55 protein-coding genes and 1 pseudogene (2 of these 56 only partly in view) are annotated in these 57,671 nt (G+C 67.6%); 26 read left to right on the top strand and 30 right to left on the bottom strand.

Annotated features, from left to right (window positions below):
* From BLV94_RS22535 to BLV94_RS22490, 11 genes are all read right to left on the bottom strand, one after another.
* Positions 1-858: the 5' portion of an NAD(P)/FAD-dependent oxidoreductase gene (locus BLV94_RS22535; protein ID WP_072939223.1), read on the bottom strand. The gene continues 573 nt to the left of window position 1, outside the view; only the first 858 of its 1,431 coding nucleotides appear in the window; it begins with the start codon at positions 856-858; its stop codon lies beyond the left edge, outside the window.
* A complete protein-coding gene (locus tag BLV94_RS22530) occupies positions 855-2,282 on the bottom strand; it encodes an FGGY family carbohydrate kinase (protein WP_072939221.1) in 1,428 nt (475 codons plus the stop codon). Before BLV94_RS22530 ends, BLV94_RS22535 begins: the two co-directional genes overlap by 4 nt.
* Positions 2,283-2,315: 33 nt before the next feature.
* The gene (locus tag BLV94_RS48810) at positions 2,316-2,456 is read right to left on the bottom strand and encodes a hypothetical protein (RefSeq protein WP_174705466.1); all 141 of its coding nucleotides are present in this window, start codon (positions 2,454-2,456) and stop codon (positions 2,316-2,318) included.
* A 96-nt stretch (positions 2,457-2,552) separates the two neighbouring features.
* A complete protein-coding gene (locus BLV94_RS22525; protein ID WP_072939219.1) occupies positions 2,553-3,989 on the bottom strand; it encodes an aldehyde dehydrogenase family protein in 1,437 nt (478 codons plus the stop codon).
* A gap of 40 nt (positions 3,990-4,029) precedes the next feature.
* The gene (locus BLV94_RS22520; protein WP_072939555.1) at positions 4,030-5,502 is read right to left on the bottom strand and encodes an APC family permease; all 1,473 of its coding nucleotides are present in this window, start codon (positions 5,500-5,502) and stop codon (positions 4,030-4,032) included.
* 183 nt (positions 5,503-5,685) lie between these two features.
* Positions 5,686-6,342, bottom strand: coding sequence for a 3'-5' exonuclease (locus tag BLV94_RS22515; RefSeq protein WP_083395641.1), 657 nt, complete (start codon positions 6,340-6,342; stop codon positions 5,686-5,688).
* On the bottom strand, positions 6,339-8,159 hold the full coding sequence (locus BLV94_RS22510; protein WP_072939214.1) for a putative nucleotidyltransferase substrate binding domain-containing protein: 1,821 nt from the start codon (positions 8,157-8,159) through the stop codon (positions 6,339-6,341). The genes BLV94_RS22515 and BLV94_RS22510 overlap by 4 nt, the downstream gene beginning before the upstream one ends.
* The gene (locus BLV94_RS22505; RefSeq protein ID WP_072939211.1) at positions 8,152-8,889 is read right to left on the bottom strand and encodes a GntR family transcriptional regulator; all 738 of its coding nucleotides are present in this window, start codon (positions 8,887-8,889) and stop codon (positions 8,152-8,154) included. Before BLV94_RS22505 ends, BLV94_RS22510 begins: the two co-directional genes overlap by 8 nt.
* 118 nt (positions 8,890-9,007) lie before the next feature.
* Complete coding sequence (locus tag BLV94_RS22500; RefSeq protein ID WP_072939208.1) at positions 9,008-9,517, bottom strand: hypothetical protein; 510 nt, start codon at positions 9,515-9,517, stop codon at positions 9,008-9,010.
* Positions 9,514-11,151, bottom strand: a complete 1,638-nt coding sequence (locus tag BLV94_RS22495; RefSeq protein WP_072939205.1) for a GMC family oxidoreductase — start codon at positions 11,149-11,151, stop codon at positions 9,514-9,516. Before BLV94_RS22495 ends, BLV94_RS22500 begins: the two co-directional genes overlap by 4 nt.
* Positions 11,152-11,276: 125 nt before the next feature.
* The gene (locus BLV94_RS22490; protein WP_072939203.1) at positions 11,277-12,035 is read right to left on the bottom strand and encodes an SDR family NAD(P)-dependent oxidoreductase; all 759 of its coding nucleotides are present in this window, start codon (positions 12,033-12,035) and stop codon (positions 11,277-11,279) included.
* Between the two features lie 278 nt (positions 12,036-12,313).
* Between BLV94_RS22490 and BLV94_RS22485 the strand changes: the two genes are divergently transcribed.
* The 4 genes from BLV94_RS22485 (at position 12,314) to BLV94_RS22470 (ending at position 14,314) form a co-directional block, all read left to right on the top strand.
* Positions 12,314-12,829, top strand: coding sequence for an RbsD/FucU domain-containing protein (locus BLV94_RS22485; RefSeq protein WP_072939200.1), 516 nt, complete (start codon positions 12,314-12,316; stop codon positions 12,827-12,829).
* A 1-nt stretch (position 12,830) separates the two neighbouring features.
* Entirely contained in the window at positions 12,831-13,619 is a 789-nt protein-coding gene (locus BLV94_RS22480; protein WP_072939197.1) for an alpha/beta fold hydrolase, read from the top strand.
* On the top strand, positions 13,616-13,810 hold the full coding sequence (locus BLV94_RS22475; protein ID WP_143051412.1) for a hypothetical protein: 195 nt from the start codon (positions 13,616-13,618) through the stop codon (positions 13,808-13,810). Before BLV94_RS22480 ends, BLV94_RS22475 begins: the two co-directional genes overlap by 4 nt.
* 126 nt (positions 13,811-13,936) lie before the next feature.
* Positions 13,937-14,314, top strand: a complete 378-nt coding sequence (locus BLV94_RS22470; protein WP_072939192.1) for a WhiB family transcriptional regulator — start codon at positions 13,937-13,939, stop codon at positions 14,312-14,314.
* Positions 14,315-14,398: 84 nt separating this feature from the next.
* On the opposite strand, the gene BLV94_RS22465 is transcribed toward BLV94_RS22470, so the two are convergent.
* Positions 14,399-14,773, bottom strand: a complete 375-nt coding sequence (locus tag BLV94_RS22465; protein ID WP_072939189.1) for a DUF1937 family protein — start codon at positions 14,771-14,773, stop codon at positions 14,399-14,401.
* 361 nt (positions 14,774-15,134) lie between these two features.
* Here BLV94_RS22465 and BLV94_RS22460 point away from each other — a divergent pair, with 361 nt between their 5' ends.
* Positions 15,135-16,349, top strand: a complete 1,215-nt coding sequence (locus tag BLV94_RS22460) for an MFS transporter (protein WP_167372181.1) — start codon at positions 15,135-15,137, stop codon at positions 16,347-16,349.
* Positions 16,350-16,722: 373 nt separating this feature from the next.
* Here the strand turns inward: BLV94_RS22460 and BLV94_RS22455 are convergent, their stop codons facing one another.
* From BLV94_RS22455 to BLV94_RS22445, 3 genes are read right to left on the bottom strand one after another with little or no spacing between them, the layout of a single operon-like run.
* On the bottom strand, positions 16,723-18,309 hold the full coding sequence (locus BLV94_RS22455) for a GMC oxidoreductase (RefSeq protein WP_072939184.1): 1,587 nt from the start codon (positions 18,307-18,309) through the stop codon (positions 16,723-16,725).
* Entirely contained in the window at positions 18,306-20,093 is a 1,788-nt protein-coding gene (locus tag BLV94_RS22450; RefSeq protein ID WP_072939182.1) for a thiamine pyrophosphate-binding protein, read from the bottom strand. The genes BLV94_RS22455 and BLV94_RS22450 overlap by 4 nt, the downstream gene beginning before the upstream one ends.
* A 20-nt stretch (positions 20,094-20,113) precedes the next feature.
* Entirely contained in the window at positions 20,114-20,779 is a 666-nt protein-coding gene (locus BLV94_RS22445) for a ThuA domain-containing protein (protein WP_005244749.1), read from the bottom strand.
* A 234-nt stretch (positions 20,780-21,013) separates the two neighbouring features.
* Between BLV94_RS22445 and BLV94_RS22440 the strand changes: the two genes are divergently transcribed.
* The 9 genes from BLV94_RS22440 to BLV94_RS22400 all read left to right on the top strand — a co-directional run bounded on the left by BLV94_RS22440 (position 21,014) and on the right by BLV94_RS22400 (position 30,836).
* Positions 21,014-22,075 (top strand): LacI family DNA-binding transcriptional regulator, encoded by a 1,062-nt coding sequence (locus BLV94_RS22440; RefSeq protein ID WP_072939180.1) that lies wholly within the window; start codon positions 21,014-21,016, stop codon positions 22,073-22,075.
* 33 nt (positions 22,076-22,108) lie between these two features.
* On the top strand, positions 22,109-22,993 hold the full coding sequence (locus BLV94_RS22435) for an LLM class flavin-dependent oxidoreductase (protein WP_072939179.1): 885 nt from the start codon (positions 22,109-22,111) through the stop codon (positions 22,991-22,993).
* Positions 22,994-23,097: 104 nt separating this feature from the next.
* The gene (gene treS, locus BLV94_RS22430; RefSeq protein WP_072939177.1) at positions 23,098-25,287 is read left to right on the top strand and encodes a maltose alpha-D-glucosyltransferase; all 2,190 of its coding nucleotides are present in this window, start codon (positions 23,098-23,100) and stop codon (positions 25,285-25,287) included.
* 73 nt (positions 25,288-25,360) lie between these two features.
* Entirely contained in the window at positions 25,361-26,104 is a 744-nt protein-coding gene (locus BLV94_RS22425; protein WP_072939175.1) for an SDR family oxidoreductase, read from the top strand.
* 10 nt (positions 26,105-26,114) lie between these two features.
* Complete coding sequence (locus BLV94_RS22420; protein ID WP_072939172.1) at positions 26,115-26,573, top strand: RrF2 family transcriptional regulator; 459 nt, start codon at positions 26,115-26,117, stop codon at positions 26,571-26,573.
* A gap of 57 nt (positions 26,574-26,630) precedes the next feature.
* Complete coding sequence (locus tag BLV94_RS22415; protein WP_072939553.1) at positions 26,631-27,284, top strand: hypothetical protein; 654 nt, start codon at positions 26,631-26,633, stop codon at positions 27,282-27,284.
* 106 nt (positions 27,285-27,390) lie between these two features.
* Positions 27,391-28,929, top strand: a complete 1,539-nt coding sequence (locus tag BLV94_RS22410; RefSeq protein ID WP_072939170.1) for an arylsulfatase — start codon at positions 27,391-27,393, stop codon at positions 28,927-28,929.
* 5 nt (positions 28,930-28,934) lie between these two features.
* Positions 28,935-29,876: an HAD family hydrolase gene (locus BLV94_RS22405; RefSeq protein ID WP_072939167.1), complete on the top strand. Its 942-nt coding sequence runs from the start codon at positions 28,935-28,937 to the stop codon at positions 29,874-29,876.
* Between the two features lie 21 nt (positions 29,877-29,897).
* Positions 29,898-30,836 carry a formylglycine-generating enzyme family protein gene (locus tag BLV94_RS22400; RefSeq protein ID WP_072939164.1) on the top strand — a complete coding sequence of 313 codons (939 nt, stop codon included), beginning with the start codon at positions 29,898-29,900 and terminating at the stop codon, positions 30,834-30,836.
* On the opposite strand, the gene BLV94_RS22395 is transcribed toward BLV94_RS22400, so the two are convergent.
* The 4 genes from BLV94_RS22395 to BLV94_RS22380 form a co-directional block, all read right to left on the bottom strand.
* A complete protein-coding gene (locus BLV94_RS22395) occupies positions 30,828-31,175 on the bottom strand; it encodes a YidH family protein (RefSeq protein WP_072939161.1) in 348 nt (115 codons plus the stop codon). The genes BLV94_RS22400 and BLV94_RS22395 overlap by 9 nt on opposite strands.
* Positions 31,172-32,659, bottom strand: coding sequence for a protein kinase family protein (locus BLV94_RS22390; RefSeq protein ID WP_072939158.1), 1,488 nt, complete (start codon positions 32,657-32,659; stop codon positions 31,172-31,174). The genes BLV94_RS22395 and BLV94_RS22390 overlap by 4 nt, the downstream gene beginning before the upstream one ends.
* Positions 32,660-32,797: 138 nt before the next feature.
* Entirely contained in the window at positions 32,798-34,168 is a 1,371-nt protein-coding gene (locus tag BLV94_RS22385; protein WP_072939155.1) for an amidase, read from the bottom strand.
* Between the two features lie 36 nt (positions 34,169-34,204).
* Positions 34,205-35,179 (bottom strand): D-2-hydroxyacid dehydrogenase, encoded by a 975-nt coding sequence (locus BLV94_RS22380; protein ID WP_072939152.1) that lies wholly within the window; start codon positions 35,177-35,179, stop codon positions 34,205-34,207.
* 83 nt (positions 35,180-35,262) lie between these two features.
* On the opposite strand from BLV94_RS22380, the gene BLV94_RS22375 reads away from it, so the two are divergent.
* From BLV94_RS22375 to thpD, 4 genes are read left to right on the top strand one after another with little or no spacing between them, the layout of a single operon-like run.
* On the top strand, positions 35,263-36,003 hold the full coding sequence (locus BLV94_RS22375) for a maleate cis-trans isomerase family protein (RefSeq protein ID WP_072939552.1): 741 nt from the start codon (positions 35,263-35,265) through the stop codon (positions 36,001-36,003).
* Positions 36,004-36,044: 41 nt separating this feature from the next.
* Complete coding sequence (locus tag BLV94_RS22370) at positions 36,045-36,785, top strand: maleate cis-trans isomerase family protein (protein WP_072939149.1); 741 nt, start codon at positions 36,045-36,047, stop codon at positions 36,783-36,785.
* Positions 36,772-37,449, top strand: a complete 678-nt coding sequence (locus BLV94_RS22365) for a GntR family transcriptional regulator (RefSeq protein WP_072939146.1) — start codon at positions 36,772-36,774, stop codon at positions 37,447-37,449. Before BLV94_RS22370 ends, BLV94_RS22365 begins: the two co-directional genes overlap by 14 nt.
* Before the next feature lie 36 nt (positions 37,450-37,485).
* On the top strand, positions 37,486-38,400 hold the full coding sequence (gene thpD / locus BLV94_RS22360; RefSeq protein WP_072939143.1) for an ectoine hydroxylase: 915 nt from the start codon (positions 37,486-37,488) through the stop codon (positions 38,398-38,400).
* Between the two features lie 41 nt (positions 38,401-38,441).
* On the opposite strand, the gene BLV94_RS22355 is transcribed toward thpD, so the two are convergent.
* Positions 38,442-38,885, bottom strand: coding sequence for a MarR family winged helix-turn-helix transcriptional regulator (locus BLV94_RS22355; protein ID WP_072939140.1), 444 nt, complete (start codon positions 38,883-38,885; stop codon positions 38,442-38,444).
* A gap of 155 nt (positions 38,886-39,040) precedes the next feature.
* Between BLV94_RS22355 and BLV94_RS22350 the strand changes: the two genes are divergently transcribed.
* Complete coding sequence (locus BLV94_RS22350; RefSeq protein ID WP_072939550.1) at positions 39,041-40,240, top strand: MFS transporter; 1,200 nt, start codon at positions 39,041-39,043, stop codon at positions 40,238-40,240.
* A gap of 102 nt (positions 40,241-40,342) precedes the next feature.
* On the opposite strand, the gene BLV94_RS22345 is transcribed toward BLV94_RS22350, so the two are convergent.
* The 3 genes from BLV94_RS22345 to BLV94_RS22335 are packed head-to-tail and all read right to left on the bottom strand — an operon-like array spanning position 40,343 to position 43,341.
* A complete protein-coding gene (locus BLV94_RS22345; protein ID WP_072939138.1) occupies positions 40,343-41,119 on the bottom strand; it encodes an enoyl-CoA hydratase in 777 nt (258 codons plus the stop codon).
* Positions 41,116-42,192 (bottom strand): enoyl-CoA hydratase/isomerase family protein, encoded by a 1,077-nt coding sequence (locus BLV94_RS22340; protein ID WP_072939135.1) that lies wholly within the window; start codon positions 42,190-42,192, stop codon positions 41,116-41,118. Before BLV94_RS22340 ends, BLV94_RS22345 begins: the two co-directional genes overlap by 4 nt.
* Entirely contained in the window at positions 42,193-43,341 is a 1,149-nt protein-coding gene (locus tag BLV94_RS22335; protein WP_072939133.1) for an isobutyryl-CoA dehydrogenase, read from the bottom strand.
* Between the two features lie 140 nt (positions 43,342-43,481).
* On the opposite strand from BLV94_RS22335, the gene BLV94_RS22330 reads away from it, so the two are divergent.
* Both BLV94_RS22330 and BLV94_RS22325 read left to right on the top strand, forming a co-directional pair.
* Positions 43,482-43,967, top strand: a complete 486-nt coding sequence (locus BLV94_RS22330) for a MarR family winged helix-turn-helix transcriptional regulator (protein WP_244163851.1) — start codon at positions 43,482-43,484, stop codon at positions 43,965-43,967.
* On the top strand, positions 43,964-44,875 hold the full coding sequence (locus BLV94_RS22325; RefSeq protein WP_072939127.1) for a LysR family transcriptional regulator: 912 nt from the start codon (positions 43,964-43,966) through the stop codon (positions 44,873-44,875). Before BLV94_RS22330 ends, BLV94_RS22325 begins: the two co-directional genes overlap by 4 nt.
* A 15-nt stretch (positions 44,876-44,890) precedes the next feature.
* Here BLV94_RS22325 and BLV94_RS22320 read toward each other — a convergent pair whose 3' ends face one another.
* The 6 genes from BLV94_RS22320 to BLV94_RS22290 all read right to left on the bottom strand — a co-directional run bounded on the left by BLV94_RS22320 (position 44,891) and on the right by BLV94_RS22290 (position 51,505).
* Positions 44,891-46,105 carry a CaiB/BaiF CoA transferase family protein gene (locus BLV94_RS22320; protein WP_072939124.1) on the bottom strand — a complete coding sequence of 405 codons (1,215 nt, stop codon included), beginning with the start codon at positions 46,103-46,105 and terminating at the stop codon, positions 44,891-44,893.
* Positions 46,106-46,119: 14 nt separating this feature from the next.
* A complete protein-coding gene (locus BLV94_RS22315; RefSeq protein WP_072939121.1) occupies positions 46,120-47,622 on the bottom strand; it encodes an aldehyde dehydrogenase family protein in 1,503 nt (500 codons plus the stop codon).
* A 51-nt stretch (positions 47,623-47,673) separates the two neighbouring features.
* Positions 47,674-48,243, bottom strand: a complete 570-nt coding sequence (locus BLV94_RS22310; RefSeq protein ID WP_072939119.1) for an adenylate kinase — start codon at positions 48,241-48,243, stop codon at positions 47,674-47,676.
* Between the two features lie 28 nt (positions 48,244-48,271).
* Positions 48,272-49,198 (bottom strand): 3-hydroxyisobutyrate dehydrogenase, encoded by a 927-nt coding sequence (gene mmsB / locus BLV94_RS22305; protein WP_341866459.1) that lies wholly within the window; start codon positions 49,196-49,198, stop codon positions 48,272-48,274.
* Positions 49,199-49,701: 503 nt separating this feature from the next.
* Positions 49,702-50,175, bottom strand: a complete 474-nt coding sequence (locus BLV94_RS22295) for an SRPBCC family protein (RefSeq protein WP_072939112.1) — start codon at positions 50,173-50,175, stop codon at positions 49,702-49,704.
* Between the two features lie 46 nt (positions 50,176-50,221).
* The gene (locus tag BLV94_RS22290; protein ID WP_307718308.1) at positions 50,222-51,505 is read right to left on the bottom strand and encodes a PDR/VanB family oxidoreductase; all 1,284 of its coding nucleotides are present in this window, start codon (positions 51,503-51,505) and stop codon (positions 50,222-50,224) included.
* Positions 51,506-51,603: 98 nt separating this feature from the next.
* Here BLV94_RS22290 and BLV94_RS22285 point away from each other — a divergent pair, with 98 nt between their 5' ends.
* From BLV94_RS22285 to BLV94_RS22270, 4 genes and pseudogenes are all read left to right on the top strand, one after another.
* On the top strand, positions 51,604-52,638 hold the full coding sequence (locus BLV94_RS22285) for an IS630 family transposase (RefSeq protein ID WP_072939109.1): 1,035 nt from the start codon (positions 51,604-51,606) through the stop codon (positions 52,636-52,638).
* A 97-nt stretch (positions 52,639-52,735) separates the two neighbouring features.
* Complete coding sequence (locus BLV94_RS22280) at positions 52,736-53,176, top strand: winged helix-turn-helix domain-containing protein (RefSeq protein WP_072939107.1); 441 nt, start codon at positions 52,736-52,738, stop codon at positions 53,174-53,176.
* Between the two features lie 214 nt (positions 53,177-53,390).
* Positions 53,391-53,753, top strand: coding sequence for a transposase (locus tag BLV94_RS22275; RefSeq protein ID WP_072939104.1), 363 nt, complete (start codon positions 53,391-53,393; stop codon positions 53,751-53,753).
* A 570-nt stretch (positions 53,754-54,323) separates the two neighbouring features.
* A pseudogene (locus tag BLV94_RS22270) lies at positions 54,324-56,199 on the top strand (zinc ribbon domain-containing protein).
* A gap of 109 nt (positions 56,200-56,308) precedes the next feature.
* Here BLV94_RS22270 and BLV94_RS22265 read toward each other — a convergent pair.
* Positions 56,309-57,160, bottom strand: a complete 852-nt coding sequence (locus tag BLV94_RS22265; RefSeq protein ID WP_072939102.1) for a flavin monoamine oxidase family protein — start codon at positions 57,158-57,160, stop codon at positions 56,309-56,311.
* Between the two features lie 230 nt (positions 57,161-57,390).
* On the opposite strand from BLV94_RS22265, the gene BLV94_RS22260 reads away from it, so the two are divergent.
* Positions 57,391-57,671, top strand: the 5' portion of a protein-coding gene (locus tag BLV94_RS22260) for a TetR/AcrR family transcriptional regulator (RefSeq protein WP_072939099.1). The gene runs 388 nt beyond the window's last position; the window shows 281 of its 669 coding nt (coding positions 1-281); the start codon lies at positions 57,391-57,393; the stop codon falls past the right edge of the window.

Here is a 57,671-nt window from a genome sequence, read left to right as displayed (position 1 = left end):
GGTGCCCGTCGCCGACCGGTCGGTGAGGTCCTCTGCGGTCGGGCCGAGCATGACGTTGCCGTAGATGGTCGGCGATATGAGCACACCCTTGCCCCGGGAGGTGGGAACGGGCAGCACGATCTTGTCGACCAGGGGGCGGGCCAGCTTGTCGTAGACGAGCAGTTCGCCGCGGCGTGGGGTGATGTGGAAGCGGTCGTAGCCGAAGGCCTGATCGAGGAAGTCCGCCCCGAGCCCGGCCGCGTTGATCACCCAGCGGGCGGTGATGTCGCCTGCCGAGGTGTGCAGGGTGGTGCGGTCTGCCTCGACCGTCACCGACTCCGCACGCGTGTTGGTCCGCAGCGTCACCCCGCGGGCGACCGCGTCGGTGGCCAGCGCGAGGTTGGTCGTCCAGGTGCAGATGATGGACTCGTCCGGCACGGTCAGACCGCCGAGGACACCCTCGCCGAGATCGGGCACCATCCCGTACACGGTGTCGGCGTCGACGATTTCGCACTCGGTGTAGCCGTTGGCGGCGGCCTTGTCCCGCAGACTCGGCAGAGCGTCGTACTCCTCGTCGTTCCAGGCGACGAGGATCGCCCCGGTGTGTTCGACGGGAATTCCGGTCTGTTCGGCGTATGCCGACAGCAGCGTGTAGCCGCGGCTGACCATCCGTGATTCGAGGGTGCCGGGTTTCGCGTCGAATCCGGTGTGCAGGATCGCGGTATTCGCCTTGCTGGTGCCGTCGCCGACATCGTCGCGGGCCTCGACGAGCGCGAGGGTGAGGTCGTATCTGGCCAGTTCGCGGGCGATCGCCGAGCCGACGATACCGGCACCGAGGACGACGAAGTCGTAGTCGGTGGGGGTGGGTGAGTCAGTCATCGTTTCTCCTGGGGAAGCGTCGCGTGTGCCGCCGACGCCCAGTGGTGTCGGAATTCTGCTGCGCGGTCGGGTGACCAGCGAGGTTCGTAGGTGGTGGCGGGAGTCCAGTCAGTGACCGCGTCGGCAAGGGACAGGCCGGGATTCATCGCCAGGCGCGCGCACGCGGCCGCACCGAGAGCGGTCGCATGCGAGGAGGGATAGACGTCGATGGGGATCTGGGTCAGGTCCGCGGTCGCCTGCATCAACCGCCGCGACTGAGTGAGTCCACCGTCGACGCGCAGCCGGGTCAGCGGGCCGCCCAGGTCGACCTCCACGGCCGAGACCAGCTCGGCGGTCTGCGCCGCCAGGCCTTCCACTACCGCGGCCACCAGCTGCGCCCGATCGGTGGACAGGGTCATCCCGGTGAACGAGGCGGTCGCGTCCGGTCGCCACCACGGTGCGGCCAGTCCTGCCAGCGCCGGGACGAAGTAGGTGCCTCCGGAATCCTCGGCGGCGGTGCTGTCGAGGTCCCGCGCCGACGCGATCAGCCCGAGGTCCTGTATCCACCGGATCGCCGACGCCGCGGTGTACGCCTGCCCGTCCACGCAGTAGGAGGTCTGCCCCCGCACGTTCCACGCCACGCAGGAGGCGAGCTGGGACGCCGAGCGCACCGGGCGTCGGCCGGTGTTGGCGAGCAGGAACACTCCGGTGCCGAAGGTGCACTTGGCGGTGCCGGGATCGAGGCACCGCTCCGCCAGCAGCGCCGCCTGCTGGTCGACGATCAGCCCGCCCACGGCGGCGCTCCCGCCGAAGGCATCGGTCTTGCCCACCAGGGCGTCGTTGCCGACGATCTCGGGCAACCGCTCCTCGGCGAGTTCGAACAGCTCCAGCAGTTCCCGATCCCACCCTCCGGTGTCGAGACCGGTCAGCAGCGAGCGGCTCGCGGTGGCGGTGTCGGTGACGAATTCGCCGGTCAGGTGACGCACGATCCAGGTGTCGGTGGTGGTGACCACTCCCTCGCGGGAGACATTGCGGCGCAGCCACTGCATCTTGGGCGCCGAGAAGTACGGGTCCAGAATCAATCCGGTCCGCTGTTCGACCCAACTCCGGGCCGCCGCCTTGTCGCGGCACAGCGTTTCCGACCGGCGGTCCTGCCAGACCACTGCCGGGCTCAGCGGTCGTCCGGTCTCCGGATCCCACACCAGGACGGTTTCGCCCTGGTTGGCGAGGGAGACGGCCGACACCGGTACTCCCGCCTGGGTGACCGCCTTCCGGCCGGCGTCCAGGACGGAGTGCAGCAGGTCCATCGGATCCTGCTCGACGCCACCGGCCGCGAGATAGGTGGGGCGCACGGTGTTCTCGGCGATCGCGAGGACGTCGCCGTCGTCGGAGACGACGACCGCCTTGGTCCCGGAGGTGCCCTGGTCGATGGCAAGGACTGCCACGATCTCTTCCTTTCGAGAGTGTGAGCGCCGGAATCAGAACAGCGCGGATGCGCCGGCGGACTCCGGCGAGGATCGTGGGGACACCCCGAGCAGTCGTGAGAATTCCTCGGTGCTGACGATCCGGCTCACTCGCAGTGCCTCGGCCATCCGGCGGTGACGCTCTGCTGCGAGCATGACGACCCTCCTGATTCTGTGGATTATGCGCCACGCCAATGCTTTCGGCATGGCGCGGCGCACTCCGGCAATCAACGGGCGATCACGAGGAACTGGTCAGGAGAGGCTGACGATGACCTGCTTGACTCGCGTGAACTCCTCGAGCCCCGCAGCGCCGCCTTCCTTGCCGTAGCCGGAGCCCTTGAAGCCGCCCAGCGGGCCTTCCGGTCCGACGGCCATGTGGTTGTTCACCCAGACCACCCCGGACTCGATGGCGTTGACGTTCCGCAGGGCCCGGCCGATGTCGCGGGTCCACACCGAGGCGGCCAGTCCCTGCTCGACCGCATTGGCCTTGGCGAGGGCATCGGCTTCGTCGGTGAAGGTCTGCACCGTCGCGACCGGTCCGAAGATCTCCTCCTGGACCAGCTCGTCGTCCTGCTGCAACCCGTCGATCAGGGTGGCCTCGTAGAAGTAACCCGGACCGTCGACGGCCTTGCCGCCGGTGACGACGCGGGCGTGGGCGGGGAGCCGGTCGACCAGCTCGGCGACCCGGGCACGCTGGCCTTCGGAGATCAGCGGTCCGAGGACGGTCGACGCGTCGGCCGCGTCTCCGATCTCGGTGGCGGCCAGGCTGGCCGCGAGCGCCTCGACGAACCGGTCGTGGATCTTCTCGCTCACCAGCAGACGGGTGGCGGACATGCACTCCTGGCCGGCGTTGAACAGGATGCCGTTGGTCAGGATCGGCAGCGCGGCCTCGAGGTCGATGTCGTCGTAGATCACGACCGGAGCGTTGCCGCCGAGTTCGAGCACGAGACGCTTGGGCGTCGCGCCTGCCGCCTCGGCGATGCGCTGACCGGCCGCGGTGGAGCCGGTGAACGAGACCAGGTTGACCTCGGGGTGACGTACCAGGTGATCGCCGACGACGCTGCCCTTGCCGTGTACGACGTTGAGGACACCGGCGGGCAGCAGCTGCTGCGCGAGTTCGGCGAACCGGGTGGTGGCGATCGGGGTCAGCTCGGCCGGCTTGATCACGACCGTGTTGCCGGCGACCAGGGCGGGGGCAAGCTTCCAGACCGCCTGCCACAGCGGGAAGTTCCACGGGGTGATGCCGAGAACGACGCCGAGGGGCTCACGCCGGACGAAGCTGGTGTTGCCTGCGACGAATTCGCCGGCGGCCTGGGCGGCCAGTGTCCTGCCCGCCCCGGCGAAGTGCCGGAACGCCGCGACGATCCCGGGCAGTTCGTCACCGGTGGCCGCGGTGGTGGGCTTGCCGGCGTCGATCGTTTCCAGGTGGGCGAGTTCGTCGAGGTTGGCCTCGAGCAGATTCGCCAGTTCGTGCAGGATCTGCGAACGTTCGCCGGGGGTCTTGGCGGACCAGGCGGGGAAGGCGGCGCGGGCGGCGGCGACCGCCCGGTCGGCGTCCTCGATCGTGGACTCGGTGAGCTCGGCGACCACCTCGCCGGTGGAGGGGTTGAGGACCGTGCGGATCTTGTCGGACGATCCCGTCACCGCCTTGCCGTCGATGATGTTGGTGAGCTGGATGGGGGACGACATGTGAAACCTTTCCTCGGTTGCGATTTGTCGGCGGGTGCGGTTACAGGTGGCCTTGCAGGGTGTCTATGGACTTGCCGCGTCGGCTCTTGGGGATGGTCATGTACACGACTGCGCCGGAGAGGATCACCAGCAGCATGCCGATTCCGACGTGGGTGGGGTCGGAGTAGATCAGCAGCGCGCACAGCACCACCGACCAGGCGATGGCCAGGACGAAGATGAGCGGGCTCAGGAATCCGTAGTGCCACGGGTGCTTCGGCAGCTTGCGCTTGACCAGACCCCAGAGGCCGACGGTGACCACGACGCCGTACGCCAGTCCCCAGGCCAGGGCGGTCATGGCGGCCAGTACCGACAGCAGCGACGACCACAGGGCGAAGATCACCGACAGGGCGAAGATGGTGAGGGTGGCGTTGATCGGGATGCGCTGCGCACTGACCTTGCGCAGCCAGTGTGCGGCGGGCACCTGACCGTCGCGGGCCTGCGACCACAGGACCCGGATTCCGGTGAGCTGCAACATCACCAGCGCCGCGAACAGGGCGATGATGGCGACGGCCTCGAAGATGTTGGCGAACGCGGAGCCGACGGCGGTGTCGAGGATCAGCTTGACCGGGGTGTCGCTGTCCATCACCGCGGGCAGGTCCTGGATCGCGAGCATGATCAGGGCGACCATGAACACGCCGACCACGTAGGACGACACGTTCGCCATGACCGATGCCATCGGGGCCTTGCGGGCAGCGTCCTTGGTCTCCTCGGACGCGTTGCCGGTGGCATCGAAGGACGAGATCGCGTAGGCGGGCAGGATCATCGCGAACAGGAACGGGACGAACCAGTTCCCGCCGGAGGCGGTTCCGCCGGAGTCGCTCAGGAAGGACAGCGGCTGGGTGGGATGCTTGACGACCAGCAGGACGCCGACGAGTGCAACCACGCACAGCACCTCGGCGACGACGCCGATGTTGTTGAGCACCGCGGCGACCTTGACGCCCGCGATGTTGATGATCGTGCCGAGGACGATCAGACCCAGTGCCCAGGGCAGGGTGTCGGCGGGGCCGTCGAACGTGACGCCGAACCATCCGGCGATGAACGGGGAAATACTGACCGCCACGGTGGTGACTGCGACCGTGTGGGCGATGAGCAGCCACCATCCGGTCTGCCAGGCAAGCCACGGCTTGCCCGTGATCCGGCCGGTGATCTGGTAGACACCGCCGGCCAGCGGGTAGGCGGACACCAGCTGTGCCACTGCCAGGCCCACGGTGAACACCTGCAGGCCGCCGCCGACGAGGAAGGACCAGAACGAGGCGGGGCCGAAGAATCCGAATCCCACGATGAGGGTGGTGAAGATGCCGGAGGCGATCGCGATCGAGGTGAACTGCACTCCGAACGCGGAGAAGAGTCCGAGTGTGCGGTTGAGCTCCTGCTTGTACCCGAGCTTTTCCAGGTACGCGGCGTCGGAGTCCGTGGGCGTCCCGGTGGGCGCGGACTCGAAGTCGGGTCCGGGCGCGGGGGGCTGGGTGGACACGGTCGGCTCTTCGGGTTTTGTGGCCATGCTGACCTCACTGGTCGGTGTCGAGAAAGCCTCGGCAGTGCGGCGAGGCTGGGGTCGGGGGTAGCCGCACAAGGGGAAGTCTATCCGCTCTTTGAGCAACTGTCGACAATCTACCATAGATGCGTGTGATCTCAATCACTGACTGTTTCGGCTGGGCTACCGCCCGCTCGGAGGGGACAACAGACCCCGGTCCCCGCAGGTCAGATCGACCAGGGATCGAGCGGTGTCGTATCCGCGGCCGCTCAGGCGGGAGGCCAGCACCAGAAAGACCTGCGCCGTGGTGACGGCGTCACCGAGTGCGTGGTGCGGATCGACGACGGGGAGTCCCAGCGCGGTGGCGAGCCATTCGAGACCCGCGTCGCCGCGCTGACCCGCGGGCGCAGTGCCACACGCGCGGGCCAGGGCCGCGGTGTCGATCAGCGGGACCCGAAACCGGATGCCGGCGTCCCGGAACGCGCGGGTGAGGAAGGCCTGCTCGACCCACGCCGAGTGTGCGACGACCACCCGATCGGTCATCAGGGCGGCGAGAGTGTGCACTGCGGCATCCGGCGGTGGCGCATCCGCGACGTCTGCCGGGCGCAGGGTGTGGACGGCGATCGCCTCCGGGGACATTGCCGACCGGGGGCGGACCAGGTCGTAGACGCTCTCGGCGGTGATCACCCGGCCGTCTCGGATGACGACGGCGCCGTACGAGACGATGGTGTCCTTCTTCAGGTCCAGCCCGGTGGTCTCGAGGTCGACGACGAGATATTCGCTCTGCCGCCACGGTTTTCGTAGAGGGTCCTCGCGTCGTCGTCTCCAGCGCACTGTCATGGCAGTCGCGCCACCCACTCGCTCTCGAGCCGATTCTGCACCTCCGCGACGGCGCGGAACGCCTCCCGCAGGTAACGACGGGTCAGGGAGTCGAGCTGATTCGGCGCCACCCAGGTGGTCGCGGCAGTGGAGGTCTTGATCGCGTCGATCTCCCGGCCGAGGATCAGCCCGTAGATGTACTCGAAGGCCTGCACGAGGACCTCGGTCTCGTCCGGTGTGAGCAGGTTCGACGCGCCGCCCCGCCGCAACCGGGTAATCGTCGAGCCGCGGTCGTCGCCGGTGACGACGGCGATCCACCGCCCGAGCGAGGCGATCGGGACCAGTCCGCGGGCCTTGAGGTCGAGGTGGCCGCGGTTGGCGCCGGACTGCTCGACGACGAAGTTGCGGACGAAACCCACCGGCGGGCGGCTCGAGACGGTGAAGCGCAGCAGCGCCGAGAGGTACTCGTGGCTCCGGGTGGTCGCCAGCATCGCATCCGACACCGAGCGGCCCAGCGACAGCCCGGTCACCGGGCGGCTGTCCGCGATCATCGACGACAGCAGCAGTGCGTTGTGCTGGGTGGGATTGCGGATCCACGACGTGGCGGTGGAGACGGCATCGGCGCGGGAGCGGGCGAACTCCGGGTTGGTGGCATTGGCGCCGTCGACGCAGCGCTCCAGCCCGCACCGCTCCATGTTGTCGAGGACGCGCCCAGCCCAGCGCTGCAATTTCCGCGCCGGATTGCGTTCTCCGGGTAGGTCTTCCCAGACCAGGCTGGTGTCGACGTCCGAGCGGGGGAGCGGCTCCCGGCGTGCCACCGAGCCCAGCAGCAACCAGGACGTCCGGTGTGGCACGCAGTCGTCACCGATGTCGGTGAGTTCGACCAGCCGCTGCAACAGGGCGTCCACGACTGCCGAGAGAAGTCCGGCGATGTGCATCGGTGCCACGCCCGTGTCGTACAGCTCGACCCAGGTGCCGGGCAGCAATGCGGCCGCGGCGGCGAGTTCGTCGATGGTGTGGGCGTCGTCCACGGCGCGGCGGATGACGAGTGGATTGCGTACCTCGGCGGAGGCCAGGTCGACCACCCGCAGCACGCCCACGGGCCGGTCGGCGGCGCCCCGGACCACCAGGTGGTGCAGTCCGCACTCGATCATGCGCAGGAAGGCGTCACCCACCAGGGCATCGGCACCGATGGATTCGGCAGGAAAGGAGGCGATGGTGGTCACGGGAGCGTGCGGATCGAACGACGCCGTCGCGAGGGCGCGCCGGAAGTCGCTGTCGGTGACGATCCCGATCTCCCCACCACGGTCGAGCAGGGCGTAGGACTGGGCGGCGTCGGTGATCACCGCCGCGGCCTCGGACACGGTGGCCCCGACGGGGCACCACACGGCCGGGCGCATCTGATGGCGGGCGGCGCGCAGTGCCTGATCCACCAGGCCGGACCGGGTGAGGCGTTCCCGGGTGACGAGGGTGTTGTAGTGCTGAAATTGCAGACGTTCGGGGTGAGCGAGGATCGGTCTCGGGTCCGGGAACCGGTAGCAGAGGCTGTCCTCGGCGGCCCGCACGTCCAGGGGCGGCGGCAGCCCGGACAGGACCGAGATCTGCCCGAAGGTCTCCCCGGACCCGAGCAGGTCGATCACCCGTCCCCGGTCGACGACCTCGACCTCCCCGGTGCGCACCACGTAGAAGTGCGACAACGGGGCTTCGCCGGCCTCGATGATGCGGGTCCCGGCCGGGAAGAACTCGACCTCGACCAGGCGTGCCAGGGCGTCGAGGTCGGTCGACTCGAGTTCGTCGTACGGCGGCTGACCGCCCAGGAAGTCGACGTACTCACGCATGCGTGGCGGAAGCGGCCTCGCGCACGGTGTCGACGGCGTCCAGGGCGGATGCGGGACCGTGCACGTGACGATCGATCTCCCGGGTGATCGCGTCCATGTCGCCGGTGTCGATGATCGCCAGGAGCCGCTCGTGCTCGGCGACCACGTCGTGCAGGTCGGCGAAAGACTGGTGATCGGCGGACAGGAACAGCTGCAACTGCGATTCCCAGCTGCGCCACAGGTCGAGCAGCAGCCCGTGCTCGGAGAGCTCGTAGAACACGCGGTGAAAGCTCATGTGGGCGTCGATGGTTCGGGTCATGTCGCCGTCGTCGGCGCCGCGCGCCATGTCCTGCAACGCGCGGATGACCTTCGTGCGGCCACCGGCCGCCAGCCGTGGCATCGCCAGCTCGATCGCATACGGTTCCAGGCGCTTGCGCAGGCTGGCGATCTCCGCCATGCCCTGGGCGCTGACCTCGGCGACGAAGGCGCCCTTGTAGGCGATCTTCACCACGAGACCTTCGTCGGCGAGGATGCCCAGGGCTTCGCGGAGAGGTGCCCGGCTCACTCCCAGATCGGCGGCGATGTGTGCCTCCCGCAGCTGGCTGCCGGGGGCGAGGGTGCCGTCGAGGATGGCGGTGCGCAGCACGCCCGCGACGGTGCCGGGCGTGGTGCGCTGCTGGATTCGTCCGAGGGAAATCTCCCCCTCGTCGCGGCCCACTGTCGACCCCGGACGATTCGGTGACAGAGTCATTCCGTTGTCCTTTCTTGCTTCGGCCTCGTGGTTGCTCACTCGACGAGGTGGTATCAGTCCTACTCGGGTTGCAGGTGTCTTGTCGACAGTAGATCAGCTGGTGACCCGCCTGGGGGCCTCACTCCCCGGTGGCGGAGACGTAGATGGATCCGCGTTCGATCACCGGGTCGAGGATGCCGGTCGACAACTCGTTGGCGGCGTCCTCGAATCCGGCAGCGTCCCGGTGCTGTCCGGGGTACCCGATCAGCGCCTTGACCTGCGGGGTCATGAAGTAGGCGCCGGCCACGATCGAGGAGAGCGGGTCGAAGGTGACCTTGTCCTCGGCCCACATGCGCTTCAACCGGGCGTGGAGTTCGCCGCCGTGGAGATCCGCGACGTCGTTGATCGCCGTGACGACCGCGTCGAAGACGTCGGCGCGGGCGGCGAGCGCCAGATCGAGATACCGCAGATAGTCCTGCGCCTTGCTGGCGGCGGGATTCTCTCCGGATTCGGGGATGAGGCTGTCCGCGATCCGCAACAGGATGGTCAACTCGTCCTCGGACAGCTGCCGGGGCGGGCGGAGCGTGCGAACCGGCACGGACAGACGCCGCGGCGCCGAGGTCTTCAGTTCGATGGGTGTGGTGCTCATGCCTGGGCCTTTCCTGCGGTGACGTCCTCGACGACCTTGCGGCCCACCCGCAGTGCCAGAGCGCTGATGGTGCAGGTCGGATTGGCCGAGCCCGAGGTGACGAAGATGCTGCCGTCGGCGATGTAGAGGTTGTCGACGTCGTGGCTGCGGCCGAAGGAATCGACGACCGAGGTGGCCGGGTCGTCGCCCATCCGGGCGGTGCCGAGCAGATGTCCGGGCTGATCGACCCACAGTTCCTGGGTGATTATCTGCTTGGCGCCTGCCGCTTTGTGCAATTCCACCATCCGCTCGACGGTGTACTTCAGGATCTTGCGGGTGTTCTCGCTGACCCGGTATTCGACCTTCGGCGCGGGCAGCCCGTCCGAGTCGAACTCCTCCGTGGAGAGGGTGACCCGGTTGTGTTCCTCGGGTAGATCCTCGACGTTGGCTGCCCACAGGATGCCGTTCGACGACGCGCGTGCCACGTCGTGGACGGCCGGTCCCCACAGCTCGTCGAAGTCGAGCTGGCGGTGGGTCTCGATGGTGTTCAGCGGTCCCGGGGTCGGCAGCGCGTGCAACTTCGCACCACGGACGAAACCGCGGGAGGTGTCGGTGTCGTAGAACTGCATCGAGTGGATCAGCTGTCCGGCCGGGCCGCGCCAACTCTCGAGGTTCTCCTCGTAGTAGCCGACCGCGGTGCAGTTCGGGTGCAGCATCAGGTTCTTGCCGACCAGCCCGGAGGAGTTGGCGAGCCCGTCCGGGTTGCGCTCGTCCGCCGACAGCAGCAACAGTCGGGGTGTGCCGATTCCGTTGGCGCACAATACGACCGACTTCGCCGGTTGGAAGTGGACGGTGCCGTCGCGGTCGATCCACTCGGCACCGGTTGCCCGCCCGGTGTCGTCGGTTCTGATCCTGCGCACGCGCGCCCCGGTCTGCACCTGTGCACCGGCCTGCTGCGCCTGCGGCATGTAGATCAGATCGAAGGAGGCCTTCGCGCCCTGCGGGCAACCCCATTCGCACACCCCCCAGCGGCCGCACTGCTCGAGGGTCTTGTTCTTCTGGCTCGGGATCGCGTTGGTACCGGGCCACCAGTGCCAGCCCAGTGTGTTCGCCGCTTCGGCCGCCTTCATTCCCGGCTTGCCCAGTGGATGCGGCGGCAGCGGGTACTCGAGCCCGTCGGGGTAGGCGGTGTCACCGTCGACGCCGGACACGCCGATGAACGCGTCGACCTCGTCGTGGTACGGCTTGAGGTCGTCGTAGGCGATCGGCCAGTCGTCGGCGACGCCGTCGAGTGTCTTGACCCGGAAGTCCGAGGGCAGCAGTCGCGGCCACTCGGCGCCGTAGTAGATGGAGCTGCCGCCGACGGCGTTGAACATCACCGGCCACATGTCGGAGTCGCGGATATCCACCGGATAATCGGAGGGCAGTGCCCGCACGTTCGGGTCGTGCGCCCAGTCGTGCTGGATCAGCAATTCCCATTCCGGGTGGTTGGCGGGGAAATCGCTGGGGTTGACCCAGTCGCCCTGTTCGAGGCACAGGACGTTCAGGCCGGCAGTCGCGGCCGTATGGGTGACCACTGCGCCGGACGGACCCGCGCCGATCACGAGCACATCGACGGAATCGTGCTCGGTGACATCGTGGCTGGTGGAAGTCATCGGAGTCGACCTCATTTCGTCTAATTGTCGACATTTTGTCATAGTGGCGTGCGTCACGTCCGCTGTCAAATGAAAGTGCGGTGGAGGCCCGAGGCTCCAGGGCCTCCACCGCACGTCAGGTGTGATCAGGCGCCGGCGAGGACACCGCCGTCGACCACGAACGCAGTGCCGGTGATGGCCGTGGAGTGATCCGAGAGTAGGAACGCGACCGAGTGGGCGATCTCGATGGGGAGGATGGCGCGTCCGATCGGCTGGAAGTCGGGGAGCCCGGCCTCGAGCTCGTCACGGCCACCGAGGGCGGTGTAATGCGGGACGTTCAGCGGGGTGTCGACGAAGCCCGGGCACAGGGTGTTGGCCCGAATGCCCTGCGCGCCGAAGTCGAGGGCGACCGCCTTGGTCAGCGTCAGCACCGCACCCTTGCTCGCGGTGTAGGTGGTCAGCAACTTCTCCGCGCCGATCGAGTTGATCGAGCCGAAGTTGACGATCGATCCGCCGCCGGCCTTGAGCAGCTCGGGGATGGCGTACTTCGTCCCGAGGAATACTCCCTTGACGTTCACGTCGAACGTCTTCTGGAAGTCCTCGACGCTGGCGTCGAGGATTGTCCCGGGCTTGAGGACGCCGGCGTTGTTGACGATGCCGTCGAGCTTTCCGAAGGTCTGCACGGTGAAGTCGATAACACTCTTGACCTGCTCTTCGTCGGTCACGTCCACGACCTTGGCGATCAGGCGGTCGTCGTCCACCTTCAACTGCGGCAAGCTTGCCTCGGAGTGGACGGTGGCGACCACCTGGGCGCCCTCGTCGTGCAGATGCAGCGCGGTGGCCAGGCCGATCCCGCCTCCGGCACCGGTGATGATTACTGTCTTGCCTTCGAGCAGCTGGCCCATAGTTCGCTCCTTCAGGGTGGTTTTCGCGGAAACAGGTCGCGCCGCGCAGGGGATTGATCCTTTGTCGACAATCGACCGACACGTTTAGTGTGCGTGCTTCGGGCGGCCGGGTCAAGCCTCGATTTGCCGGGCCGAACACCTCTTGACGGATGCCGTCGCCCGGCTTACGTTTCTAGTCGATTGTCGACTAGAGCACATTCGGCATTCAACGGGCCGAGGTCGATCGGTCGTTCCGGCCGCGGATCGCGGCGATTCCACCACGAGGAGAGGACACATCCATGGCACCGAAGGTCCGTCTGTTGCACGAGCGGTTGGCGGCAGTGGTGAGCCAGCTACGCCACGGCGAGATGGTCTACATCGCCGATGCCGGAAGCGGCACCTCGGCGGCCAGTCTGGTGCCGCTGTCGCCGCAGGTCGAGACGATCGATCTTGGCATCGCTCCCGGTCTGCCCTCGGTCGGTGACGTGCTCTCCGTGCTGTGCGAGGCCGGAGATTTCGAGGCGGCAATCGTCACCGAGGACATGATCCGGGCCAACCCGGAGGGCCGGAAATTCGTCTCCGAACTGGTGGGGGAGGAGAACGTGCACGAACTGCGCTATCTGCCCGAGTTCTACCAACTACGCGACCGGGTCAAGGTTTTCGTCCAGACCGGGGACTACTCGGTGCACGCCAACACCATCCTCGTCGCCGGCTACCCCAGCCCCCCGATCCCGTTGAAGTGGCTGACGTCGCCGACCTGGTTCCAGGACCTGTCCGACGGGCAGGCCCCCGACTCGACCGCACCGGAGGCGTGACGTGCCCTTCTTCGACGGCGTACGCAACAAGATCTACTACCGGCACTGGGCTGCCCGGTCAGCCCACGCCCAGGTGCTGCTTCTGCACGGCTTCGGGGAGCACACCGGGCACTACCACCGGCTGGCCGGGCAACTGACCGATGCGGGCATCGAGGTGTGGGGCCCGGATCATCTCGGACACGGCCACACCGGCGGCCGCCCGGGAATGTTCCCCTCCGTCGACGAACTCGCGTCCAACGCCGGCATCTTGCTCGATCTCATGACGAGCACTCGCCCGGACCTGCCCGTCGTCATCGTCGGGCACTCGCTGGGCGCGTTGACCGGGGCGCTGCTGGCGATGCGCACCGCGACCGCCCGCACCGGCCTGGTGATGACCGGTGCGCCGCTGTGGGGGCTGCCTCCCGAGGCGGAGGGACGCACCGATCTGATCATGGCGAAGGACGAGGAATACCTCGACGCGCTCGCGAACGATCCGCTCGGATTCGACACCGCCCCAGCCGAACCGAACCTGTGGAGCGCGCTCGCCGTCGCCGGATGCAAGGTCCGCACGGGCCTTCCGGCCCTCATCATGCCGATCCTGTTGATCAACGGCGAGCACGACGCATTCGCCGCACCTGGTAAGGCATCGGAATTTGCGAGCGAACTCCACCAGTGCCGTGCCGTCGCGATCCCCGGTGGCTACCACGACATTCCCAACGACCTCGCGCACCGCGAGGTCGCCGGATTGATCATCGAAGCGACCACCCAGTGGTGCAGCGCGGGTCCCGTGTTGTCGGCGAGTTCGCGGTGACCACCGAGGTCGAGGCGTTTCGCCTGGCACCCCGGCCGTTGCGGGAACGAATCCGGGTGGCGATCGACCACTGGCTCGACCGTGACCCCGCGGCGCTGTGCACAGAGTCGGCGGCGGCCCGGACACCGTTCCGCACCCGTGACGGACGGAGAAGCCTCGAGGTGGGTGTCAGCGCACTCGTCGACCACTGACTTCCGACTGCACACCGCTGACCGGACACTGGCTGGGCGCCTCGGTTCCGGTCGGCCCTCGCAATGCCTTCGCCCCGTGGTCGGGTCCGAAACCGGACCTCCCGCATCGGGGCGGGAAAGCTGACGATGACCACGATTCGGGCGTTGATTCTTCCCAAACCGATTACTCCGGAATGGGATTGGCAGATCCACGCACTGTGCCGGCAGATGGACACCGAGCTGTTCTACTCGCATGACGGCGAAGAGCGTGCTGCCCGTGCCCGCCGAGAACGAGCGGCCAAGGAAATCTGCCTGGGCTGCCCCGTACGGCGAGCATGCGCAGACCACGCCGTCACGGCCGGCGAGACGTACGGCGTGTGGGGTGGAACCACCGAGCGCGACCGGCAGACGATGATCCCGCGTGCGAGACGGGACGAGGCACGCCGTCGCCGCTCTCTGCGTGTGCTTCCTCGCTCACGCCCGCCGGGCACTCGGATGCGTTGGGAGTCCGAGCCTTCGGCCTGACGTACGCATGGACGGTGGCGCCAGTCGGTGGACGGCGGCCGGTACCCGGCCGCCGTCCGTGACGGGACGAACCGAGGCACTGCCTCAGGCGCGCGCGGTCTCCGTGACGAACTCGTCCGACGCCTTCGACCACAGGCTGACGCGACGGCCGCGGCTTTCGAAGAACTCGATCTCTCGCTCGATTCCCGAACTCCGATCCCATCCCTCCAAGTCGAGGATGATCAACTCCCGCATCGATTCCATGAAGTGGGCGTCGACGGGTGCCCACAGCTTGCCGACCTCGCTCGGGTCGATTGTCTTGAAGGCCAGATTGATCGGGTGCGACATCGACACCTGACTGAAGACGACGTTGCCCGACTCGACGATCGTCGCGGCGACCTCGTTACAGGCGAGGAAGCGCTCGTGGACGACACGTTCGTCCGCGTGGCTGTACGGGCAGGCCAGAAAAATCTTTCGCATGGGAAACCTATCCATTCGGCGGGATCGACTGTCCCGCAGGGTGTGAGAACATCGCCCTCGGCAAATCAGCGGGCGCGCTACGTGGCGCAAGTCCGCTGCGATGAACGATCTGTCGACAATAAACTAGAGATCGCAATGTTGTCGACAGCCTCTGAGCTCGCTCGGTAACTCGACACGGTCGGTCGCGAGGTTCTACGTTCGGGCTCTTCGTCACCCGGGTCTCAGTCCCGATCTGATGTAACCTAAGCCATGCTTGTCGACAATCGACAGCATTGACCCAATGATCGACGGTTCTGGAGGGCATGTGCGCAACGCAACGGACGACTCGATCGGGAATCTCGTCACGGTGAGGAATGCGCGGTTGGCTACATTCGCCTCGTTCTTCCTCGGTGGGTACACCGTCGCAATGTGGGCGTCCAACGTTCCGCTGATCCAGGGCCGCAACCAGGTCAGCGACGGCCAGTACGCGATCGTCGCCCTCTACATCGGTATCGGGGCCACAGTCGGATGCATCGCGGCGGGCCGCATCGTCGACCGGTGGGGGCCAAAGTGGACGCTGCGACTGTCGGCGGCGTTGTACGCCGTATCGCTGCTGCCTGTCGGATTCGCAACAGGGGCAGCGTCACTGGGAGTGGCCGCGTTGACGATGGGGTTTCTGCGCGGCGCCACGGACACGAGCGTGAATGCTCATGGTGTAGCAGTCGAGCGTCGCCTCGGGCGGTCGACGATGCTTGCATTCCACGCGGCCTGGCCGGCTGGTGGCTTGGTCGGCGGCCTCGTGAGTGCCCAATTCATGAGGATGGCGCCTGACAATCCGGTGCTGTGCCTGACCGTCAACGGGATCAGCGTCGCCGTTGCGGTGATCGCCCTGAGCCGGTGGTACCTCCCCGAGGCTCCAGAAGTCCACGGTGGCAGGATGATCGACGATCACGCATGCGCTGGTGGGCCGGCCGCCGCAACGAGTCCGGCACGGTCGGCGAGCACACTATTGGCCGTCGCCCTCGGATGCACCGGTCTGTGCGCCATGCTCGGCGAGGCGTCATCGGATTGGACCGGGAAGTACCTGCACGAACAACTCGCAACCACCACGGCAGTCGCTGCGCTCGCCTTCGCGTTCTTCTCGGTAGGCCAACTGGTCGGCCGTCTCGGTGGCGACGCACTCACGCGGAGATGGGGAGCTACGGCAGTGACCGCGACCTCGGGACTTCTGGCTGCTCTCGGCCTTGCGTTCACCCTCGCGCTGCCCCATGCGTACACCGCGCTGCTGGGGCTCTTCGTCTTCGGCCTCGGGCTCGCTCCCATCGTCCCGCTGGTGCTGGCCACGGCCGGTCGCATCGACCCGGCCCGAAGCGGCACCAACATCGGAATCGTCAACATGCTCGGGTACGGCGGACTGCTCGTCGGACCGGTCCTCATCGGCACTGTCGTAGTCCACGCCGGATTGACTCTCGCACTCATGATCCCAGCACTGCTGGCACTCGTGGTCGCGGTCATCGGGCCACCGGTGATGCGGAAGGCGCGCCTCGGTGCGAGTCATTCCTTTGTCGCGACAGTCCCGGAATCGGTCAGACGATAACGGGCCCGGAATAGTTCAGGCACCATGGCCGATACACACACAGGAATGTCTTCAACACCGGGGAGTTCACCAATGAAGATCCTCGTCGTCGGAGGAACCGGCCGCATCGGCGCGGCTGTCGTGGATGCTCCGACCCCGCGCAACGCCCCGCCGTCGTCACCGAATCCCTCGACGTCTACTGCGACTATTCCCGGGATTCACGCCCGTTCCCGTCGCCGACGTCGCCCGCGCCTTCGTCAAGTCCGTGCACGGCATCCACACCGGGTGTACGAGCTCGGTTAGCCGGTGGTGACAGCGGCGATCCGCGGACCCTTCCTCCGTGTCGCACCCGTCGAGCGGGGCGCGACGTGATCGGAAGGGCCGCGGAGCGACGTTATTCTGCGGCGGACGCGATGCGGGGCGCGACCCGCAGCGCGTTGGCTGCGATGGTCAGCGCGGGGTTGAGCGCCGCCGACGACGGGAAGAACGACCCGTCCACCACCCACAGGTTGTCGACGTCGTGACTGCGGCAGTTCGGGTCGAGGACACTCGCCGCCGGATCGGTCCCCGCGACCGCGGTTCCGCACATGTGCGAGTTCGTCGCGATCCCCATCCGTTCGGTGAGGATGATCGGATACCCTGCCCTGCGGACCGCCGCGGAGACCCGGCGAACCAGTTCACTGTGCGGCGCAGTGTTGTTGGGCGTCCAGTCGACGATGATCCGGTCGCCGTCGACCCGGATGCGGTTGCTGCGCACCGGGAGATCCTCCGTGGTGAGGTAGATGTCGAGACTGCGATCCACCACCGCCTTCAGCGCCCACATCGGGGCCCAGGGCCGTGCCCCCTTGACGTGCGCGGCCTGCAGTTTGCCGAGCATCTGCAGATTGCCGAGCGGGAATTCGTTGTCCGGGCCGGCGACGTACCAGTCGTTGATGCCCAGTGTCTTCTGCCACGCGGTCGTGTTGGTCCGGAAGGGGTTGACGCCCATGAAGAACGTGCTGTTGTGCACCATGTAGTTCCGGCCCAGCAGTCCCGACGAGTTGCCGAGACCGTCCGGGTTCCGCTCGTCGGCCGAGCGGAGCAGCAGCGCCGCGGTGTTGACCGCGCCCGCCGAGACCACGAACTGGTTGGCGGTGATCCGGATCGTGCGACCACGGAACTCGGCCTCCGCGGCGACGATTCGCGTGCCCTTCGCGTCGGTGAGAAGGCGCGTCACCTTGGCCTCGGTGAGCAGGCGTACCCGGTCCGACTCGAGGGCGGGGCGCAGCGCGCGGTTCTCCGCTTCACTCTTGTGGTCGGTCTGCGACGGGGTGCCGTCCGACGCGGTCGACTGCCGGCGATGCTCCTGCGTAGTCAGGTTCATGCCGTTCGGCGTGTGGAACGGGTGCAGACCCTGTTTGCGCAGCGAGGACGCGAAACGCTCGATCGTCGGCTCGTGCGGCAGCGGCGGCAACGGGTACGGAGTCGACCGCGGCGGTTCCGTCGGATCCTCGCCGTCGCTGCCGTGCACCTGGTAGAGACGCTCCGCCTCGGCGTAGAACGGTTCGAGGTCGGCGTAGCTGAACGGCCACTTCGGTGAGACGCCGTCGTAGTGCTGCGTCTCCTCGAAATCCGTGACGCGGAAGCGGGGGAGGCTGCCGCCGTAGAACTTCGTGTTGCCGCCCACCCAGTAGTACACACCGGGCTGGAACGGCTCACCGTTGCTGCCGTCGAACCACGGTTCGGCGGTCTTGTACCGGCCCTCGAGGAACATCTCCGCGGCCTGCGAATTCTCCACCTCGCGGGGGAGGAACCGGCCGCGTTCGACGACCAGGACGTCGACGTCCCGATCCCGGAGCGCCCACGCCAGGGTCGAACCACCCATCCCGGACCCGACGACCACGACATCGGCCGTGACCGTGTCGGAGTCGCCCACCTCGACCACCGCGCCCTCGCGCAGCGGTGAATACGCGTCGATCTGATCGTGGCCCGAGGTTCTCACAGGTGCTGTTCCTTGGCTCGGGTCGCCCAGTACTCGTCCTGACGTTCGTCGTCGATGTACGCGGGGACGGGGAAGTCCCACCACCCGGGAACCCACGGTCCGGCGGCGTCACGATCCGTCGGGATCTCGATCAGGGCAGGCGCTTTCGAGTCGAAGGCCTTCCGGTACGTGCTCTCGAGGTCGGCAGGGTCGTCCACCCGGAACGATTCGAGGCCGAACGACTGGCCGAGCGCCTTGAAGTCGGGGCTGTACGGGGTGCCGTCGGGGCGGTTGAACTCGGTGCCGATGTGCCGGCTGGTCTGCTTGCGCTGGCCGCCCCGAATGGACATGAAGCCGGCGTTGTCCTGGACCACGAAGACCACAGGAATGTCGTGCTGCACGCAGACACCGATCTCCTGCGACGTCATGAGGAAGTCGCCGTCACCGAGCACACACGCGACCTGCCGGTCGGGGGCGGCGAGCTTGGCGCCGATCGCGGCGGGCACGGCCCAGCCCATCGACGAGAATCCGCCCGAGGTCAGGTGCGTGCGCGGGTGATACACCGGGAACGTCTGCTTCACGGCGCCCTGGGTGTTGCCGGAGCCGGCGACGATGATGCCATCCCGTTCCATCACCGACCGCAGACCGCCGAGGGGGCGTTGCGAGGTGAACGGGAACCGGTCGGAATCGCGTCGGCCCGCGAGCTTGGCCTCCCACTCCGCCTTCAACTGCTCGAGTTCGGCGAGGTATTCGGAGCGGTCGGCGCTGCTGCGGGGGAGAGAGGAGACGATCGCGGCGACGGTCGGCTTGGCGTCGGCCACGATGCCGACCTCGGCCGGGTAGTTCTTGCCGATCTCGTGTGGGTCGATGTCGATGTGGATGAGCTTGGCCGGCGGAATCGAGAACGTCACTCCCTGCGCGTAGCTGGAGGAGGACCAGTCGGTGAACCGGCATCCGATGGAGATCACCACGTCGGCGCGAGAGGCGACGGCGTTGCCGACGATCGTGCCGGTCTGGCCGACGCTGCCCGCGAACAGTGCGTGGTCCTCGGGGAACGCGCCCTTGCCGTTCCACGTGGTGACCACGGGGATCTGCCACGCCTCGGCGAGGGCGAGTACCTCGTCGGCCGAATCGGACGTGATGGCGCCGCCGCCGACGACGATCACCGGCCGGCGTGAGTCACGGAGCACGTCGACGGCCTTGTCGATCGCCAGCGGGTCGGGCTGCTGCAGGCCGACCGGCAGCCGTCGCGCGAGGTCGTGCAGGGACACGTCGGCGGCCTCGGCCTGCACGTCCATCGGCACCTCGATGTGCGCAGGCCCCGGGCGACCGGTCAGCATCGTGCTGAACGCGCGGTGCATGATGAACGGCAGTTCCTCCACGCGGGTGGCGACCCAGCTGCGCTTCGACACCGCGTCGGTGACCTGCGGAAAGCCGTTGTCGGTGTGCCGCTCGAGTTCCTGGAGCAGACCGCGCCCGCGCATGTGGGTGGGCGGCCCGCCGGTGATACACAGCAGGCTCGTCGAGTCGCTGTACGCGGTCGCGAGACCGAGCACCGTGTTCGCGGCGCCCGCCCCGATCGACGCCACCGCGGCCATCGGCTTGCCGGACACCCGGTAGTACCCGTCCGCGAGGTGTGTGGCGCTCTGCTCGTGGTAGACCTGGATGAACGGGATCTCGGACCCCTTCTCCAGGAACGCATCGGTGAGCGACCAGATGCCGTGGCCGGGAATGCCGGTGACGTATTCGACGCCGTACTGCTTCAGGACCTGGGCGACCACCTGCCCGCCGGTCAATTTCGCCATGATCGTGTCTCCTTGCTGTGTCAGTTGGCTACGCGGGCGGCGTAGCGCAGTCCCTGCTTGGTCAGTCGGCGCACGTTCGGCTCCGACAGGTCGGCCGGGGTGTGGCCGATCGAGTGGTAGAAGACCCGGCCGGCGCCCCACTGGCGCACCCACGCCACCGGGCTGCGCAGTCCCTCCAGCCAGGGCAGGTGCTCGCCGCTGAACTCGGTTTCCGCGAGTACCCGGTTGTTCGGGTCGACGTGCATGTAGTACTGCTCGGACGCGACGGCGAAGTCCTCGACACCCGCGGTCACCTCGTGCTCGCGGTCGGTGATGCTCACCTTGTACGGCTGCGGGAAAGCCTCTCCCGCAGGGTGTTCGACGAAGTCGCCGCCGAGGAGGAAGTGGTACTTCAGGCTCGCCCGGAACGCGGCGGCGGCGCCGTGCCACGCCGCGACCCCGGTTCCGGCCGCGACGGCGTCGAGCAGGTTCTTCTCCTGCGAATCGCTCAGGTCTTCGGTGGTGAGCGCGTTGTTCCAGCCGAGCACGATCAGGTCGTATCCGGTCAGGTCGCGGTCGAGGGTGAAGATGTCCTGCGACTCCTCGACCTGGTAGTTCAGCTCGGAGAACAGTTCGCGTGCCCACGCGGCGATGTCGTACGGATGGTGGCCGGGCCAGCCGCCGTAGAGGTAGAGGACCTTGGTCATGAGTGCTCCCAGGGATGGTGAAACCGGAATGGTGAAAGCAGATGGTGAAAGCAGATGGTGAAACGATTAACTTATGGTGGTGAATCGTATCACCGGCTGGAGCGCTGTCAATGGGTGATGTCGAGGGGAGCGTCGGGAGCGCCCGACCGCGGACTAGGATCGGGCTTCGCCACCTGTGCGCTTCGGTGCGCAACGGCCGGTTGTGGCCGATGAACGCCGACGAGGGAGTACCACGTGGTCACGATGAAAGACGTCGCGAAAGCGGCCGGCGTATCGGTCGCCACCGTCTCCTACGCCTTCAGTAAATCGTCGAAGGTCTCTGCGACACAACGGGAACGCATCTACTCCGTGGCCGCGGACCTCGGCTACGCCGGGCCGAACATCGCCGGAAGCAGCCTGCGGTCGGGACGGATCGGCGCGGTCGGTGTGATCGTGCCCGACTCCCCGGTGCAAGCGCTGGAGGATCCGTCCGTGACCCTGCTGATGAAGGGCATCGCCGAAATCGGGAACTCCGCCGACATCGCCCTCACCCTGTTCCCGGCCTCCCGCGGTGGCTCGCCGGACTCGCCCCCGAACTCGCCGATACTCCGTGGACTCGTGGACGGTGTCGTCATCCACAACGTCCCGGACGGTCACCCCCTGGTCGAGGCGATCATCGCGCGCGGCATCCCGGCCGTCGTCGTCGATTCGCCGCGAAGTGCGGGACTGCCGTTCGTGGCCATCGACGACCGGAACGGCGCCTATCTCCAGATGGACCACATCCTGAAACTGGGCCACCGGCGCATCGGGATCATCGTCGACAAACTCGGTCAGGACTCCGACTGCCGGATGGTCACGACGGACGACGTCGGTGCGGCAACCGAGCGCAACGCACGCGAACGCCTCGCCGGCTATTTCGACGCGGCCCGCGACCACCACCTTCCGGTGGAGGAACTGTCCATCGTGGTGGCGGGCAACATCGACAGCGACTCCGGTGCCGAGGCCACCCGGATCCTGCTCGACGCCGCACGGCCGACCGCGCTCGTGGCGACGTCCGACGTGCACGCGGTGGCGGCGTGGCAGGTGCTGCGCGAGCGCGGGCTGTCGGTCCCGGACGACATGTCCGTCATCGGTTTCGACGACGCGCCCGTCGCAGAACTTCTCGGTCTCAGCACGATTCATCAGCCGATCGTCGAGAAGGGGCGTGCGGCCGCGACGATCCTGCTCGATCGGCTGGGTGGCGGCACCCGCACGCGATCGTTGATGAAGACGTCACTGGTCGTGCGCGCCAGCACCGCCCGGTTGCGGGAATCGTGACGATGGGCCGGCCTGATCGCGCATGATGGGTCGATGACGAATGCGGTGCCGCGACTGGGCGTGACGTTCATCCCGGCGATCGAACCTGAGCGGTTGAGAGACTTCGCGCGGGTGGCCGAGAGCAGCGGCCTCGACGAGATCTGGTTGTGGGAAGACTGTTTCAAGGAGAGCGGCGTCGCGTCGGCGGCCGCGGCGCTCGCATGGACGGAACGAATCCACGTCGGCGTCGGGTTGATGCCCGCCCCGCTGCGTAACGTCGCGCTCACCGCGATGGAGATCGCCACGATGGCCCGGTTGTTTCCCGGCCGGGTGATCGCGGGTGTCGGACACGGGGTGCAGGACTGGATGGAGCAGGTGGGTGCCCGGGCCGGGTCGCCGATGACCCTGCTCGAGGAGTACTCGGTGGCGCTGCGGGCGCTGCTCGACGGCGAGTCTGTGAGCACCCGCGGGCGGTACGTTCGGCTCGACGACGTGACACTGGACTGGCCCCCGGCCGAGCGGGTGCCGCTGATGCTCGGCGGCGAAGGCCCCAAGTCGATCCGCCTGGCGGCACGGCTGGGTGACGGCAACCTCCTCCCGTCCGCGGTCGGCGACGACGACGTCCGCCGAACCCGCGACCTGATCGCGCAGGAGATCGGCGGCGACCGGGCCGCCTCGCATGACGTGGTCGTCCCGAAGATCGCCGCCACCGGCGACGGTGCGCAGCGACGGGTGGATGCGGAACTGGCGCGGTGGGAGAAACCGGCCGACGCAGGAATCGGCGTCGCGGGAGACGCGAACACCATCGCCGCGGAGGTGCGCAGACTCGCCGATCTGGGCGCGACGTCCGTGGCGATCACGCCGACCGAGGACGAACCGGATCTGCTGGGATTCGTCGAATTCGTCGGCCGGGACGTCACACCGCTGCTCGCCAGGTGATCGAGCCGTTTCCTCCCCAACTCCGCATGCCGGGCGGTCGTTTCCGTGGGACGGTGGACGGGTAGCCGACCGGTGCGGAGTCGACGAGATGACGACGGAGGACCATGAACCCCGAGATCCATCACGAGCCCAGCGAGATCAGCTACGACGAGCAGTTCTACCCGGCGCGTCCGCGGCCGTTGAAACCGTCGGTCCGCCGCGCGGCCAGGGTGGATGCGCAGTCGGGTGAACCGGTGCCGGACAACCCGAAGTATGTGGAGTGGCTGATCAACCAGTCGATCCTGCACGATGCGAAGTTGATCGCGGAGCAGTTGTCCGGCAAGGGCAGCATGTGGCAGAACCCGTATGCCGACCCCAATCCGCGGGCCGCGGTGGAGCGGGGTTCGGTGTGGTTCACGGCGTACCCGATCTCGATCATCACGGCGCCGGGCGCGAGTTTCCTGAGTTCGCTCGGCGACGAGTCGCTGTGGCAGGCGTTCTCCGACATCGGGGTGACGGCGGTGCACACGGGGCCGGTGAAGCAGGCCGGTGGGATCGACGGGTGGCGGGCCACGCCCTCGGTGGACGGCCACTTCGACCGCATCAGCATGCAGATCGACTCGGCGTTCGGGACGGAGGATGAGTTCCGCAAGCTCTGCGTCGTCGCCGCAGCGTACGACGGCATCGTCATCGACGACATCGTCCCCGGTCACACGGGTAAGGGCGCCGACTTCCGGCTCGCCGAGATGGCGCACGCCGACTATCCCGGCATCTATCACATGGTGGAGATCGAACAGCAGGACTGGCACCTGCTTCCCCGCGTGCCGGACGGCCGGGACGCGGTGAACATCGACGCCGACACCGAGGCGCAACTCGCCCGCGCCGGGTACATCATCGGGCAACTCCAGCGGGTCATCTTCTACGAACTCGGGGTGAAGGAGACCAACTGGAGTGTCACACCCGCGGTGATGGGGGTGGACGGCGTCGAGCGCAGGTGGGTGTATCTGCACTATTTCAAGGCGGGGCAGCCGTCGATCAACTGGCTCGATCCGTCGTTCGCGGGCATGCGCCTCGTCATCGGCGACGCATGCCATTCCATCGCGGACCTCGGCGCAGGCGCGCTCCGCCTGGACGCCAACGGTTTCCTCGGGGTGGAACGCCGCACCGAGGGACTCCCCGGCTGGTCGGAGGGGCACCCGCTGTCGGAGGCGGCGAATCACCTCATCGCCAGCATCGTGCGGAAGATGGGCGGATTCACGTTCCAGGAGTTGAACCTCACCATCGACGACATCAAGGCGATGGGCACGACCGGCGCCGACCTGTCGTACGACTTCATCAATCGCCCCGCCTACCATCACGCGCTGGTCATGGGGAACACCGAATTCCTCCGGTTGACGATGAACCTCGCCCGCGATCACGGCGTCGACGCGGCTTCGCTCGTCCATGCTCTGCAGAACCACGACGAGCTGACGTTCGAGCTGGTCCATTTCGCGACGCTGCACAAGGACGACGAGTTCGACTACGGCGGCGAGTCCGTCACCGGGTCGGACCTCGGCGACCGCATCCGCAAGGACCTCTGCGAGCGGCTCACCGGGCGGTGGGCGCCGTACAACCGCACGTTCACCACGAACGGGATCGCGTGCACGACAGCCAGTGTCATCACCGCCGCGCTGGGCATCCGCGACCTCGACCGGATGGACGCCGCCGACATCGACACCGTCAAGCAGGCCCACCTGCTGCTGGCGATGTTCAACGCACTCCAGCCGGGAGTGTTCGCTCTGTCGGGCTGGGACCTGTGCGGGTTGCTTCCCGTGCCGTCCGAGGACGTCGCCGATCTCCTCGCGGAGGGGGACACCCGCTGGATCAACCGGGGTGCGCACGACCTGATGGGCGTCAACCCGGACGCCGAACGGTCGGAGTCGGGCATTCCCCGCGGACACAGTCTGTACGGGAGTTTGCCTGTGCAACTGCAGGATCCGACGTCCTTCGCACGCCGCTTGGCCCGCATCATCAACATCCGGAACCGATTCGGCATCGCCACCGCCGTCCAGCTCGACGTGCCGACCGTGTCGCACAAGGGGCTGCTCGTGATGGTCCACGAACTGGCGGACGCGAGTCTGGAGGTCACGGTCCTCAACTTCACATCCGAGGAGATCGCCGCGACCGTCCAGTCGCAGTTCCTGCCCGCGGGCTCGCCCGCGGTCAACCTGTTCACCGACGAACAGATCGGCGCCGTGGACGAGCTGCACAGTTTCCCGATCACCCTCGCGCCGTACGAAGGCGTCCCCGTCGTGGTGCGGCCGGAATCGGCGTGATGCGGGCCTTGACTCGGACAACGCTTGTCGGAGTAAACTCGGATACGGCTTATCCGAGTAAAGGAGAGAAGACGTGAAGATCGTCATTTTCGGGAACGGACTGATCGGACGGCAGGTCGCGGCCACGCTCGGCGAGACCGGGCACGACGTCGTGGCACTCGGCCGCGCCGACGGAATCGACACGACCACCGGCAAGGGCGTCGCGGAGGCCGTCGCGGGAGCCGACGCGGTGGTGGACCTGACCAACTCGCCGTCGTGGGCGGACGACGACGTCCTGGCGTTTTTCCGGGACTCGACGAAGCACATGCTCGCCGCCGAGGAGGCCGCCGGCGTCGGGCACCACGTGGTCCTGTCGATCGTCGGCGCCGACCGGCTTCCCGACTCGGGATACCTGCGGGCCAAGGTCGCACAGGAAGACGTGGTCAAGGCGGGCCCGGTGCCCTACTCGATCGTGCGATCGACCCAGTTCTTCGAGTTCATCGCGGGCATCGCCGACGCCGGGACCGTCGGCGACACGGTGCACGCGACGCCGGCGCACCTGCAGCCCATCGCCTCGCGTGACGTCGTGTCGCGGGTGGCGGAGGTCGCCGCAGGCGCCCCGTTGAACGGCACCGTCGAGATCGCCGGTCCCGAGCCGCTGGGCATCGACGAACTGGTGCGCCGGCTGTTCGCGTCGACCGGAGACAAGCGGTCCGTGACGACCGATCCCGCCGCCGGCTACTTCGGTGCGCAACTCGACGACGCGGCCATCACGCCGACACCCGGCGCCGGCGCCTGGATCGCCCCGACCACCCTGGACGAATGGTTGCGCAAATAGGGTCGTGAGCATGAAGATTTCCGGTGGTGTGGAGTGGTCGCTCCACTGCTGCGTCGTGCTCAGCCAGGCCGAGGGTCCGGTGCCGACCGCGCGGCTGGCAGACCTGCACGGGGTGTCGAAGTCCTATCTCGCCAAGCACCTGCAGTCGCTGGCACGGGCCGGCCTCGTCCACCCGACCGAGGGCCGCGACGGCGGGTACGTCCTCACCCGTGCCCCCGGCGACATCACGGTGCTCGACGTCGTGCAGGCGGTCGACGGCGCGGCACCGGCGTTTCGGTGCACGGAGATCCGGCAGCAGGGGCTGCTCGCCGCGCCACCGGAACAGTGCACAACCCCCTGCGGCATCGCGAAGGTCATGGCCGACGCCGAGCGTGCGTGGCGGGACACCCTGTCGGGTGTGACGATCGCCGATCTGGCGGCCACGCTGGACGTCACCGTTCTCAAAGCGACACTGGCGGCTTCCGGGTAGCTGCTCGACCGGCGGTCCCTGTTGCCCCGGACCGCGACCGCGGCGAAGACTGATCTCATGGCCGGCACACGGGGCGATGCCGAGTACCACCGGCTGCGGACCCCACGGGCCGCAGCCGTCGCCGGTGTCGTCTTCGGCGTCCTGTTCGCCTCCAGCATCGTCCTGCTGCGCAGCGCACTGCCGGGCGCCGCGGGCACCCCGTGGGTGAGTCACCAGACGCAGATCACGGCGGCCCTGGTCCTCGCGCCCTTCGCGGGCATCGCGTTCCTGTGGTTCATCGGCGTCATTCGCGACCGGCTCGGAGAACTCGAAGACCGATTCTTCTCGACCGTCTTCCTGGGCAGTGGGCTGTTGTTCCTCGCGACGACCTTCGTGTCGATGGCCCTCGCCGGTGGAATGCTCGCCATATCCCGGCTGCCGACCGCTCCGCAGAACGACCTGGTCTACTTCGGCCGCGAGGTGATGTTGCACGTGAACAACGTGTACGGGGTGCGCATGGCCGGGGTGTTCATGATCTCGCTGGGGACCATCTGGCTGCGCACCGGGCTGATGCCGCGTTGGCTGGCCGTCGCCACCTACGTGCTGTCACTCACGCTCCTGGTGGTCGTCAGCTTCAGTCTCTGGGTGACGCTGGTGTTTCCGGTGTGGGTGATGGTGATCAGCGTGTACATCCTGGCCGTGGACCGACCGGCGTCCGTGCCGCCGGACTGACGCAGGTCGGCGGCACGAGGTTCTCACCCGGCGCGGGTGATGTGGCCGGGACGTACGGCGAGCATCGTCAGGACTGCGATTCCCCCGATGATGCGAGGAGAGACAGATGACGGACCCGAAGCCGAACATCCTGGTCATCTGGGGCGACGACATCGGTATCACCAATCTCAGCTGCTACAGCGATGGCCTGATGGGGTACCGCACACCGAACATCGACCGTCTCGCCGACGAAGGTATGAAGTTCACCGACTCCTACGGCGAACAGAGTTGCACGGCGGGCCGGGCGTCGTTCATCACCGGGCAGAGCGTGTACCGAACCGGCATGAGCAAGGTGGGAATCCCGGGAGTCGACGTCGGATTGTCGCCGGAGGACCCCACCATCGCCGAGCTGCTCAAGCCCCTCGGATACGCCACCGGACAGTTCGGAAAGAACCATCTCGGCGACTTGAACAAGTATCTGCCGACCGTGCACGGGTTCGACGAGTTCTTCGGCAACCTCTATCACCTCAACGCGGAGGAAGAACCCGAGCTCCCCGATTATCCCAGCGCGCAGGACTATCCCAAACTGCACGAGGTGATGATGCCGCGCGGCGTCCTCCATTGCTGGGCCACCGAGGAAGATGCCGGCGAGGTCGATCCGCGGTACGGGCCGTTCGGGAAGCAGCGCATCGAGGACACCGGGCCGCTGACCAAGAAGCGCATGGAGACCATCGACGACGAGACGGTATCCGCGGCAATCGACTTCATCACGCGGCAGAAGGAAGCGGACACCCCGTTCTTCGTGTGGATGAACACCACGCACATGCACCTGCGGACCCACACCAAACCGGAGAGCGTCGGGCAGGCCGGGCACTGGCAGTCGCCCTACCACGACACCATGATCGATCACGACAGGCACGTCGGCCAACTGCTGGACGCCGTCGACGAACTCGGGCTCGCCGAGAACACCATCGTCATCTACAGCACCGACAACGGTCCCCACGCGAACACCTGGCCGGACGGCGCGACCACCCCGTTCCGCAGCGAGAAGGACACCAACTGGGAGGGTGCGTTCCGCGTCCCAGAGGTGATCCGCTGGCCGGGCAAGATTCCCGCCGGCGTCGTATCCAACGAGATCGTTCAGCACCACGACTGGCTTCCCACCTTCCTCGCCGCCGCGGGTGCGCCCGAGATCGTCGAGAAACTGAAGAGCGGTCACGACGCCGGCGGCAAGAGGTTCAAGGCGCACATCGACGGCTACAACCTGCTGCCGTATCTCACCGGTGAGGTCGACAAGTCCCCGCGCCGGGGCATGGTCTATTTCTCCGACGACTGCGACGTGCTGGGCATCCGTTTCGACAACTGGAAGATCGTGTTCATGGAGCAGCGGGCGCAGGGCACCCTCGGACTGTGGGCGGAGCCGTTCACTCCACTGCGGCTACCGAAACTGTTCAACCTGCGCACCGACCCGTTCGAGCGGGCCGATATCACGTCGAACACCTATTGGGACTGGTTCCTCGACCACGACTACATCGCGATCTACGGAACGGTCATCACGACTCAATTCCTCGAGACGTTCAAGGAATTTCCTCCGCGGCAGGAGCCGGCAAGCTTCACGATCGACCACGCGGTGGCGAAGCTGCACGCCTTCCTGTCGAAGGACTGACCGGGATGGGTGCCGGACTGGGTGGTTCCTGGGCGGACGGATCGACGCGGTCCGCGATCGAGGACTTCGTCGGACGGGTAACGGCGCGCGGGCCGGACTTCGTCGAGCCTGCGGACCGGGTCGCCGTTTTCGACAACGACGGCACACTGTGGTGCGAGAAGCCGATGCCGATCCAACTCGACTTCACGATCCGGCGCTTGGCGGAAATGGCCGCTGCCGATCCCGATCTGCAGCAGACGCAGCCCTGGCAGGCCGCGCACGAGCACGACCTGAAATGGCTCGGCGCCGCGATGGTCAAGCATTATCACGGCGACGACGCGGATCTGAAGCTGTTGATGGGTGCGATCACCCGGGCGTTCGACGAGGTCAGCGTCGAGGACTACGACGCCCGCGTCACCGCATTCTTCGACGGGGCGGACCATCCGACGCTCGGTCGACCGTACCGGGGCTGCGGATACGCACCGATGGTCGAACTGCTGCGCTACCTGGAGGCGAACGGATTCACGATCTACCTCGCGTCCGGCGGTGACCGGGACTTCATGCGCCCGATCGCAGGGCAGCTCTACGGGGTGCCGCCGGAACGGATCATCGGCAGCGCACTCGGCCTCTCCTACCGCGCCGAGGAAGGCCGGACGGAGCTGCTCTACAAGGCGGCGATGGACTTCTTCGACGACGGACCGGAGAAACCGGTCCGGATCTGGAGCAGGATCGGGCGTCGGCCGATCCTGTCGGTCGGCAACTCCAACGGCGACCTGCCGATGCTGGCGTTCTCCGGGCTGCCCGACCGCCCGTCCCTGCGGGTGCTGATCCTGCACGACGACGCCGATCGCGAATTCGACTACGTCGCCGGCGCCGAGCAGGCCCTCGAAGAGGCACGAGCAAACAACTGGACCGTGGTAAGCATGAAGAACGATTGGACGAGCGTCTTCTCGCCGGCAGTCACCTGAGCAGTCGGAAGGGGAGACTTCGTGGATACCGTGACCGTTTCCGACGTCCGTCGCATCCCCGCCCAGACGTTCACCATGGGCTCGGATCGGCACTATCCGGAAGAGGGTCCGGCGCATCGGGTGGCGGTCGACGCGTTCGCGATCGAGGCGTACCAGGTCACCAACGAACAGTTCACGACGTTCGTGCGGGACACCGGTTACGTCACGGTCGCCGAGCGTCCGCTGAACCCCGCCGACTTTCCGGGGGCTCCGGCGGAGAACCTGCAACCCGGATCGATGGTGTTCACTCCCACCCGCGGGCCGGTCGATCTCCGTCACCTGAGCCAGTGGTGGACCTGGACGGTCGGCGCGTCCTGGCACCGCCCCACCGGACCGGCGTCGACGATCGCCGGCCGTGAACGGCATCCCGTCGTCCACGTCGCCCACGAGGACGCGGCCGCGTACGCACAGTGGGCCGGACGGTCCCTCCCCACCGAGGCGCAGTGGGAGGCCGCGGCGCGCGGCGGTCTCGACCAGGCCGAATTCACCTGGGGCGACATCCCGGACGCCGAGTCCCCGCCGCCGGCGAACTACTGGCACGGGGACTTCCCGTGGCGCGCCGACCCCGGGTACGGCACCACGACCGCCGTCGGTAGTTATCGGCCCAACGACTACGGTCTGTTCGACATGGCGGGAAACGTGTGGGAGTGGACCGCCGACTGGTACGCCGATCGGCACGACGACACCGCGCAGTCGTGCTGTGCGCCACGCAATCCGCGTGGACCCGGCATGGCGGAGAGCTTCGACCCGCGTCAACCCCAGTTCCGGGTTCCGCGGCGAGTGATCAAGGGTGGATCGTTCCTCTGCGCAGACATCTACTGCCGCCGATACCGGCCCGCGGCCCGGCGGCCGCAGATGGTCGACACCGGGATGAGCCACATCGGATTCCGCTGCGTCGAGGCCGCGCCGGGGTCAGAGTAGAACCAGCACGGCGAGGAGCGCGAGCAGTGTGACGACGCTGGAGGTGACGACGGCGGCGAACGTCGCCGGCGCGAATACCCCGGATTCGATCTGCCTGGTGATGACCCGGTATCGGTAGGTGCCGTAGGCGGATACCAGCAGGCCCGCGCCGATCAGAATGAATCCGGCGGCAATGGCGTGGTCGCCGCGGTGCGGGGCGAACTTCGCCACCGCCACACCGAGTGCGGCGACACTGATGCCGGTGCGATGCCACGCGAGATAGGTGCGCTCGTTCGCGAGGTGGTCGCGCGCGGTGCTTCCCGTGTTCGGCTGGGTGGGGCCGAAGATGTCGCGACTCATGCGCCGCCGCCCAGGAACCCGATCTCCGACAGGCTCGACTGGAATCCGGATTCGACCGGGGACAGGCCCGAGATCCACACGAGGACGCGGGTGGTGGGTGCGGGCGTGCGGGCGGCGATCCGGGTGACTCCGGGCGCGAGCGTGGCGGCGCCGAGCAACTGGGTGTGGCCGATGTTGGCCCAGGCGGCGGGCGCGGTCCGGATCTCGACCCTGGTGCCCGGCGTCGGTGATTCGATCCAGACGGTCCGCAGATCGACGGGCTTGGGGAACGACACGATCAGGCCCACTCCGCCCTTCGTCGGCGGCAATTGCTGCGGGTAGCGGTCGGTGGCCCAGAACGTTGCCGGGTTCGCGTCGACCGCGAGCGACGCCCTCGTCCCGTTGTCCGGGAAGTGCTGGGGGGAGTAGACGGTCGCGGACGACGGGATCAGCGGTACCGGGTCGGGTTCCGGCGCGGGCACGATCTCGCTGAGCGTGCTGTCCGCGACAGCCGCGGGCGGTGCGTCCGACGCGGTGAACGAGGTGCCGATCGCCCACCCGGCGGCGCCGAGGGCGACGACCACGGCGAGTGCAGCGCTCATCGCGGGAAGCGGCGCCCTCGATCGGGCCGACCGGTCGTCGGCCTTCGGGCGGACCTTCTTCTTCGGGGCGAACGCGGGAGCCGACCGAGCCCGCGCGTCCGCCAGCATCCGGTCGAGGGCGTCGACCACCGCCTGCGCGGTGTCCATCCCGGGTCGCCGGGTGAGCGCGTTGACGGCCACGTCGGACAGTCGCCGGGGAATCGTGGGCCGCACCCGATGCGGCGGGACGACGGAACCGTCACCCCGACGACCGGCGGGGGGCAGTCCGGCCGCGTGGGTCTCGCCGGACGAAGGCAGCGGCCACGTGCCGAGCAACAGTGCGTACAGCAGCGCGCCGAGGCCGGCGACGTCGTCGGCCGTGCTCGCAGCGGCGAGGGTGGCGGGGAAGGCGAGGACCGCGAGTCCTTCCCGGGAGATCCGCACCCGGTTGGGATGATCGAGTGAGATGCGGGCACCGAAATGGTGCGCGTCCGCGGTGGCGGCGGCGAGGTCGCGCACGATGCGCGCGGCGTCCAGCGGCCGCGGAACCGTGCGCGCGATATCCGCGAGACGCCATCCGGGCGTCCATTCCGCGACCACGGCGATCCGGTCGCCGACCACCGCGATGTCGTAGACCTGCGCGATCCGCCCCTCGTGGCTGAAGCTGGTGCCGGTGGTGTTCCGGCAGAACCGCGCCACCGGATCCGGGCGGGTGTCGGTGTCGCGGAGGTGCGCCGAGTCGACGAGGCTGAGCGAGACGTCCCTGCACAGTTCGGTGTCGTGCGCGTGCCACCACTGCACCCAGTCGGGTCCGGCGAATCGTCCGAGGAGTGTGTATCGAGTGGCGACGACCATGCCCGGGGCGAACGGATCCCGGTCCTGCGGCGAATGCGGCGGGACCCCGGACACCGGCATTGCTGTCATCTACTCTCCCGGGCTCTCCTCGACCCCGAAAACTTCTGTCAGGCAACTGTCGCCCGGCAGCAGAGCAGATGTTCGGAGCACCGGGCCCAGTTCTAATCATCCTCGGATGCAGCGCGAATCGGGTGCTTTTCGGCCGACCTAGCCGAGGACGTGCTCCGCGTACCGTGCGACCGCGAGCACGAGGTCGTCCGAATGCCGGGGGCCGATGATCTGCAGGCCCACCGGCAGACCCGCCGCGGTGCGACCGATCGGGATGCTGATCGCCGGCTGCTGGGTCAGGTTGAACGGGTACGTGAACGGCGTCCACTGCGGCCAGCCGGTGAGGTCGCTGCCCGGCGGGACGTCGTGGCCCGCCTCGAAAGCCGGAATGGGGACGGTGGGTGTGAGCAGGACATTGTGCGTCAGATGGAATTTGCCCATCGTGATGCCGATGTCCGCGGCGACCGCGCGAGCGTCGAGATACTCGACCGCGCTGAACTTCTCGCCTCGTTCCCAGACCTTGCCGAGGCCCGGGTCGACCTTGTCGCGTGCCCCCTCCGGGAAATTCTTCAGCATGGCGGCGGCCCCGGCCGCCCACAACAGTTCGAAGGCGTCGATCGGATCGCCGAACCCGGGGTCGGCGGCGGTGACCGGCAGGCCCGCCGCGTCGATGGCCTGCACCGCCCGGTCGACGATCGCCCGGACCTCCGGATCGACGGTCACGTAGCCGAGTGTGGGGGAGTAGGCGACGCCGAGTCCGACCACGTCGCGGCCGATTTCGCCGCGGAAGGTGGTCGGGGACGGCGCGAGCGACGTCGGGTCGCGCGGGTCGGGCAACGCCAGGATGTCCATCAGCAGCGCCGCGTCCTCGACCGTGCGGGTGATCGGGCCGGCGTGCGCCAGCGGCCCGAACGGGCTCGCCGGGAACAGGGGGATCCGGCCGTGGGTGGGCTTGAAACCGACGACGCCGCAGAACGACGCGGGGATCCGCACACTGCCGCCGCCGTCGGTGCCGACGGAGCAGGGACCGAGACCCGCGGCGACCGCCGCGGCACTGCCGCCCGAAGAACCGCCGGCCGTCTTGGTCGGGTCGGCGGGGTTGCGGGTGATGCCGCACAGAGCGCTGTCGGTGACGGCCTTCCAGGCGATCTCGGGGGTTGTGGTCTTGCCGAGGAACACCATCCCGTCCTCGCGCAGCCGGGCGGCGACGGGACTGTCGACGTCCCACGGCTGGTCCTCGTCGACGGCCTGCGATCCGCGGAGCGTCGGCCAGCCGTCGGTGAGGAAGATGTCCTTGATGGAGATCGGGACGCCGTCGAGCAGTCCCTTGGAGTAGCCGGTGTTCCAGCGCTCCTCGGACTTCCGGGCCTGCGCGAGCGCCCGCTCCTCGTCGACGAGGCAGTACGAGTTGATGGCGCGATCACGCTCGGTGATGGCGTCGAGCATCGCCTGCGTCGCCTCCACCGGCGAAAGTTCTCCGGACGAGTAGGCCGTGACCAGTTCGACGGCGGTCATGTCGGTGGGATTCATGAGAACTCCTTCAGCCTGGACGTTCGGGCCCTGTCATCATCGGCTCGGTACGTACCCGAGGTGCTTGTCAACTACGTTCTCGAGCGGGTACCCCGTCACCCAGCGTTCGAAATTGTCGGTGAACACGGTGATGAGGTCGTCGCGCCAGCCGGCGAAGTCGCCCGAATTGTGGGGCGTGATCGACACGTTCGTCATGTCCCAGAGCGGATGGTCCGCGGGGAGCGGTTCCGTGTCGAACACGTCGAGCGCGGCGCCCGCGATCGTTCCCGCCCGCAGCGCGGCGACGAGGTCGTCGGTGCGCACGAGCTCACCCCGTCCGACGTTGACGAACCGCGCGCCCGGCTTCATAGCGGCGAACGTCGTATCGCGGAACAGGTGACGGGTCTGCTCGGTGAGCGGGGCCACCGCGATCACGTAATCGGCGGCCGCGAGTTGCTCCGGGAGATCTTCGGTGGCGGTGACCGTCCCGAAGTCGGGATCGGCGTCGCGGGCGGTGCGACCCGAACCGCTGACCTTCATCCCCGCTGCGCGGAGAAGTCGGGCGGTGGCGCGGCCGATGGGGCCGGTGCCGACGATCAGGGCGGTGCGGCCCGCGATCCGCTCGGATTCGCGGTGCTGCCACGTGTGGGACTGCTGCAGTCGCAGCGAACCCGGCAGATCCTTCGCGAACGCGAGGATCTGCGCGAGCACGTACTCGGCGATCGCGCCGTCGAACACGCCCCGGGAGTTGGTGATCGTGACGTCGCTGTCGCGGGCCTCGGGGAACATGACGGGATCGACGCCGGCCGCGGCGATGTGCAGCCACTGCAGGGAACCGGCGGCATGCCACGCTCCGGGCACCGCATCGGTGAGGAAGTCGTAGAGAAACAGCACGTCCGCGCCGTCGAGGGCGTCGCTCAGCCCCGCCTTGCCGGTGTAGCGAACTTCGGCACGGGTCGCGACCGGTGCCATGAGTTCGTCGCTCGGCAGAACGTGGGCATGTAGCACCGCGACGATCGGGTTCCGACTCACGTTGACACCGTAAGAGTAACTCGTATGATTGTCAACAATCTGATAATGCTCGGGCGCGGCCGAATCGAAGGTGAGGCCTGGTGTTGGAACTGAACATTCCCGAATTCGAGGGGCCGATCGCGCAACGGGGAATAGGCATCATCGCCCCGTTCGACCTGGCGCTCGAACGTGAACTGTGGCGTTGGGCTCCCCTCGAGGTGAGCCTGCATCTGGCGCGCACGCCGTACGAACCCGTGCCCGTCAGCCTGGAGATGGCCGAACTCGTGTCCGAGCGAAGACACCTCATGGCGGCGACGCGCGACGTCCTGCACGTCGAGCCGGAGGTCGTGGCGTATCTGTGCACGTCGGGAAGTTTCATCAAGGGCCTCGAATACGAGCGGACGCTGTGCGACGCGATCTGCGAGGCCGGCGCCCTGCACGCGGTCACCACGTCCGGGGCGCTGGTCGAGGCGATCGAGCACCTCGAGCTGAGCAGGCTGTCGGTGATCACGCCGTACGACGCCCCGCTGACCGAACGGTTGCACGCGTTCCTGAACGAGGCCGGCACCGAGGTGGTGCGCTCCGATCACCTCGGGCTCGGCGGCGGCATCTGGAAGGTCAACTACCGCACGATCGCCGAGCGGATCATCGCGGCGGACGACCCCCGGTCGGAGGCGATCTTCGTCAGCTGCACCAACCTGCCGACCTACGACGTCATCGCGCCGCTCGAACAGGAACTCGGCAAACCGGTGCTCACCGCCAACCAGCTCACCATCTGGGCCTGTCTGGGCCGGATGAAACTCCCCATGACGGGGCCCGGGAAGTGGCTCCGCAACGTCTTCTGACATCAGCCCACACGACCCTCACGACGGAACGAGGAGAACGCATGACGAGCACGCCGACCCCCACTGTGGGATTCATCTACCCGGACCACGCCGCCGAAGACGACTACCCCTTCGCCGCGGAGATGCTCGGAGTCGATCTGCCGGTCGTGCACATCTACGGCACCGACCTGCACGCCGTGCCCGAACTGCTCGACCTCGGTAGCCCCGAGAAACTCGCCGGCGGGGCCGCGCTGCTCGCCGGCGAGAAGCCGGACGCCGTCGTGTGGGCGTGCACGTCGGGCAGCTTCGTCTACGGCCCCGACGGCGCGAAGCAGCAGGCCGAGACGCTCGCCGCCGCCACCGGTGTGCCCACGTCCAGCACCAGTTTCGCGTTCGTCAACGCCCTGCACGCCCTGGGGATCACCCGGGTCGCGGTGGCCGCGAGCTACCCGGAGGACGTCGCGAAGCTGTTCGTCGAATTCCTCGCCGCCGCCGGCATCGAGGTGCTGTCGATGGCGAGCGCGGGGATCGACACCGCTGCCGAGGTCGGTCAGCTCAGCCCCGAATCCGTGGTGGAACTCGCGGTGGAGAACGACCACCCGGACGCCGAAGCCCTGCTCATCCCCGACACGGCCATGAGGACGCTGGGTGCGCTGAGTACTCTCGAGCAGCGCCTCGGCAAGCCGGTCCTCACGGCAAACCAGGTGACCATCTGGGAAGGCCTGCGTCTTGCAGGCCACACGGCGGTGCAACCGTCGTTAGGAACCTTGTTCGAGAAAGGCCACAGTCATGGCTCTGACTGACCTGGAACCCGTCAGTCGTCAATCGACTGCCGAATTCATCGCGGACCGCCTGCGGGTCGCCATCATGAAGGGTGCGCTCGAACCGGGTGCACAGCTGGGCGAGGCGGAACTGGCCGCGCATTTCCAGGTCTCGCGCGGACCCCTGCGCGAAGCCATGCAGAGGCTCGTGTCCGAGGGCATACTGCACAGCATCCGTCACCGCGGGATCTTCGTGACGGAACTGACCCTCGACGACGTCGTCGACGTGTACCGCAGCCGGTCGGTCATCGAGCGCGGGGCCCTCGAGATGATTCTCGCCGACGGTCGCCGGGAAGCCACCTACCTGGCGCTCGAACCCACCGTGCTCGTGATGCAGGCCGCGGCCGAGCGCGGCGACGCCGCCGCCGTGTCGGACGCAGATCAACAGTTCCACCAGATCCTGGTGGAGAGCGCGCAGAGCCCGCGGCTCATCCGCGCGGCGCGGACGCTGCTGATCGAGACCCGGATGTGCCTGGGTGCACTGCAGACCACGTACGACGACATTCGCGAGCAGGCGCAGGAACACGCGACCCTGCGCGAGGCGATCCGGTCGGGCACGGCTGACGAGGTGCAGAAACTGCTCGCCGAACACCTGGACGACGCCGTCCAGCGGCTCCGCGCCGATCAGAAGACTCTGTCGCCGTAGCGACAGTGAAGTAGAGGTAAGTGCCGAGGAGGGACAATGACTCAGGTAGCTGAGGTTCAGGGATTCACCAACCACAACGATCGCTACCCCACTCGGATCACCTCCGAGCCGTCGATGCTCCAACGGAACGAACCTGCCGCCTGGGGAACGCCCGCGGACGGACCCTTCGACGCGGCCGCCCTCGCCGGACACGAGGCACGCGGCTTCACCATCGTCGACCACGTCCTGAACACCGGCGAAGTGATGACGTGCCGGGAGGAACTCGACCGGCTGTCCCGGGACCCGTCGATGCGCGACAGCGGTCGCGTCATCACCGAACGCGGTTCCGGCGAGGTCCGGTCCGTCTTCGACGTCCACCGGCGCAGCGACGTGGTCGCCGCGCTGATCCGCGACGGCAGGATTCTCGACCGCGCGCGACAACTCCTCGGCTCCGACGTCTACATCCACCAGAGCCGGATCAACTCCATGCCCGGTTTCAAGGGCACCGGCTTCTACTGGCACTCGGACTTCGAGACCTGGCACGCCGAGGACGGGCTCCCGGTGCCGCGGGCCGTCAGTTGCTCGATCACGCTCACCGAGAACTACCCGTTCAACGGATCGCTGATGGTGATGCCCGGTTCGCACAAGCGGTTCGTCCAGTGCGTCGGCGCCACCCCCGACGACAACTACACGTCCTCGCTCGTCGAGCAGGAGGTCGGGGTTCCGCGCCGGGAAGACGTGACCCGGATGGCCGCGGAGTTCGGGATCGACCAGTTCACCGGTGCGGCGGGCACCGCGCTGTGGTTCGACTCCAACGTCATGCACGGGTCGGGCAACAACATCACGCCCTACCCGCGGTCGAATCTGTTCCTCGTGTTCAACAGTGTCGAGAACACGCTCGTCGCGCCGTTCGCCGCACCGCGGCCACGGCCGGAGTACATCGCGTCGCGCGACTTCACACCGCTGTCCTGATGTGAGTGGCAAAGTGTGCTCGCGCACGCTTTGCCACTCACCTACGCGGGGAGCTCGTGCAGGGTGCGGGCGAGGTGGGCGAGTTCGGGAACCTCGGCCGCCCGGTCGAGCGCCGCTTCCAGCGTGGCGTCGTGGGTGGGACGCGCCTCGTCCAGCGCGGCCCGGCCCGCGGGTGTGAGTTCGGTGTAGATGCCGCGACGGTCGTCGTCGCACAGGATCCGGGTGAGCAGGCCGCGGTTCTCCAATCGGTTCACCAGCCTGGTGGTGGCGCTGCTGCTCAGCGCGGCCGCGCGGGCGAGCTGCGCCATCCGCATGTGCCAGCCGTCCTGGCGGCTCAGTGCGTCGAGCACCGTGTACTCGACCACCGAGAGGTCGTGACCCCGCTGCAGGGCGCGTTCGAGTTCCGCCTCGAGCAAACCATGCAGGGCCGCGAGCGTGCGCCATCCCTGCGACCGGATCTCGACGGCGTCGTCAGCGACTGCCATGGCCACCTCCTGTGGATACGAGTGCCAGGTCAGAATACCAGCTTGCGCACGTAGCAGGCGTGTGCAACTATTTATGACGCGCCTGCAACTACTGCAGACGCGGTATTCGAGCTAGCGCTCTTATCTCTCGAGTCTGTAAGAAAGGAGTGGCCGCGATGCCACTGGGTCTGCTCGCCCTCGCAATGGGCGGCTTCGGGATCGGTCTCACCGAATTCGTCATCATGGGACTGCTGCCGGAGGTGTCGGCCGACTTTCAGGTGAGCGAGTCCGTGGCCGGCTACCTCATCTCCGGCTACGCCCTCTCCGTCGCCGTCGGAGCCATCGTCATCACCGCGGCGGTCACCCGCTTCGACCGCAAAACGGTCCTCCAGGCGCTGATGGTGCTGTTCATCGGCGGCAACCTCCTGTCGGCGCTCGCCCCGACCTACGAGGTCATGATGGGCGGACGCGTCCTCGCGGCCCTGTGCCACGGCGCGTTCTTCGGCATCGGGTCGGTGCTCGCCGCGGACCTCGTGCCCGCGAGCAAGCGGGCCGCGGCCATCGCGACGATGTTCGCCGGACTGACGATCGCCAACGTTCTCGGCGTCCCGCTCGGCACTTTCCTCGGCCAGCAGTTCGGCTGGCGCTCCACGTTCTGGGCCATCACCGTCATCGGCGTCGTGGCCTTGATCGGCATCACCGCGCTGGTGCCGTCCGTGTCCCGTGCGGCGGACGCGCCGGAACCTGCCGGTCTGCGCAGCGAACTGCGGGCCTTCCGAAATCCGCAGGTGTGGTTCTCGATCGCCGTCACCATTCTCGGATTCGGCGGCATGTTCGGTGCGTTCACCTACATCGCGTTCACCCTCACCGAGGTCGGCGGATTCGCGTCCACCAGCGTCCCGTGGCTCCTCGTGCTCTTCGGCGGCGGCCTGTTCGTCGGCAACGTCCTCGGCGGACGCGCCGCCGACAAGGCCCTCACCCGCACGCTGACCACGGTCCTCGCCGTGCTCGCCGTCGTGCTCGTCGTGTTCGCCCTCACCGCAGGCAGCAAGCCGATGACGATCGTCGCCCTGTTCCTCATGGGGCTCTTCGGATTCGCGACCGTTCCCGGACTGCAGATGCGCATCATGAACTACGCGGCGCAGGCGCCGACCATGGCGTCCGGCGCCAACATCGCCGCCTTCAACGTGGGCAACGCACTCGGGGCCTGGCTCGGCGGCATCACCATCGCCGCGGGACTCGGCTTCACGTCCCCGATCTGGATGGGTGCCGCACTCACCGTGGCCGCGCTCGCCGTTCTCCTCGTCGCCACCGCACTCGACCGGCGGTCGAAAGATCAGCCGGTGGAGAACGATTCGGTGGTCGTGCCGGTATAGCGCTTCGCGGTCGGTTTGTCCGCTCGCGAAAGACGAGGACGGCACAAATACGAACACCCCGCAGCGGATGCTCGCTGCGGGGTGTTCGGGTCGAATGGGGGACTACCGGTGGGTGAACTCCGGCGACCGCTTTTCGACGAACGCGGCCATGCCTTCCTTCTGGTCCTCGGTGGCGAATGTCGAGTGGAATACGCGTCGTTCGAAGCGAATTCCCTCGGTGAGGGTGGTCTCGAACGACCGGTTGACCGCTTCCTTCGCCATCATCGCGACGGGCAGCGACATCTCGGCGACGGTGGTGGCCGTGTCCAGCGCCTCGTCGAACAGGTCGGCGGCCGGGATGATGCGGGCGACGAGTCCGGCTCGTTCGGCCTCCTCGGCGTCCATGTTCCGGCCCGTCAGGCACAGTTCCATCGCCTTGGCCTTGCCGACGGCGCGCGTGAGGCGCTGTGAGCCACCGATGCCGGGGATGACGCCGAGTTTGATCTCGGGCTGACCGAACTTGGCGGTGTCGGCGGCGAGCAGGATGTCGCACATCATCGCCAGTTCGCACCCGCCGCCGAGGGCGTATCCCGCCACTGCGGCAACGATGGGTTTACGGGCGGCGGCGATGCGGTCGCCGATGGAGAAGAAGTCGTCGAGGTAGACGTCCATGTACGACTTGGTCTGCATCTCCTTGATGTCGGCGCCGGCGGCGAACGCCCGGTCCGACCCGGTGATGAGGATGGCGCCGATGTCGCTGTCGGTGTCGAGTTCCTCGACTGCCGTGACGAGTTCGCGCAGCAGTTGGGAGTTCAACGCGTTCAGGGCTTTCGGACGGTTGAGGGTGATGATCCCGACCCGGCCCTTGCGGTCGAGGAGGATGGTGTCGTAGTCGCTCACAGGTGCTCTCCGGTTGTCGTAGGGGCCGTGAGGCCGAGTTCGAGGTCGCCGAGGGGTGCGAAGAATGTGGCGACGGCGGCGTCGGTCACGTCGTCGATCGTCGCGGGTGACCAGTGCGGGTTGCGGTCCTTGTCGACGACCTGCGCCCGGATCCCCTCGACCAGATCGGCCGAGCCCAGGCAGGCCACCGACACCCGGAACTCCTCGTTCAGCACTTCTTCGAGGCTGGCCGCCACCCGGGCCCGGCGCAGCGACGCCAGGGTGACCGCGCACGCGGTCGGCGACTTCGACAGCACCTGCCCGGCCGCCTTCGCCGCCTCCGGCACCCCACTGCCCTGCAGCCGGGCCACGATCTCGGCGACGCTGTCCGCGGAATATGCGGCGTCGATCCACGCCTGCTGCGCCAGCAGGTCCGATTCCGGGGCCGGTTCGGTGAACTCCGCCAACGCCGCCTCCACCGACGTGTCCGTCAACTTCTGCACGAACTGCTCGATCCTGGCGGACGGGATGAAATGGTCGGCGAACCCGCACGCGATCGCATCCCCCGCACTGAGGCGGGCGGTGGTGAGCGCGATGTGGGTGCCCAACTCTCCCGGGGACCGGGCCAACAGGTAGGTGCCGCCGACGTCGGGGACGAACCCGATCCCGGTCTCGGGCATCCCGATCATCGACCGCTCGGTCACGATCCGCACACTCCCGTGCGCCGACACCCCGACCCCGCCGCCCATCACGATGCCATCCATCACCGCCACATACGGCTTCCGGTAGTTCGCAATGGCGGCGTTGAGGATGTACTCGTCCCGCCAGAACTCCCGCGACCCCGTGCCACCCTCCTTGGCGTCGTGGTAGATCGAGACGATGTCCCCGCCCGCGCACAGCCCGCGTTCCCCGGCGCCGGTGATCAGCACCGCCGCCACCTCGTCGTCCCCGGCCCACTCCGCCAACGCCGCGGCGATCCGCGCCACCATGGCGTGGTTGAGGGCGTTGATCGCCTTGGGGCGGTTGAGCACGATCCGGCCGAGGCCGTCGCGCTTGTCGATGAGTACCTCGGGGTCGGTGATTGGTTCGGTCATTTATGCCACTCCTCGGTTTCCGACGACGCTGCGGGCAATCACGACCCGCATGATCTCGTTGCTGCCCTCGAGGATCTGATGCACCCGCAGGTCGCGGACGATCTTCTCGATCCCGTACTCGGCAAGATAGCCGTACCCGCCGTGCAGCTGCAGCGCCTTGTTCGCGACCTCGAACCCGGTGTCGGTGGCGAACCGCTTCGCCATCGCACACAACTCCACCACGTCCGGGGCACCCTCCTCCAGCGCGGCCGCCGCCCGCCACAACAGGGTGCGGGCCGCCTCCAGCTCCGTGCGCATGTCCGCCAGCTGGAACTGCAACGCCTGCGACTCGAGCAACGACGCCCCGAACGCCTTGCGGTCCGCCAGATAGGCGACGGCCCGCTCCAGCGCGGTCTGCGCCCCACCGACCGAGCAGGCGGCGATGTTGAGCCGGCCCCCGTTCAGGCCGGCCATCGCGATCCGGAACCCACCGCCCTCGGTGCCGAGCAGGTTGCCCGCCGGCACCCGCACATCCTCGAAGATCACCTGCCGGGTCGGTTGGGCGTTCCAGCCCATCTTCACCTCGTTCGGCCCGAACGACAGCCCCGGTGAGTCCTTCGGGACGATGAACGCCGAAATCCCGCGCGGCCCGCCCTCCCCGGTGCGGGCCATCACCACATACACCTCCGAGGTGCCGGCCCCGGAAATGAACTGCTTGACCCCGTTGAGGACGTAGTCGTCGCCGTCGCGGACCGCCCTGGTGCTCAGCGCCGCCGCATCGGAGCCGGCGCCGGGTTCGGTGAGGCAGTAACTGCCCAGCTGATCCATCGCGCACAGCCCCGGCACCCAGGCGTGCCGCTGCTCCTCGGTGCCGAACCGGTCGATCATCCAGGTGACCATGTTGTGGATGGAAATGTAGGCGGCGATCGACGGACAGCCCTTCGCCAACTGCTCGAAGATGCGGGCCGCATCGACCCGGGTCAGCTCGGAGCCGCCCACGTCCTCGCGGATGTAGATCCCGCCCATCCCCAGCGAGGCCGCCTTCCGCAGCACATCGACGGGGAAATGCTTGGCCTGATCCCATTCCACCGCATGCGGCGCCAGATGCTCGGCCGCGAAATCACGGGCCGTGTCACTGATCGCCCGCTCGTCATCGGTCAAGGTGAACATACAAATCGACCCTTTCAGGTTCGGGTAGTTGGAAGTACTATAGTTGGATATCCATGTAAATTGCCAGTGGGATGTGACCCGAAAGTGGTCGTTCATTGGATGCCCGAGTACGAACCACGAGGAGGCTACCGGTGGCCACTATGCAACCACCCCACCCGGCGCCCGGTGCCGATTCCGTCGCGCCGGCCACGGCGGTGATCGCCGCCGTCCTGCAGACGCAGAAGCTGATCACCCATCACCTCAACTCCACGTTGCGCCCACTCGGCCTGTCCTTCGCCCGGTACGAGGTCCTGGCGATGATGGTCGCCGCGAACGGCCCGCTGCCCATGGTGCGAATCGTCCGTGCCCTGGACCGGCACCCGACCACCATCGGAACGCTCGTCGACGGCCTCGAAGAGGCAGGGCTGTGCGTGCGGACGATCAATCGCTCCGATCGTCGCTCGACCCTCGTCACGGTCACCGACAAAGGCCTCGAGGTGGGGGCCTCGGCGAGCCGGGCCCTCGACGGCGTCGCTCTCGCGGACCCGCAGGACATGCACCGTCTCCACGAGGGTCTGCAACAGCTACTCACCGCAACCCGGCGGGCATCGACCGCTGCCGCCGAAATGTCGGAGGGCCGGCCGTGATCGACGTACGCAATATTCGCTCGGATGATCTGCGGTACCTGCTTGCCGTGGCGCGCACGGGTCGCCGCCAATCCGCGGCGATGGACCTGGGCGTCGATCACACCACCGTCTCGAGGCGCGTGCGCGCGCTCGAGAAGGTCCTCGGCGTCCGACTGCTGCAGCGCAGTGCCGACGGGTGGGAGTTGACCGATGTCGGCCGATCGATCGCGGAGAAGGCGCAACAGATCGAGGAAGCCGTTCAGGAAGCTGCGGACGTGGTCCTCGGCATCAGTGAGAATCCACTCCGCGGAACGGTCCGGATCACCGCCCCGGACGGATTCGGCTCGTTGTTCGTCGCTCCGGCGCTGGCCAAGCTGAGAATGAATCATCCGCATCTCGTCGTCGAATTGGTCACCGATACAAGGCAACTCAACCTCTATCAATCGGGGTTCGACCTGGCCGTCGCGGTGGGGACACCGATCACCAGTCGGCTGGTTTCCGAACGCGTGTGCCAGTACTCGCTCGGGTTGTACGGCAGCGAAGAGTACTTCCGCGACTACGGTGAACCCGGCAGCATCGAGGAGCTGACGGCGCACCCGCTGGTCTTCTTCGTCGATTCCCTGCTGCAGGTCGGGGATCTCGACTTGAACCGGCATCTGCCCGGGGTCGCGGCAAAATTCATGTCCACCAACATCTTCGCTCACGTCGCGGCCACCCGGTGCGGCGGCGGCATCGGACTGCTGCCGGCGTTCATGGCCGACCAGCACGCCGATCTGCGCCGGATCCTGCCCGACACCGTCGACGTCCGGCTCGCCTTCTCCCTGGCCGCTCGCCGCGAAAGCCTGACCAATCCTGCGGTACAGGCTGTCCGGCAAGCGATCCAGGAAGAGGCGCTCAGTCGTCGAGACGAACTGGTCCCGACCCTGTAGTTCCGCCGGCCGGCGTCACGCCTGCGCCGGCACCATGGTGTCTAGCGGATCGGCGGCGTCCACCACGTCGAGCCAGTCGAGGATCTGTTCGGTGTGCTGCCCGAGCACCGGTGGTGCTGCATGCTCGGCGCGCACCAGCGAGTCGCCGCGTGCCGTTTCCATCCGCAGGGACGGACCGGGCAACTGCACAGGTCCCACCACCGGGTGCTCGACCTCGAGTAGCAGTCCCTGGCTGCGGGTCTGCTCCCACTCGTACACCTCGTCGATCGTCCGGATCGATCCCGCGGGAACACCCGCGGCCTCGAGCGCGGCGAGCACGTCGACCCGCGTGCGGTCGGCGAAGTCGGCCTCGATGGCGGCGATCAATGCATCCCGGGCCGCGACCCGGTCACGGTTGACCGCGAACCGCGGATCAATTGCCGACAGACCGGCCACCGGGGCGAACTTCGCCCAGATCGCCTCGCTGCCGACCGCGATCTGCACGTAGCCGTCCGCGCAGCGGAAGCTGCCGTACGGGGCGATCTGCGGATGGTGGTTGCCGGACCGCTGCGCGACCTGCCCGCCGACGGTCCACTTCGTGCCCTGGAAGGTGTGCGCGCTGACCGCGGCAGCCAACAGCGACGTGCGGACCACCATGCCCTTGCCGGTCTTCTCTCGGGCCGCCAGCGCCGCCGACACCCCGGCAGTTCCGTGGACACCGGCGAGGACGTCCGCCATCGGCACACCGATGCGCGTCGGTTCCCCGTGGGGATCACCGGTCACCGACATGAGTCCGGCCTCGCCCTGGGCGATCTGGTCGTAGCCCGCCCGGGATCCTTCCGGCCCGTCGTGCCCGAACCCGGTGATCGACAACGTGATCAGCCGCGAGTTGAGCTCTTCGAGCACCTCCGTCGAAAATCCGAGGCGATCGAAGGCGCCGGGCCGGAGGTTCTCGATCAGCACGTCCGCCCGCCGGATCAGCCGACGCAGCGCGTCCTTGCCGTGCTCGGATTTCAGGTCCAGCACGATCGATTCCTTGTTCCGGTTCGCCGACATGAAGTACGACGACTGCGGGTCGTCCTGCGGCCCGACGAACGGCGGCCCCCAAGTGCGGGAGTCGTCGCCGGTGCCCGGGGCTTCGACCTTGATCACCCGGGCGCCGAGGTCGCCGAGCATCATCGCGGCGATCGGCCCGGCCAGTGCCCGGGAGACGTCGAGCACGAGGATGTCGTTCAGAGGTCCGACAGTCATGATGCGTTCCCTCCTCAGAGTGTGCGCAGGCGCACGTTGACCTGCTTGGTCTGGGTGAATCCGGCGATCATGCCCTCGAGGGACACCTCGCGGCCGAGGCCGCTCTGCTTGTATCCGCCGTACGACTGGCCGATCATCTGGCCGCCACCCTGGTTGACCTGCACCCACCCGGTTTCGAGGGCGTGGGCCGTGGACAGGGCCAGGTCGAGGTTGTGGGTCCACACGTACGCGGCCAGACCGTAGTGCGAGTCGTTGGCCATCGCGACGACGTCGGCGTGGTCGTTCCACGGGATCGCGACCAGGGCGGGTCCGAAGATCTCCTCCCGCGACAGTCGCCAGGTGTTGTCGGCGCCGGAGAAGACGGTCGGGCCCATGTAGTAGCCGTCGGTGTTGCCGATCGTGTCGGGGGAGCCGTCGAGGACGGTGGAGACCTTCGTCGAGCTCAGGCCGTCCTGGAGGAACCCGTTCACCGAGGCGAACTGCTTGTCGTTGATGATGGCGCCCATGTCCGTCGACTCGTCCAGCGGGTTACCGACTTTCAGGCCGGCGAGGGTGGTGACGAGTCGGTCGAGGACCTGGTCGTAGATGTCCTGGTGCAGGAACAGGCGGGAGCCGGCGGTGCAGCTCTGGCCCTGCCGGTGCACCCGGGTCGAGAGCAGCAGCTGGTTGATGAAGTCGTCGTCGACGTCGACGTCGGGGAACACGATGGACGGGTTCTTGCCGCCGAGTTCGAGCGAGACGTGCGCCAGACGGCCACCGGCTTCGCGGGCCACGTGGCGGCCGACCTCGGTGGAACCGGTGAACGACACCTTGTGGACGTCCGGGTGCTGCACGAGCGCCTCACCGGCCACCGACCCGGATCCGGTGATGACGTTGAGGACACCGGCGGGCAGGTATTCGGCGCAGATCTCGGCGAGCAGCAGGACGCTGAGCGGTGCGGCTTCGGCGGCCTTGACGACGACGGTGTTGCCGGCGACGAGGGCCGCGGGGATCTTGAAGCCGGCGATCATCAGCGGGGAGTTCCAGGGCAGGATGGCGCCGATGACACCGAGCGGTTCCTGCCGGGAGTACTGCAGCTGGTCGTCGCCTGCGGGCAGCACGGTGCCCTTGATCTCACCGGCGACGCCGGCGAAGTAGCGGAACAGGTTCGCCAGGGTGGTGACCTCGGGGCGGGCCTGGGTGCGCAGCGCGTTGCCGGTGTCGAGGGCGGTGAGGCGTGCGAGTTCCTCGGAGCGGGCGTCGATGGCGTCGGCGATCTTCGCCAGGATCCGGGCTCGTGCGGTGAAGTGCTGGGAACGCCACTGCGGGAACGCCTTGTTCGCCGCGCGGACCGCCCGATCGACGTCCTCGACGCTCGAGGACGGGACGCGGCCGATCACGTGCTCACGCAGGATCGGGGTCGTCACGTCTCGCCATTCGCCGGAGCGGGCTTCCACCCAACTGCCGTCGACGAACATGGGATAGTCGCGGGTTTCGGGAATCTCGAGATCGGCGAGTGTGGGCTGTGTGGAGGTCATGTCGGAATCTCCTTGAAATACGGATAGGTCTGCCGGGGTGCAGGGAAAGTGCTAGGTGGATGGAGCGACGCTGCCGCGCTCGGACAGCGCGTCGATCGCGTGGGTGTAGACGTCGTCGACCTCACCGTCCGCATCGACCGACAGCAGAAGTGCCGAGTAGTAGTCGAGCAGTGGGCTGGTTTCGTCGTGATAGACGCGCAGACGTCGACGGATGACGTCCTCGGTGTCGTCGGCGCGTCCGCGGGCCAGCATCCGCTCGACGACCGCATCGTCCGCGATCGAAAAGTCCAGAACAGCGTTGATCTGGATCAGCTGCTCGCCCAGGAGTTCGTCGAGGGCGATCGCCTGAGCCACGGTGCGGGGGAAGCCGTCCAGAATGAACCCGGCGGTCGTGTCGTCGTCGGCGAGTCGCTCCACCACCATCCCGATGGTGACTTCGTCCGGCACCAGTTCGCCCGCATCGAGGAACGACTTCGCTCGCCGGCCCAGTTCCGTGCCCTGCGCGATGTGGCTACGGAACAGATCGCCGGTCGAGATGTGAGGGAGTTGCAGTGTCGACGAAAGAGACTGCGCCTGAGTTCCTTTACCCGCTCCCGGCGGTCCTGTCAGAATGATGCGCACAACGAATTCCTTTCGCGTCGAGCGGGGATTATGCTTTCGCGTCGAAGGCGCCGGAACGGATCGCCGTCACGATCGCGGAGAAGTCACGGCCCGGGCCGTCCTGAGCGACGAACTGTTCGTACAGTTCGGTCGCGCGCCGTCCGAGCGAGGTGTCCACCCCGTTGTCGGTTGCGGCGGCCTGCGCGAGGCGAAGATCCTTGAGCATCAACGCACTCCCGAATCCGCCGGCGTAGTCGCGGTTGGCGGGGCTGGTCGGCACCGGACCGGGGACCGGGCAGTTGGTCGTCAACGCCCAGCACTGACCGGACGCGGTCGACGAGACATCGAACAGTGCCTGGTCGGTCAGGCCCAGCTTGGCGCCCAGCGCGAAAGCTTCGCTGACGGCGATCATGGAGATTCCCAGGATCATGTTGTTGCAGATCTTCGCGGCCTGACCGGCCCCGGCGTCGCCACATCGGACGATGCGGGACCCCATGGCATCGAGGAACGTGGCGGCCTGGTCCACCGCCTCGGCCGGACCACCGACCATGAACGTGAGGGTTCCGCCGTCCGCACCGACGGTGCCGCCGGAGACGGGGGCGTCCACGGCACTGTGCCCGGCGGCGACGGCGAGTTCGGCGGCGGCCCGCGCGTCGGCGACGTCGATCGTCGAGCAGTCGAGGAACAGGGTTCCCGGCCGCGCGGCCGGGACGAGGTCGGTGTAGACGTCGAGCACGTGCTTGCCGCTGGGCAGCATCGTGATGATCACGTCGGCATCCTCGGCGGCGGCGACAACGCTGTCAGCGGAGGCGATTCCGTGTGCGCGAGCCTTCTCCGCCGCTGCCGGGGAGGGATCGAATCCGACGACCGTGTGGCCGCCTCGCGTCAGATTCGTGGCCATACCCAGGCCCATGTTTCCGAGCCCGAGGAAAGCGATCTTGCTCATCTGTACTCCTTGTGGTTGCCGACGTTCCACGCAGGGGGCATCGATCCGAACAACAGGTCGTGGGTGAATCCCGGGAAGCCGGCCGCTGTGCGTCGCTCTCCGCCGGGAACGGTTTCGAGTGTGCCCGCGCGGGGACGATTGCGGAATCACCGAACCTGCACAGGGGATGTGCAAAATTGCATCGCCGCGGTCGCTCGGGCTTGCGATGCGTCACACTTGCCGGACCATCGCCCCCGGCAACTTAGGAGCAGGCGAAAACCGCGGGCGTCATCGACCTGGGGGTGCGCTGGATCCGACGGCTCGTCCTGATCGGGGCGGGTCTCGGCATTGCCCAGCAGTTCACTCCGGGACGCGGGCTATTCCGGACCGCTCCCGATCGAGAACGAGGACTACACCCTCGGCCAGTGCGAGTCCGTCGCCCTCGCCGTCGACACCCTCCAGCGCGCTCGCAGCGCAGCGACCGCCCGGAAACCGACCCCGACGAGGCATTTTACCGTCAACTGCTCGCTCCGTGTTACCGGCGTGAACCCGCCTCACTGGCGACCTGACGTTTCGACATACGACGCCAGGTTGGCAAGCGAGGACGCGATGCCGGCCTCGTGGTCCGCTTGGCTGATGCCCGGTGGCACGTCCGTGGCGGTGACGGTCACCTCGGTCCCGCCACTGGTCGGGGTGAGTTGCCAGGTCATCGTCAGGGTGCCCGCGAACGACGGGTCGTCGGCCTCGAACACCGCCTGCTGCACCACCCGCTCCGGCGGCACCAGGGCTGCAAACCCGACGTCGACGACATCCGTCGCAGCCGAACTCTTGCCGGGGCTGTCGGCGGGATCGAGGTAGGTGAGGACCATCCGGAACCCGCCACCCGGCCGAGGGTCCCACTGCTCGATCCGACCCCGCATGCCGTCCGGCGGCAACCAGGCCTCGACGGATTCCCGATCGAGCAGGGCGTCGTAGACGGTCGCCGGTGATGCCGCGATCACCCGGCTGGCGCGGTCGGTCCTTCCCATGGGCCGAGTCTAGGGCGAGGTTCCCGCCCGGCAGAGGCATTTCGATTCACAGATCGAGGACCAGTCGGTCGGACGTGCACCGCGATACGCAGATCATCATGGTGTCGCCGCGCTCGCGCTCGTCGTCGGTCAGGACGGTGTCGCGGTGCTCGGGCCTGCCTTCGAGGACCGGCGTTTCGCAGGTGCCGCACAGCCCTTCCCGGCACGACGAGAGCACCGGAACCCCGTGCTCGCGGACCACGTCGAGGATGGAGCGGTTTTCGAGGACGTGCAGGATGTCGCCGGTGCGGGCGAGTACGACATCGAACGCGGTATTGATCTCATCGTGCTGGGTTGGGGCGCTGAATCGTTCGGTCTGAAGGGTGAGGTCTACGGCGCTGCACGCGGTGGCGAGGGCGTCGAGGAGCGGCGCGGGCCCACAGGCCAGGACTGTCGTGCCCGGATCCGCGGAACCGAGGAACGCTTCGAGGTCGAGAAGCCCGTCGGTGTCCTGCGGGCTGACGAGGACCTTGTCTCCGTGGCGTTCGAGGTGGGACAAGAAGGCCATCGATGATCGGGTTCGTCCGCCGTAGAGCAGCTTCCACGGTTTTGCGCGTCGTTCGGCGTCCTCGATCATCGGCAGGATCGGCGTGATGCCGATGCCACCGGCGACGAAGACGTATGACTCGGCGTCGGGCATGCGGAAGTGGTTGCGTGGGCCACGAACTCGGATCGACGCACCGGCTGCGATGTGGTCGTGTACGTGCGCCGATCCTCCGCGAGAGCGGGGTTCGCGCAGGACGGCGACGCGCCACCTGTCGTGGTCGTGGGGGGCGCCGCACAGGGAATATTGACGGGTCAGGCTGTCGGTCAGGCACAGGTCGATATGAGCGCCCGGCTCCCAGGCGGGGAGCGTGACCCCGGCGGGTGGGGTGAGGGTGAGCGAGGCGACGCCGTCGGCTTCGGTTTCTACGGCCTCGACCACCAGGTCGGCCTCCCGCAGGGTGCGTTGGGAGACGGGCGGACTCGCCGGTGCGTCCGGGTGCTGGCGGACGGTGGTGTGGGTGGCGGCCATGGCCTGCCAGGTTCTGCGTTGGAACATGGCGATGGTCGACTCGCAATTGGTCATTAACCGGCCCTGCGGGACTGCACCGGAGTCGTATCCGCCCTGCTGGGCGGCGACGACTGTCTTGTCTTCGTCGAAGGTGCGGTCGTAGACGTCGGGCCATTGCCCCAGCACCTTCGGGTCGGTGCCGGGTTTGACGAACGTGTCGACGACGAACCGACTGCCGTGTGAGCCCGCCGGTATCTCGGTGAGGTCGATGAGTCCGGACCGGGGTTCGAAGGCCACGATCAGGCTTTCAACTGTTGCCGATATGTCGAACACTAGTTACTAATTAGTTCGTAAGTATGTCGACTATTTGGCCGTGTGTCTGATTGAATCATGGTGTGCGAGATAACGATGGCCGCAAACTCGACCATGCAACCCTTGCTGTGCTGAGAAGGCGTGCGGTGGAGCAGGTTCAGGCCGGGGTGCATCCCGAACAGGTCGCCGAGACGTTGGGGCTGCACCGCAAGACCGTCTACGGGTGGGTCGCGAAGTTCCGCGCCGGGGGCTGGGAGGCGCTCGAAGCGAAACCGGTGCCCGGCCGACCTCCCACCTTGACCGGCGATCAGCTGGCGAGGCTGTATTCGATCATCGTCGGCACCGATCCGCGTCAGCTCGAGTTCGAGTTCGCCTTGTGGACGCGGAACATGATTCGCGAGGTGATAGGCCGCGAGTTCGGGGTCACGATGTCCGAGGTCACCGTCGGCCGGTGGCTCAAAGCGATGGGATTGTCCCCGCAGAAAGCCCTCTACCGGGCGTATCAGGCCGACCCCGAGGCCGTCGAGCAGTGGAAGAGCACGACGTTCCCGAAGATCCAGAAACAGGCTAAGAAGGCGAAAGCGACGATCTACTTCACTGACGAGGCATCCGTGCGCAGTGACTACCACGCCGGCACCACCTGGGCGCCGGTCGGGCACACCCCGGTCGTTGCGGCGACCGGGGCCCGGTTCTCGGTGAACATGATCTCCGCGATCAGTGCCAAAGGTGCTCTGCGGTTCTCGATCATCGATGGCACCCTCACCGCAACGAAGTTCATCGACTTCTGCAAACGCCTGCTCCGCGACAACGACGGGCCGGTGTTCCTGGTCCTCGACGGACATCCCGTCCACCGATCCAAGGCCGTCACCGTCTTCGCCGACTCCACAGGCGGCCAACTGACCCTGTTCCGCATCCCCGCCTACTCGCCCCAACTCAACCCGGACGAATGGGTCTGGAAAAACGTCAAACATGACCGCATCGGCCGCTCCGGCATCACCGGACCCGACCAATTCAAGACCCTGTGCACCCGGGCTCTGCGGCGGCTGCAACGCATGCCGCACCTCGTCCGCGGCTTCTTCGCCGACCCCCACCTCGCCTACATCCGCGCCGCCGCATAACCAGTCGACATACTTACGCTCGCCTTAGTAAAGGTTGCTTCGGCAATAGGGTGTCTCGTTGCGCGTGATTCGCACCGTGCTGCTTGATCATTGATGAATGGCAGGGAAGGAAGCCCGTTCCGGCGAGGGGTCCGACGCCCGGAAAGTCAAGCAGCGCGGGCGGCGGCAGGTGGATGTCGCGGTCGAGTTGGAGGTCTCCCAGCAGACCGCCTCACGCTGGCATCGACAGTGGATCGAAGGAGGCAACGAGGCGTTGGAAGGTGCCGGTCGGGCGGGACGCCGGCCCCGGCTCGATGACGCCCAGATTGCCGTGATCCGAGAGGAATTACTCAAGGGACCCCAAGATCACGGCGTCGCGACCGGGGTGTGGACGCTGGGCAGGGTCGCGATCGTGATCGAGCGGCTCACCGGCGTGACCTACGGACCCACCCAGACCTGGACGATCCTGCGGACCAGGCTGGGCTGGAGCCGCCGGCGTCCCGCACGGCGGGCAGTCGAACGCGACGAGGACGCCATCGTCGCCTGGCGTGAGAGATGAGTGGCCGCGGATAAAAAATAGCGCGGCGCCACGGTGCATGGATCTGATTCCAGGACGAAAGCGGTGTGTCGCTGCTCCCGGTGGTCCGAGCAACCTGGGCGCGGAAAGGCGTGACACCGGTGTTGCGTCACCGATTCTCGTTTCAAGCGCATGTCCATGGCCGCCAGTCCTGGCCTATCGACACGACCGCAGCCGCAGCGCATTCGTGTTCTCCATGACTGACGGTGCCGAGGGCACCGACAAATTCATCGAGTTCCTCACCGAACTCCGCACCCATTTCGCCGGCGAGATTGTCATCGTGATCTGGGACGGGCTCATGGCCCACCGGTCGCGCGCGATGACCGCGTGGCTGGCCACCCAACGCGACTGGCTCCACGCCGAACGCCTCCCTGCGTTTGCGCCTGAGCTCAATCCCATCGAACAGTTTTGGGGCAACATGAAATCCACCGAACTGGCCAACCTGTGCCCCGATGCTCTCGACGAGGTCCGTGTGGCGACCGAGTCCGGGCTGACCCTGATCGGCTCGAGCTACGACCTGTGTCACAGCTTCCTCGACCACGCCCGACTTTCCTTATGATCAGCGCTCACTCAATTACCGAAGCATCTTTGATGGGTTCTGACATTGTCTGCCTGTGTGAATTGGTGAGGCCGCGGAATGCTTGGGATGTCGGTGGTTGTGGTGTGCAATACGGCGGCATGGGGCCGGTGGCCTTCTGGGAGTGTCGGTTCGGGTCACCGAATCATTGACCGCGCGGACCTCGCTGCTCTCTGGGCAGGCCCGGAGGGGAGTGTGCGGGAGCGACGCCGGAGAGGGGGTGGAGGCGGTGTATTGCCGGGTGTGGGGCTCGAGGGGACAACGGGACGTCGATGGCCGATCGGGAAAAGATGGTGCGGGACAGCGCCACTGGTGAGGTGTAGCGGGGGTGGGCATGGATCGCGGCCCCGAGTCCGCGGGGGCGGCGCGCGGGGTTGGGCCGGATGCTCGGCGGCGCGGCCGCGCGTCGGTTCACGGTGGCGCGGGTGGTGTGGCGCGGGATCGATTGGGCCGGTTCGCCCGTGGGCTGGTTCGGGCGGCGCATGTCGGAGGTCGGCGTTACAGTCGAGATCTTACGAGAGGGGGGTGTCACATGTGCTGGTGGGAGGGTCGATGAATGACGTCACGGCGGCGCCGGCATCGTTGTCCGGCCCGTTCTCCGGGCGCTGTGGCCGACACAGCAACAACGACGGGGTCTCCACGACGCCGCGGCAGTTCGCGTTTACCACCCGCGCCCACGTGGCGGTCGACGACGCGACCGGCGAACCGATCGGCCTCGACGACGTCGACACCCGGGTGCGGTGGCTCCTCGACCTGATCACCGCGGCCGGCGGCCAGTTGGTGTCGCGGCTGTGGCAGCCGGCGACGTTCGACGTGCTCGCCGCCGGCCGGGACCGGCACGATCGCAGGCTGCCCGCACAGGGCCACGTCGCCGCGGCCCGCCTCGGCTGGAACCCGCACTACCCGGACGGAATCTACGTGCCCTCGCGGGTGAGCAGGGTGGTAGCGGCGCAGGTGATGGCGACCCTGCGGACCCTCGCCTACCGGGACACCGCGATCACGGCACTGTCTGAGCGGTTCGACCCGGCCACGGGCCGGATAGCCCCACCCACCGCCGCCGCGGACTGCGCGCCGTTGGGTTTCGCCCGGGGCGTGCGGCGCCAGCTCGTCGCCCACGCCCGCCGCACCGGCGGGGCACTGGCCGGCCGGTTGCGGATCACCGACGTCCAGGGGCCGCCGCAGGTCGCGGCGATGGCCCAGCTCTCCGCCGCCGATCGGCAGCTCGCACAGATCACCGCGACAGAACGTGAGTTGGTGTTCACGGTGAAGTTGCCGACCTGCCCGGCCCCGGCGGGGCGGGCGCAGTGGCGCAATGTCCGGCTGACCGCCACCATCCCCGGGCACCTGCACGGCCGGGCGATCACCGACTGGCATCTGCCGACCCTGGTCCTCGACCGGAAGGGTCTGCTGTGGCGGTGCGCGGCGACCGAACTCGTCCCCGACTGTGACCTGGGATCGGCGACCGTCGCGGTCGGGGTCGACTGGTCTCCGTCCACGCTGGGTGCCGCCGCCATCACCACCGAGAACCCGGACGGGCTGTCCTCGGATTACCGGGGCTTCACCTACGACGACCGCGGCCTCGGGACCAAACTCGCCCGCCTACAGACCGAGGGGCAGATGCTGCACCGCAAGGCTGCCCGATTGACCCAACTGGCCGCCACCGCCCCACCCGAGGTCCGCGCCCGGCTGGAGGAAAAGATCGCCGTCCTCAACGAGCACCGCACCTCGGTGGGCGTCAAGCGGGGCAGGATCAACCGGGAGCTGGGATTCCATTTCGCTCGCCAGGTCACCGATTACGCCGAGGCGGCGGGCGCGCAGGTGATCGCGGTCGAGGACCTCACGACCCTCGAGACCCGCGGGCACGGTCGGGTCAACAACAATCGGGCCGCGCAGTCCGCCCGCCGTAAAGCGGTCACCGCCCTTGCGCACACTGCCGCGAGTGTCGGTGTTGCGGTGGTGTCGGTGCCGGCTCGGGGATCGTCCGCGCAGTGTCCGGGCTGCGACGCACCGCTCGCCCGTCCCGGCGGCTACCACACGGCGTGGTGCCCCCGCTGCGGGGTCGGCGGCAACCGGGACCACGTCGCCGGGGTGAACCTGGCCAAACGCGCGCTCCTGGGTAGAGGCAAGGCCATCCGCCGGCGGGGGCAGCTGCCCGCGATCCGGGTCGCCGAGCATGCACCGGTGCGCCGGTCCCGGGACAAGACCAGTCCGACACCACCTCGGCCGCGGCATCGCCGGGTCCGCCGCAGCCAGCCCACCGCAACGCCGCGGGTGGGGGTGACTCCGAAACAGCATGTTCCTGCACCACAAGCGTCGGTGTGGGACACGGTCAAACCCGCACCGCCGCACGGTGATGCGGGTAGCCGTGACACACGTTCTATCTCCGACATCCGCCACGCAAGTGGCAGAGAGTATGAGATCTACGTAGACGCTGTCTCCGTCCATCGGGTATTCGTACTGTGCGAAGTTCAGGACGGCGTCGCTGTCGGCGAGGGCGGCGAACTTCCCGATGTCGCCCTTGACGCGGATCCAGACCTTCACTCCGCTCGATGCCTGCCCCTCGGAGGCGACAGTCCGGGGGTGACGGCGATGCTGCCCAGAATGTTGAGCGGCACGGTGATCACCACCCTTCTGCCGCGCAGGCTGGTTCCGTCGCCGCAGGTGACGGTGATCCCGTCGGCCGTTTCGTCGATGCTGGTGACGGTGGTGTTCAGGCGGATGTCGGCGCCGGCCGCGTCCGCGGCGATCGCGTCGAGAAGCGACTTGGTTCCGCGGGCGAACTTGTAGGTGGCGCACGCCTCGAACATCAGTTTCCAGTCGCCGCCGGAGAGGGCACACCAGCGCAGGGCCTGGGTGTAGCCGCTGCGGGCGGGATCGCCGCTGAAGTTCAGTGCCCACATGCCGTCGAGGAGGGCGCGTTGCTGCGGGTCGAGGTCGAGCCTCGCGATCTTGTCGGCCACGCTGACCTGGTCGAGGGTCTTCATCTCGTCGGACAGCGGAAAGTAGTCGTACGGCTGGGGCAGTATCCGGCGGGACTCGGCGAGGACCTCGGTCATCGACGCGTCGAGTAGATCGAGCATGGTGCCGGCGGTCCCGGTGCGGACCTCGTCGCCGACCCGCCAGTAGGCGGTGTCGAGTTCGGGGCTGGCGACCAGGTCCAGGTTGTAGCGGCTGATCTCGGCCCACACGTGCGGCTGGATCCAGTGCACCCAGGTGCCGCCCATGTCCAGCTCCCGGCCGAGGGCCGTGTCGCGGGTCCAGGTGCGCCCCCCGAGGCGGTCGCGGGCTTCGAGGACGACGGTCCGCACGCCCTGTCGGGTCAGTTCCCGGGCGGCGGTGATTCCGGCGAATCCACCGCCGACGACGATCACGTCGGTGTCGTAATGCATGTCAGTACTCCTGAGAAGTGAAGGACGAATTCGTTGACGCGGCAGCGGGTCGGGCGAGCGCGGGTGCCATTGGGGTTTCCGCCCGGGCCGAGAACTGTCCATCTGGACAGCAGTGATCTATGGCACATAGAATGCACCTCGTGGAGAAACTGGTCAAGTGGACAGGGAGAAATTTCTTCGCAGGGTCCGGAACGGCCCAGGTTGGCGACGACCGAGTACAGAATCGGAGAATGACCACGATGAGCAGCTCGCAGGAAGACCCCGCCCGTCAGGCGCCCCGCTACGGAGAGGGCCGCACCGCCCTCCTTTCAGCGGCCGTGCGTGTGGTCGCCGAGCAGGGACTCCGGAAATTGACGTACCGGGCGGTGGCGCGCGAGGCCGGCGTCGCTCACGGGTTGGTGGCCCATCACTTCGGCTCTCGCGACGCGCTCCTCGAAGCGGCGCTGCAGTTCTCCCTGGACAACAGCGTGACCTCTATCAGCACCCGTCCGGGAAGTGGTGATCTCGACGC

It is taken from the genome of Rhodococcus koreensis, from assembly GCF_900105905.1.
GTDB lineage: Bacteria > Actinomycetota > Actinomycetes > Mycobacteriales > Mycobacteriaceae > Rhodococcus_F > Rhodococcus_F koreensis.
The sequence above is the reverse complement of the archived record's forward strand: the minus strand, read 5'-3'. Positions and strand labels throughout refer to the sequence as shown.

Coding starts and splice junctions, on each gene's coding strand:
- BLV94_RS48810 (WP_174705466.1), bottom strand. CDS start 2,456: ATGCTCGCAGCAGAGCGTCACCGCCGGATGGCCGAGGCACTGCGAGTG.
- BLV94_RS22525 (WP_072939219.1), bottom strand. CDS start 3,989: ATGTCGTCCCCCATCCAGCTCACCAACATCATCGACGGCAAGGCGGTG.
- BLV94_RS22515 (WP_083395641.1), bottom strand. CDS start 6,342: ATGACAGTGCGCTGGAGACGACGACGCGAGGACCCTCTACGAAAACCG.
- BLV94_RS22510 (WP_072939214.1), bottom strand. CDS start 8,159: ATGCGTGAGTACGTCGACTTCCTGGGCGGTCAGCCGCCGTACGACGAA.
- BLV94_RS22505 (WP_072939211.1), bottom strand. CDS start 8,889: ATGACTCTGTCACCGAATCGTCCGGGGTCGACAGTGGGCCGCGACGAG.
- BLV94_RS22500 (WP_072939208.1), bottom strand. CDS start 9,517: ATGAGCACCACACCCATCGAACTGAAGACCTCGGCGCCGCGGCGTCTG.
- BLV94_RS22495 (WP_072939205.1), bottom strand. CDS start 11,151: ATGACTTCCACCAGCCACGATGTCACCGAGCACGATTCCGTCGATGTG.
- BLV94_RS22490 (WP_072939203.1), bottom strand. CDS start 12,035: ATGGGCCAGCTGCTCGAAGGCAAGACAGTAATCATCACCGGTGCCGGA.
- BLV94_RS22485 (WP_072939200.1), top strand. CDS start 12,314: ATGGCACCGAAGGTCCGTCTGTTGCACGAGCGGTTGGCGGCAGTGGTG.
- BLV94_RS22470 (WP_072939192.1), top strand. CDS start 13,937: ATGACCACGATTCGGGCGTTGATTCTTCCCAAACCGATTACTCCGGAA.
- BLV94_RS22465 (WP_072939189.1), bottom strand. CDS start 14,773: ATGCGAAAGATTTTTCTGGCCTGCCCGTACAGCCACGCGGACGAACGT.
- BLV94_RS22450 (WP_072939182.1), bottom strand. CDS start 20,093: ATGGCGAAATTGACCGGCGGGCAGGTGGTCGCCCAGGTCCTGAAGCAG.
- BLV94_RS22445 (WP_005244749.1), bottom strand. CDS start 20,779: ATGACCAAGGTCCTCTACCTCTACGGCGGCTGGCCCGGCCACCATCCG.
- BLV94_RS22435 (WP_072939179.1), top strand. CDS start 22,109: ATGACGAATGCGGTGCCGCGACTGGGCGTGACGTTCATCCCGGCGATC.
- treS (WP_072939177.1), top strand. CDS start 23,098: ATGAACCCCGAGATCCATCACGAGCCCAGCGAGATCAGCTACGACGAG.
- BLV94_RS22420 (WP_072939172.1), top strand. CDS start 26,115: ATGAAGATTTCCGGTGGTGTGGAGTGGTCGCTCCACTGCTGCGTCGTG.
- BLV94_RS22415 (WP_072939553.1), top strand. CDS start 26,631: ATGGCCGGCACACGGGGCGATGCCGAGTACCACCGGCTGCGGACCCCA.
- BLV94_RS22410 (WP_072939170.1), top strand. CDS start 27,391: ATGACGGACCCGAAGCCGAACATCCTGGTCATCTGGGGCGACGACATC.
- BLV94_RS22405 (WP_072939167.1), top strand. CDS start 28,935: ATGGGTGCCGGACTGGGTGGTTCCTGGGCGGACGGATCGACGCGGTCC.
- BLV94_RS22395 (WP_072939161.1), bottom strand. CDS start 31,175: ATGAGTCGCGACATCTTCGGCCCCACCCAGCCGAACACGGGAAGCACC.
- BLV94_RS22390 (WP_072939158.1), bottom strand. CDS start 32,659: ATGACAGCAATGCCGGTGTCCGGGGTCCCGCCGCATTCGCCGCAGGAC.
- BLV94_RS22385 (WP_072939155.1), bottom strand. CDS start 34,168: ATGAATCCCACCGACATGACCGCCGTCGAACTGGTCACGGCCTACTCG.
- BLV94_RS22370 (WP_072939149.1), top strand. CDS start 36,045: ATGACGAGCACGCCGACCCCCACTGTGGGATTCATCTACCCGGACCAC.
- BLV94_RS22365 (WP_072939146.1), top strand. CDS start 36,772: ATGGCTCTGACTGACCTGGAACCCGTCAGTCGTCAATCGACTGCCGAA.
- thpD (WP_072939143.1), top strand. CDS start 37,486: ATGACTCAGGTAGCTGAGGTTCAGGGATTCACCAACCACAACGATCGC.
- BLV94_RS22355 (WP_072939140.1), bottom strand. CDS start 38,885: ATGGCAGTCGCTGACGACGCCGTCGAGATCCGGTCGCAGGGATGGCGC.
- BLV94_RS22350 (WP_072939550.1), top strand. CDS start 39,041: ATGCCACTGGGTCTGCTCGCCCTCGCAATGGGCGGCTTCGGGATCGGT.
- BLV94_RS22340 (WP_072939135.1), bottom strand. CDS start 42,192: ATGACCGAACCAATCACCGACCCCGAGGTACTCATCGACAAGCGCGAC.
- BLV94_RS22335 (WP_072939133.1), bottom strand. CDS start 43,341: ATGTTCACCTTGACCGATGACGAGCGGGCGATCAGTGACACGGCCCGT.
- BLV94_RS22330 (WP_244163851.1), top strand. CDS start 43,482: ATGCAACCACCCCACCCGGCGCCCGGTGCCGATTCCGTCGCGCCGGCC.
- BLV94_RS22320 (WP_072939124.1), bottom strand. CDS start 46,105: ATGACTGTCGGACCTCTGAACGACATCCTCGTGCTCGACGTCTCCCGG.
- BLV94_RS22315 (WP_072939121.1), bottom strand. CDS start 47,622: ATGACCTCCACACAGCCCACACTCGCCGATCTCGAGATTCCCGAAACC.
- BLV94_RS22295 (WP_072939112.1), bottom strand. CDS start 50,175: ATGGGAAGGACCGACCGCGCCAGCCGGGTGATCGCGGCATCACCGGCG.
- BLV94_RS22280 (WP_072939107.1), top strand. CDS start 52,736: ATGGCAGGGAAGGAAGCCCGTTCCGGCGAGGGGTCCGACGCCCGGAAA.
- BLV94_RS22275 (WP_072939104.1), top strand. CDS start 53,391: ATGACTGACGGTGCCGAGGGCACCGACAAATTCATCGAGTTCCTCACC.
- BLV94_RS22265 (WP_072939102.1), bottom strand. CDS start 57,160: ATGCATTACGACACCGACGTGATCGTCGTCGGCGGTGGATTCGCCGGA.